This is a genomic window from Streptomyces silvae (genome assembly GCF_016745505.1).
Taxonomy (GTDB): Bacteria; Actinomycetota; Actinomycetes; order Streptomycetales; family Streptomycetaceae; genus Streptomyces; species Streptomyces silvae.
Map to the genome: position 1 here is coordinate 56,288 of NZ_JAERUC010000193.1, position 46,758 is coordinate 103,045.

The 46,758-nt window shown below is 71.0% G+C and carries 45 protein-coding genes and 2 pseudogenes (1 of these 47 running past the window's edge); 13 read left to right on the forward strand and 34 right to left on the reverse strand.

Annotated elements, in window-relative coordinates; genetic code table 11:
• A protein-coding gene (locus tag JKV81_RS31505) for a MarR family winged helix-turn-helix transcriptional regulator (protein WP_202079019.1) crosses the window boundary here: on the reverse strand, window positions 1-97 show its 5' portion. Its footprint begins 338 nt before the window's first position; the window shows 97 of its 435 coding nt (coding positions 1-97); its start codon is at window positions 95-97; its stop codon lies beyond the left edge, outside the window.
• A gap of 113 nt (window positions 98-210) precedes the next feature.
• Here JKV81_RS31505 and JKV81_RS31510 point away from each other — a divergent pair, with 113 nt between their 5' ends.
• Window positions 211-1,230, forward strand: a complete 1,020-nt coding sequence (locus tag JKV81_RS31510; RefSeq protein WP_129262691.1) for an NADP-dependent oxidoreductase — start codon at window positions 211-213, stop codon at window positions 1,228-1,230.
• Window positions 1,231-1,327: 97 nt separating this feature from the next.
• On the opposite strand, the gene JKV81_RS31515 is transcribed toward JKV81_RS31510, so the two are convergent.
• Complete coding sequence (locus tag JKV81_RS31515) at window positions 1,328-1,798, reverse strand: MSMEG_6728 family protein (protein ID WP_147985187.1); 471 nt, start codon at window positions 1,796-1,798, stop codon at window positions 1,328-1,330.
• A 115-nt stretch (window positions 1,799-1,913) separates the two neighbouring features.
• Between JKV81_RS31515 and JKV81_RS31520 the strand changes: the two genes are divergently transcribed.
• Together JKV81_RS31520 and arfA are read left to right on the forward strand one after the other, a co-directional pair.
• Entirely contained in the window at window positions 1,914-2,342 is a 429-nt protein-coding gene (locus JKV81_RS31520) for an organic hydroperoxide resistance protein (RefSeq protein WP_124276646.1), read from the forward strand.
• Window positions 2,343-2,517: 175 nt separating this feature from the next.
• The gene (arfA, locus tag JKV81_RS31525; protein WP_129262687.1) at window positions 2,518-4,035 is read left to right on the forward strand and encodes an arabinosylfuranosidase ArfA; all 1,518 of its coding nucleotides are present in this window, start codon (window positions 2,518-2,520) and stop codon (window positions 4,033-4,035) included.
• 54 nt (window positions 4,036-4,089) lie between these two features.
• Here the strand turns inward: arfA and JKV81_RS31530 are convergent, their stop codons facing one another.
• The 7 genes from JKV81_RS31530 to JKV81_RS31560 all read right to left on the reverse strand — a co-directional run bounded on the left by JKV81_RS31530 (window position 4,090) and on the right by JKV81_RS31560 (window position 12,582).
• Entirely contained in the window at window positions 4,090-5,256 is a 1,167-nt protein-coding gene (locus tag JKV81_RS31530) for an aldose epimerase family protein (protein ID WP_129262685.1), read from the reverse strand.
• Between the two features lie 26 nt (window positions 5,257-5,282).
• The gene (gene mmsB, locus JKV81_RS31535; RefSeq protein WP_129262683.1) at window positions 5,283-6,527 is read right to left on the reverse strand and encodes a multiple monosaccharide ABC transporter permease; all 1,245 of its coding nucleotides are present in this window, start codon (window positions 6,525-6,527) and stop codon (window positions 5,283-5,285) included.
• Entirely contained in the window at window positions 6,524-8,074 is a 1,551-nt protein-coding gene (mmsA, locus tag JKV81_RS31540; RefSeq protein ID WP_124276650.1) for a multiple monosaccharide ABC transporter ATP-binding protein, read from the reverse strand. Before mmsA ends, mmsB begins: the two co-directional genes overlap by 4 nt.
• Window positions 8,075-8,106: 32 nt before the next feature.
• Window positions 8,107-9,216 (reverse strand): multiple monosaccharide ABC transporter substrate-binding protein, encoded by a 1,110-nt coding sequence (gene chvE, locus JKV81_RS31545; protein WP_124276651.1) that lies wholly within the window; start codon window positions 9,214-9,216, stop codon window positions 8,107-8,109.
• A gap of 119 nt (window positions 9,217-9,335) precedes the next feature.
• On the reverse strand, window positions 9,336-10,319 hold the full coding sequence (locus JKV81_RS31550; RefSeq protein ID WP_202079021.1) for a hypothetical protein: 984 nt from the start codon (window positions 10,317-10,319) through the stop codon (window positions 9,336-9,338).
• A gap of 92 nt (window positions 10,320-10,411) precedes the next feature.
• Window positions 10,412-11,431, reverse strand: coding sequence for a zinc-dependent alcohol dehydrogenase (locus JKV81_RS31555; RefSeq protein ID WP_202079023.1), 1,020 nt, complete (start codon window positions 11,429-11,431; stop codon window positions 10,412-10,414).
• Window positions 11,428-12,582 carry a mandelate racemase/muconate lactonizing enzyme family protein gene (locus tag JKV81_RS31560; RefSeq protein WP_124276654.1) on the reverse strand — a complete coding sequence of 385 codons (1,155 nt, stop codon included), beginning with the start codon at window positions 12,580-12,582 and terminating at the stop codon, window positions 11,428-11,430. The genes JKV81_RS31555 and JKV81_RS31560 overlap by 4 nt, the downstream gene beginning before the upstream one ends.
• A gap of 111 nt (window positions 12,583-12,693) precedes the next feature.
• On the opposite strand from JKV81_RS31560, the gene JKV81_RS31565 reads away from it, so the two are divergent.
• Entirely contained in the window at window positions 12,694-13,479 is a 786-nt protein-coding gene (locus tag JKV81_RS31565) for an EI24 domain-containing protein (RefSeq protein ID WP_129262677.1), read from the forward strand.
• 28 nt (window positions 13,480-13,507) lie between these two features.
• Here the strand turns inward: JKV81_RS31565 and JKV81_RS31570 are convergent, their stop codons facing one another.
• Both JKV81_RS31570 and JKV81_RS31575 read right to left on the reverse strand, forming a co-directional pair.
• The gene (locus JKV81_RS31570) at window positions 13,508-14,500 is read right to left on the reverse strand and encodes an aldose epimerase family protein (RefSeq protein ID WP_202079025.1); all 993 of its coding nucleotides are present in this window, start codon (window positions 14,498-14,500) and stop codon (window positions 13,508-13,510) included.
• 26 nt (window positions 14,501-14,526) lie between these two features.
• Complete coding sequence (locus tag JKV81_RS31575) at window positions 14,527-15,441, reverse strand: SGNH/GDSL hydrolase family protein (protein WP_099172419.1); 915 nt, start codon at window positions 15,439-15,441, stop codon at window positions 14,527-14,529.
• Window positions 15,442-15,803: 362 nt separating this feature from the next.
• Between JKV81_RS31575 and JKV81_RS31580 the strand changes: the two genes are divergently transcribed.
• On the forward strand, window positions 15,804-16,298 hold the full coding sequence (locus JKV81_RS31580) for a DUF3145 domain-containing protein (RefSeq protein ID WP_099172418.1): 495 nt from the start codon (window positions 15,804-15,806) through the stop codon (window positions 16,296-16,298).
• A gap of 137 nt (window positions 16,299-16,435) precedes the next feature.
• On the opposite strand, the gene fabF is transcribed toward JKV81_RS31580, so the two are convergent.
• The 5 genes from fabF to JKV81_RS31605 form a co-directional block, all read right to left on the reverse strand.
• A complete protein-coding gene (gene fabF / locus JKV81_RS31585; protein WP_129262673.1) occupies window positions 16,436-17,698 on the reverse strand; it encodes a beta-ketoacyl-ACP synthase II in 1,263 nt (420 codons plus the stop codon).
• A 79-nt stretch (window positions 17,699-17,777) separates the two neighbouring features.
• Window positions 17,778-18,026, reverse strand: coding sequence for an acyl carrier protein (locus JKV81_RS31590; RefSeq protein ID WP_099172416.1), 249 nt, complete (start codon window positions 18,024-18,026; stop codon window positions 17,778-17,780).
• A gap of 63 nt (window positions 18,027-18,089) precedes the next feature.
• On the reverse strand, window positions 18,090-19,121 hold the full coding sequence (locus JKV81_RS31595) for a ketoacyl-ACP synthase III (protein WP_129262671.1): 1,032 nt from the start codon (window positions 19,119-19,121) through the stop codon (window positions 18,090-18,092).
• Between the two features lie 13 nt (window positions 19,122-19,134).
• Window positions 19,135-20,049, reverse strand: coding sequence for an ACP S-malonyltransferase (locus JKV81_RS31600; protein WP_202079027.1), 915 nt, complete (start codon window positions 20,047-20,049; stop codon window positions 19,135-19,137).
• A gap of 89 nt (window positions 20,050-20,138) precedes the next feature.
• Complete coding sequence (locus JKV81_RS31605; RefSeq protein ID WP_164493703.1) at window positions 20,139-21,338, reverse strand: PucR family transcriptional regulator; 1,200 nt, start codon at window positions 21,336-21,338, stop codon at window positions 20,139-20,141.
• A 78-nt stretch (window positions 21,339-21,416) separates the two neighbouring features.
• Between JKV81_RS31605 and JKV81_RS31610 the strand changes: the two genes are divergently transcribed.
• Window positions 21,417-22,088, forward strand: a complete 672-nt coding sequence (locus JKV81_RS31610) for a pirin family protein (protein ID WP_202079029.1) — start codon at window positions 21,417-21,419, stop codon at window positions 22,086-22,088.
• 15 nt (window positions 22,089-22,103) lie between these two features.
• On the opposite strand, the gene JKV81_RS31615 is transcribed toward JKV81_RS31610, so the two are convergent.
• The 3 genes from JKV81_RS31615 to JKV81_RS31625 form a co-directional block, all read right to left on the reverse strand.
• Complete coding sequence (locus JKV81_RS31615) at window positions 22,104-22,736, reverse strand: DUF4232 domain-containing protein (RefSeq protein ID WP_202079031.1); 633 nt, start codon at window positions 22,734-22,736, stop codon at window positions 22,104-22,106.
• A gap of 334 nt (window positions 22,737-23,070) precedes the next feature.
• Window positions 23,071-24,231: a serine hydrolase domain-containing protein gene (locus tag JKV81_RS31620; RefSeq protein WP_202079033.1), complete on the reverse strand. Its 1,161-nt coding sequence runs from the start codon at window positions 24,229-24,231 to the stop codon at window positions 23,071-23,073.
• Window positions 24,232-24,342: 111 nt separating this feature from the next.
• Complete coding sequence (locus tag JKV81_RS31625) at window positions 24,343-24,720, reverse strand: winged helix-turn-helix transcriptional regulator (RefSeq protein WP_124276663.1); 378 nt, start codon at window positions 24,718-24,720, stop codon at window positions 24,343-24,345.
• 104 nt (window positions 24,721-24,824) lie between these two features.
• Between JKV81_RS31625 and JKV81_RS31630 the strand changes: the two genes are divergently transcribed.
• Window positions 24,825-25,190 (forward strand): DoxX family protein, encoded by a 366-nt coding sequence (locus JKV81_RS31630; protein WP_129262663.1) that lies wholly within the window; start codon window positions 24,825-24,827, stop codon window positions 25,188-25,190.
• A 15-nt stretch (window positions 25,191-25,205) separates the two neighbouring features.
• On the opposite strand, the gene JKV81_RS31635 is transcribed toward JKV81_RS31630, so the two are convergent.
• The 4 genes and pseudogenes from JKV81_RS31635 to JKV81_RS31650 form a co-directional block, all read right to left on the reverse strand.
• Window positions 25,206-25,496, reverse strand: coding sequence for a hypothetical protein (locus JKV81_RS31635; RefSeq protein WP_202079035.1), 291 nt, complete (start codon window positions 25,494-25,496; stop codon window positions 25,206-25,208).
• A gap of 35 nt (window positions 25,497-25,531) precedes the next feature.
• The gene (locus tag JKV81_RS31640; RefSeq protein WP_202079037.1) at window positions 25,532-26,035 is read right to left on the reverse strand and encodes an HAD domain-containing protein; all 504 of its coding nucleotides are present in this window, start codon (window positions 26,033-26,035) and stop codon (window positions 25,532-25,534) included.
• 3 nt (window positions 26,036-26,038) lie between these two features.
• The gene (locus JKV81_RS31645) at window positions 26,039-26,305 is read right to left on the reverse strand and encodes a DUF397 domain-containing protein (protein ID WP_202079039.1); all 267 of its coding nucleotides are present in this window, start codon (window positions 26,303-26,305) and stop codon (window positions 26,039-26,041) included.
• Window positions 26,265-26,722: pseudogene (locus tag JKV81_RS31650) on the reverse strand (Scr1 family TA system antitoxin-like transcriptional regulator). Before JKV81_RS31650 ends, JKV81_RS31645 begins: the two are co-directional and overlap by 41 nt.
• An 86-nt stretch (window positions 26,723-26,808) precedes the next feature.
• On the opposite strand from JKV81_RS31650, the pseudogene JKV81_RS31655 reads away from it, so the two are divergent.
• Window positions 26,809-27,219: pseudogene (locus tag JKV81_RS31655) on the forward strand (ATP-binding protein); the annotation flags it as partial.
• 2 nt (window positions 27,220-27,221) lie between these two features.
• Here JKV81_RS31655 and JKV81_RS31660 read toward each other — a convergent pair.
• A complete protein-coding gene (locus tag JKV81_RS31660) occupies window positions 27,222-28,043 on the reverse strand; it encodes a serine hydrolase domain-containing protein (RefSeq protein ID WP_202079041.1) in 822 nt (273 codons plus the stop codon).
• An 87-nt stretch (window positions 28,044-28,130) separates the two neighbouring features.
• Between JKV81_RS31660 and JKV81_RS31665 the strand changes: the two genes are divergently transcribed.
• On the forward strand, window positions 28,131-28,592 hold the full coding sequence (locus JKV81_RS31665) for a MerR family transcriptional regulator (protein ID WP_164493704.1): 462 nt from the start codon (window positions 28,131-28,133) through the stop codon (window positions 28,590-28,592).
• Between the two features lie 4 nt (window positions 28,593-28,596).
• Window positions 28,597-29,616 carry an aldo/keto reductase gene (locus tag JKV81_RS31670; RefSeq protein ID WP_129262651.1) on the forward strand — a complete coding sequence of 340 codons (1,020 nt, stop codon included), beginning with the start codon at window positions 28,597-28,599 and terminating at the stop codon, window positions 29,614-29,616.
• Window positions 29,617-29,659: 43 nt separating this feature from the next.
• On the opposite strand, the gene JKV81_RS31675 is transcribed toward JKV81_RS31670, so the two are convergent.
• Together JKV81_RS31675 and JKV81_RS31680 are read right to left on the reverse strand one after the other, a co-directional pair.
• Window positions 29,660-30,682: an ABC-2 membrane transporter-related protein gene (locus JKV81_RS31675; RefSeq protein ID WP_202079042.1), complete on the reverse strand. Its 1,023-nt coding sequence runs from the start codon at window positions 30,680-30,682 to the stop codon at window positions 29,660-29,662.
• Window positions 30,679-31,668 carry an ABC transporter ATP-binding protein gene (locus JKV81_RS31680; protein ID WP_202079044.1) on the reverse strand — a complete coding sequence of 330 codons (990 nt, stop codon included), beginning with the start codon at window positions 31,666-31,668 and terminating at the stop codon, window positions 30,679-30,681. Before JKV81_RS31680 ends, JKV81_RS31675 begins: the two co-directional genes overlap by 4 nt.
• A 280-nt stretch (window positions 31,669-31,948) precedes the next feature.
• On the opposite strand from JKV81_RS31680, the gene JKV81_RS31685 reads away from it, so the two are divergent.
• Window positions 31,949-33,163 carry a sensor histidine kinase gene (locus JKV81_RS31685; RefSeq protein ID WP_202079046.1) on the forward strand — a complete coding sequence of 405 codons (1,215 nt, stop codon included), beginning with the start codon at window positions 31,949-31,951 and terminating at the stop codon, window positions 33,161-33,163.
• Between the two features lie 120 nt (window positions 33,164-33,283).
• On the opposite strand, the gene JKV81_RS31690 is transcribed toward JKV81_RS31685, so the two are convergent.
• From JKV81_RS31690 to JKV81_RS31720, 7 genes are all read right to left on the reverse strand, one after another.
• On the reverse strand, window positions 33,284-34,489 hold the full coding sequence (locus JKV81_RS31690; RefSeq protein WP_129262643.1) for an acyltransferase family protein: 1,206 nt from the start codon (window positions 34,487-34,489) through the stop codon (window positions 33,284-33,286).
• Window positions 34,486-35,529, reverse strand: a complete 1,044-nt coding sequence (locus tag JKV81_RS31695; protein ID WP_202079048.1) for an alpha/beta hydrolase — start codon at window positions 35,527-35,529, stop codon at window positions 34,486-34,488. Before JKV81_RS31695 ends, JKV81_RS31690 begins: the two co-directional genes overlap by 4 nt.
• Window positions 35,530-35,783: 254 nt before the next feature.
• A complete protein-coding gene (locus JKV81_RS31700; RefSeq protein ID WP_202079050.1) occupies window positions 35,784-36,464 on the reverse strand; it encodes a response regulator in 681 nt (226 codons plus the stop codon).
• Window positions 36,461-37,810 carry a sensor histidine kinase gene (locus JKV81_RS31705; protein ID WP_202079052.1) on the reverse strand — a complete coding sequence of 450 codons (1,350 nt, stop codon included), beginning with the start codon at window positions 37,808-37,810 and terminating at the stop codon, window positions 36,461-36,463. Before JKV81_RS31705 ends, JKV81_RS31700 begins: the two co-directional genes overlap by 4 nt.
• Before the next feature lie 169 nt (window positions 37,811-37,979).
• Entirely contained in the window at window positions 37,980-38,888 is a 909-nt protein-coding gene (locus JKV81_RS31710) for a DUF4429 domain-containing protein (RefSeq protein WP_129262637.1), read from the reverse strand.
• 117 nt (window positions 38,889-39,005) lie between these two features.
• Window positions 39,006-40,217, reverse strand: a complete 1,212-nt coding sequence (locus JKV81_RS31715; RefSeq protein ID WP_124276678.1) for an alpha/beta hydrolase — start codon at window positions 40,215-40,217, stop codon at window positions 39,006-39,008.
• Window positions 40,218-40,454: 237 nt separating this feature from the next.
• A complete protein-coding gene (locus JKV81_RS31720; RefSeq protein WP_202079054.1) occupies window positions 40,455-41,123 on the reverse strand; it encodes a TetR family transcriptional regulator in 669 nt (222 codons plus the stop codon).
• A 115-nt stretch (window positions 41,124-41,238) separates the two neighbouring features.
• Here JKV81_RS31720 and JKV81_RS31725 point away from each other — a divergent pair, with 115 nt between their 5' ends.
• A complete protein-coding gene (locus JKV81_RS31725) occupies window positions 41,239-42,849 on the forward strand; it encodes an MFS transporter (protein ID WP_202079056.1) in 1,611 nt (536 codons plus the stop codon).
• Between the two features lie 218 nt (window positions 42,850-43,067).
• The gene (locus tag JKV81_RS31730) at window positions 43,068-43,499 is read left to right on the forward strand and encodes a peptidase inhibitor family I36 protein (protein WP_202079058.1); all 432 of its coding nucleotides are present in this window, start codon (window positions 43,068-43,070) and stop codon (window positions 43,497-43,499) included.
• Between the two features lie 128 nt (window positions 43,500-43,627).
• On the opposite strand, the gene aceE is transcribed toward JKV81_RS31730, so the two are convergent.
• Window positions 43,628-46,360 carry a pyruvate dehydrogenase (acetyl-transferring), homodimeric type gene (aceE, locus tag JKV81_RS31735; RefSeq protein ID WP_202079060.1) on the reverse strand — a complete coding sequence of 911 codons (2,733 nt, stop codon included), beginning with the start codon at window positions 46,358-46,360 and terminating at the stop codon, window positions 43,628-43,630.
• Window positions 46,361-46,758 lie beyond the last annotated feature (398 nt).

A 46,758-nucleotide genomic window follows, 5' to 3' on the forward strand; every position in this document is an offset into this window, starting at 1 on the left:
CCGCGGCCCGGTCGTACTCCTCGTGGTAGCGCGCCACGACCCCGCCGATGAGCTGGATGACGTCGAGGGTGAGCGGGTCGGTGCGCGAGGTGGCCATGACACCCAGGGTAGCGAATTACTTGACAAGGTGAAATATCTGGCCGCATGGTTGTTTCATGTACTGAAGCTTTTCGGCTTCCCGCCCGCACGACATCGAGGAGACCCGAGCCCATGTCCGCACTTCCCACGTCCAGCCGCGAATGGCACCTCGTCGCCCGCCCGCACGGCTGGCCCGAGGCCTCGGATTTCGCGCTGCGCGAGGCGCCGGTGGCCGCGCCCGGTGAGGGCCGCGTCCTCGTCCGCAACCTCCACTTCTCGGTCGACCCCTACATGCGTGGCCGGATGAACGACGTGAAGTCGTACACCCCGCCCTTCAAGCTCGACCACCCCATGGACGGCGGCGCGGTCGGCGAGGTCGTCGCGTCGAACGCCGAGGGCTTCGCCGTCGGCGACCACGTCCTGCACGGCCTCGGCTGGCGCGAGTACGCCGACGTCCCCGCCAAGCACGCGGTGAAGGTCGACGCCTCCCTCGCCCCGCTCTCCGCCTATCTGGGCGTGCTCGGCATGACCGGGCTCACCGCCTACGCCGGTCTGTTCGACGTGGCCTCCTTCAAGGAGGGCGACGCCGTCTTCGTCTCCGGCGCGGCCGGTGCGGTCGGCAGCCAGGTCGGCCAGATGGCGAAGATCAAGGGCGCCTCCCGTGTCATCGGCTCGGCCGGTTCCGACGAGAAGGTCAAGCTCCTCACCGAGGAGTACGGCTTCGACGCGGCCTTCAACTACAAGAACGGCCCCGTCCGGGACCAGCTCGCCGAGGCCGCCCCCGACGGGATCGACGTCTACTTCGACAACGTCGGCGGCGAGCACCTGGAGGCCGCGATCTCCTCGTTCAACGTCCACGGCCGCGCCACCATCTGCGGGATGATCGCCCAGTACAACGCCACGGAGCCCACCCCGGCCCCGCGCAACCTGGCGCTCGTCATCGGCAAGCGACTGCGCCTCCAGGGCATGCTGGTCGGCGACCACTCCGCGCTCCAGCCGCAGTTCGTCCAGGACGTGGCCGGCTGGCTGGCCTCCGGCGAGCTCAAGTACCGCGAGACCAAGGTCGAGGGCATCGAGAACGGCTACGACGCCTTCGTCGGCCTGCTGCGCGGCGAGAACACCGGCAAGATGATCGTCTCGCTCGACGCCTGACGGGCCGAGGTCTGACGGATTGGCAGATCGACGGATCCACGGATCGACGGATCGACGGCGGGCCCGTGACCACGGGCCCGCCGTTCCGCGCTTCCCCTCACCGCCCTCCCCGGTCCGAGGCGGGCCACACGTACGGGAGATCCGCAGGCACGCCGGGGAACAGCGGCCCGTAGTACGCCGGGTCCTTGCGTACGAGCGCCGAGCGGTGGCTCTCGTGGAACGCCTCGTCGCCCAGCCACGGGGGCAGTTCGGCCGCGGCGGCGAGCTCCGCCGACGAGCGGACCGCGGTGCGCCGGAGCGAGGCGGCGAGGTCCTCGCGCAGGGTGGCGGCGCAGGTGTCGGACCTGCCCTCGGCCGTCCACGCGGCGCACATGTCCAGGCCGTAGCGTACGAGCGCCTCCTCGTACCCGGTCCACATGCGGACGGCCGGGTGGTGCCGCCAGCCGTAGCCGGGGACGGTGAGCCCGCGCAGCACCTGGATCGTCTCGACCCGCTGTTTGCCCAGCCGTCGGGGATCCAGGGTGAGGGCACTCCGGGAGAAATCGGCGTACGGCAGGAATGTCTGCATGAACCATGCCTACCGCGCCCGGGTCTCGGTGCGCCCCGCCGTCACCCGCTAGGCTCGGCGCAGGCCGTCGCGGTCGTGGGCGCGAGTCGCGGCGCATCAGCAGGAGGAACACCGTATGAGCATCCAGAGCATCGACGTGGCCTACACCGCCGTCGCCACCGCCGAGAACGGCCGTGACGGCCGCGTCTCCACCGACGACGGCAAGCTCGACGTCGTCGTCAACCCGCCGAAGGAGATGGGCGGGAGCGGTGCGGGGACCAACCCTGAGCAGCTCTTCGCGGCCGGCTACAGCGCGTGCTTCCAGGGCGCGCTCGGCGTGGTCGCGCGTCAGGAGAAGGCCGACATCTCCGGTTCGACGGTGACCGCCTCCGTCTCCATCGGCAAGACCGAGGCGGGCGGCTTCGGCCTGGAGGTCGCGATCAGCGCCTCCATCCCGAACGTCGACCCGGCCACCGCGCAGGCGCTCGTCGAGAAGGCGCACCAGGTGTGCCCGTACTCGAACGCCACCCGAGGCAACATCAAGGTCGAGCTGTCCGTCAGCTGACCTGATCGCGTACGTCCGAGGGCCGCATCCCGTCACCGGGGTGCGGCCCTCGGTCGTGCGTCACCGCCCGTCCCCGTAAAAGCGCGCACAGGCATTGACGCCTGCCGAGGCGGAACTCTACGGTCCCGTTCGAGGTTACGAGCAGCATTCGATATATCGAACGAGTAAGGAAGTCATGACCCGAACCGCGCGCTTCACCCTCGACCCGGCCTTCACCGTCGGCGATGTGGACCCCCGGCTCTACGGCTCCTTCGTCGAGCACCTCGGCCGCTGTGTCTACGACGGCATATTCGAGCCGGGCCATCCGTCGGCGGACGAGGCCGGACTCCGCACCGACGTCCTGGACCTCGTCCGCGAACTCGGTGTCACCGTCATCCGCTACCCCGGGGGCAACTTCGTCTCCGGCTACCGCTGGGAGGACAGCGTCGGCCCCGTCGACGAGCGGCCGCGCCGGCTCGACCTCGCCTGGCGTTCCACCGAGACGAATCGTTTCGGCCTCTCCGAGTACATCGGCTTCCTCAGGAAGATCGGCCCGCAGGCCGAACCGATGCTCGCGGTCAACCTCGGCACGCGCGGCGTCCAGGAGGCCATCCAGCTCCAGGAGTACGCCAACCACCCGTCCGGCACCGAGCTCTCCGACCTGCGCGCCGCCCACGGCGACAAGGACCCCTTCGGCATCCGGCTGTGGTGCCTGGGCAACGAGATGGACGGCCCCTGGCAGACCGGCCACAAGACCGCCGAGGAGTACGGGCGGCTCGCGGCCGAGACGGCGCGCGCGATGCGTCAGATCGACCCCGGGGTGCAGCTCGTCGCCTGTGGCTCCTCCAGCCGTGCCATGCCCACCTTCGCGGCCTGGGAGGCGACGGTCCTGGCCGAGACCTACGACCTCGTCGACCATGTCTCGCTGCACGCCTACTACGAGGAGACCGACGGCGACCGTGACTCCTTCCTCGCCTCGGCCGTCGACATGGAGTCCTTCATCGAGAGCGTCGTCGCGACCTGCGACCACGTCGGGGCGCGCCTGAAGTCCACGAAGAGGATCAACCTCTCCTTCGACGAGTGGAACGTCTGGTACCAGAAGCGGTTCCAGCAGGAGACGCAGGAGAACCCGCTCGACTGGCCCGAGGCGCCCCGGCTGCTGGAGGACAACTACAGCGTCACCGACGCCGTCGTCTTCGGCAGCCTGCTCATCGCGCTGCTGCGGCACGCGGACCGGGTGACCGTCGCCTGCCTCGCCCAGCTGGTCAACGTGATCGCGCCGATCATGACCGAGCCCGGCGGGCCGGCCTGGCGGCAGACCACCTTCTTCCCCTTCTCCCAGGCCGCGCGGTACGGGCGCGGCCAGGTCCTGGACGTACGGGTGGACTCGCCGACGTACGGGACGGCGAAGTACGGCGAGGCGGACCTGCTGCACGCCACCGCCGTACGGGACCCGGGGACGGGCGCCGTGACCGTCTTCGCCGTCAACCGCAGCCAGGACGCCGCGCTGCCGCTCGAAGTCGCCCTGGCGGGGCTGGACCTGGAGCGCGTCGCCGAGCACCAGGTCGTCGCGGACGCCGACCCCGAGGCCCGGAACACCCTCGCCGAGCCCGAGCGGGTCCTCCCGCACGCCGCCGAGGGCACGGAGCTGGCCGGCGGCACGCTGAAGGCCGTGCTGGAGCCGCTGTCCTGGAACATGATCCGGCTGGTGTGAGAACGACGGACGGCGCCCTCCCCGCCGGGGGAGGGCGCCTACGAGGATGGCGGGTCAGCGCGTCGAGAAGGTGTGCACCGTCGTCGAGCGGTACGTGTCACCCGGCCGCAACACCGTCGAGGGGAACGACGGCTGGTTGGGGGAGTCCGGGAAGTGCTGGGACTCCAGGCAGAACGCGTCGCCCTGCCGGTAGACCCGCCCTGACGTGCCCGTCAGCGTGCCGTCGAGGAAGTTCCCCGTGTACACCTGCATGCCGGGCTCGGTCGTGTACATCTTCATCACCCGGCCGGAGCCGGGGTCCGTCACGGTCAGCGCGTACTCCGGGCGGGCCGTGATCCCCTTGTCCAGCACGTAGTTGTGGTCGATCCCCTGCCCGTACCCGACCTGCTCGTGCGGGGTGCGGACGGCCTCACCGACGGCCCGCGACCGCCGGAAGTCGAACGGCGTACGCGCCACCGGGGCGAGTTCACCCGTCGGGATCAGCGTGGGGCCGACCGGCGTGTAGCGCGCCGCCGCCAGCTCCAGCAGGTGCCCGTCGACGCTGCCGCTGCCCTCGCCGGCCAGGTTGAAGTACGTGTGGCTGGTCAGGTTGAGGACGGTCGCGCGGTCCGTCGTCGCCGAGTAGTCGATGCGCCACTCGCCCTGCGGGGTGAGCGTGTAGACGACACGGACGGCGAGCGTGCCCGGGTAGCCGGCCTCGCCGTCCGGGCTGGTCCGGGTCAGGACCAGCCCGACGTCGCCGCGCTCGGTGAACGGCCGCACGTCCCAGATCCGCTTGTCGAAGCCCTGGTCGCCGCCGTGCAGGCTGTTCGGGCCGTCGTTGACAGGCAGTTGGTGCGTGACACCGTCGAGGGTGAAGCGCCCCTCGGCGATGCGGTTGCCGTACCGGCCGATCAGCCCGCCGAAGTACGGGGACTTCGCCACGTAGTCCGCGAGGTTGTCGAAGCCGAGCGCGACGTTCACCGTCCGGCCCCTGCGGTCCGGCGTCTCCAGGGAGTGGACGACGCCGCCCCACGACAGGACCTTCAGCCGGGTCCCGCCGTTGGCGAGGGTCCAGCGGTGCACCTTCGTCCCGTCCGCGAGCGTGCCGAAGAGCTCCTTGGACGGGGTGCGCCCGTGGGCCGCGGCCTGTGCGGACGGTGCGCCCGCCGCCACGGCCACCCCGGCGGCGGCCGTGGCCGCCAGGACGGTGCGTCTGCTGGTTCCGGTCGTTAAGGTCATGAGCAACTCCTGTCGTGGGAAAAGTGTTACGAACCGACCTTGCGCTTGTTCCAGACGTCGAAGCCGACCGCGGCCAGCAGTACCGCTCCCTTGATGACCTGCTGCCAGTCGGTGCCGATGCCGACGAGATTCATTCCGTTGTTCAGCACGCCGAGGACCAGGCCACCGATGATGGCGCCGAGGACCGTGCCGACGCCGCCGCTCATCGAGGCACCGCCGATGAACGAGGCGGCGATGGCCTCCAGTTCGAAGTTGAGACCGGCCTTGGGCGAGGCCGCGTTGAAACGGGCGGCGAAGACCAGACCGGCCAGGGCCGCGAGCATGCCCATGTTCAGGAAGACCAGGAAGGTGACCTTCTTGTCCTTCACGCCCGACAGCTTCGCCGCGGGCAGGTTGCCGCCGATGGCGTAGATGTGGCGGCCGATGATCGCGTTGCGCATCAGGTAGCCGAACCCGACGACCAGCACACCGAGGATGAGCAGGACGACCGGGGCGCCCTTGTAGCTGGCGAGCAGCAGCGTGACGGTGAGCACGGCCGCGACCAGGGCGACCAGCTTCAGCAGGAACAGCTTGACCGGCGGCACGTCGAGCGCGAACTCCTGCTGCCGCTTGCGGTCACGTACCTCCTGGAACACCACGAAGGCGATCAGCGCGAAGCCCAGCAGCAGGGTGAGGTTGTGGTAGTTGGTGTTCGGGCCGACCTCGGGCAGGAAGCCGTTGGCCATCTTCTGCAGGCCCTTCGGGAAGGGGCCGAGGGTCTGCCCCTTCAGGAAGATCTCCGTCAGACCGCGGAAGAGCAGCATGCCCGCGAGGGTCACGATGAAGGACGGTATGCCGAGGTAGGCGATGAAGAAGCCCTGCACCGAGCCCGCGACGGCGCCGATGGCCAGGCACAGCACCACCGCGAGCGGCCAGGAGAGATCGTGTTCGACCATCAGCACGGCGGACATCGCGCCGATGAACGCGGTCAGCGAGCCGACCGAGAGGTCGATGTGGCCCGCGATGATGACGAGCATCATGCCGATCGCGAGGATCAGGATGTAGCTGTTCTGCAGCACCAGGTTGGAGACGTTGCGCGGCAGCAGCAGGTCGCCGCCCGACCACACCGCGAACAGCACCACGATCAGGCCGAGCGCCATCAGCATGCCGTACTGGCGCATGTTGCGGCGCATGCCGCCGAGCATCAGCTGCAGCAGGCCGTCGCCGGAGGCGGATCCGCCGCCGCCGGACGGCGCGGGGGCCGGGGTCTTCGCGGTCACGTCCGTGCTCATCGGGTTACCTCTTTGTCCTTCGTCATCTGACGCATCAGCGCTTCCTGCGTGGCCTCGGTCCGCGAGAACTCACCCGTCAGCCGTCCCGCCGCCATCGTGTAGATGCGGTCGCACATGCCGAGCAGCTCCGGCAGTTCGGAGGAAATGAAGACGACCGCCTTGCCCTGGGCGGCCAGCTGGTCGATGACCGTGTAGATCTCGTACTTGGCGCCCACGTCGATCCCGCGCGTGGGCTCGTCCAGGATCAGCACCTCGGGACCCGCGAAGATCCACTTGCTGAGGACGACCTTCTGCTGGTTGCCGCCGGACAGTTTGCCCACCGGCTCGAAGACGGTCGGCGCCTTGATGTTCATGGACTTCCGGAAGCCCTCGGCGACCTGCCGCTCCCCGTGCTCGTCGACCACGCCCCGCTTGGAGACCTTGCCCAGCGCGGTCAGCGAGATGTTCCGGTTGATGGTGTCGATGAGGTTGAGGCCGTAGTGCTTGCGGTCCTCGGTGGCGTACGCGATGCCGTGCCGGACCGCCTCGGGGACGGACTTCGTACGGATCTCGGTGCCGTCCCTGAGGACGGTGCCGCCCGCGTAACGGCCGTAGGAGCGTCCGAAGACGCTCATCGCCAGCTCGGTGCGGCCGGCGCCCATCAGCCCCGCGATGCCGACGATCTCGCCGCGCCGCACCTCGATCGAGACGTCGTCGACGACCTTGCGCTGCTGGTCGATGGGGTGGTGCACCGTCCAGTTGCGGATCTCCAGGGCGGGCGCGGTCCCCTCCTCCGGGTGGTGCGGGGTCCGCTCCGGGAAGCGGTTCTCCAGGTCGCGGCCGACCATCCCGCTGATGATCCGGTCCTCGGTCGTCTCCTCCGCCCTCACGTCGAGAGTCTCGATGGAGTGCCCGTCGCGGATGATCGTGACCGAGTCGGCGACCCGGCGGATCTCGTTGAGCTTGTGCGAGATGATGATCGAGGTGATGCCCTGTTCCTTCAGCGAGAGGATCAGGTCGAGGAGCTTGCCGCTGTCCTCGTCGTTGAGCGCCGCCGTCGGCTCGTCGAGGATGAGCAGCTTCACCTTCTTCGACAGCGCCTTGGCGATCTCCACCAACTGCTGCTTGCCCACGCCGATGTCGGCGACGCGGGTCTCCGGATGCTCGTCGAGACCGACGCGGCGCAGCAGTTCACCGGCGTGCCTCAGGGTGTCGTTCCAGTTGATCATTCCGCGCTTGGCGTGCTCGTTGCCGAGGAAGATGTTCTCCGCGATGGAGAGGTACGGCACCAGCGCCAGCTCCTGGTGGATGATCACGATGCCGTGCTGTTCGCTCGCCCGGATGTCCTTGAACCGGCAGGTCTCACCCTCGAAGAGGACGTCCCCCTCGTAGGTGCCGTGCGGATGGACGCCGGAGAGCACCTTCATCAGGGTCGACTTGCCGGCGCCGTTCTCACCGCAGATGGCGTGGACCTCGCCCTGACGGACCGTCAGTGTGACGTCCGAAAGCGCTTTGACACCGGGAAAGGTCTTGACGATCGAGCGCATTTCCAGGACGGGTCCCGCCATGGTCTTGCCTTCCAATCCTTGAGGGAGCCCGGTTACTTGAGGTCGTTCTCGGTGTACTGGCCGTTGTCCACGAGAGCCTTCTTGTAGTTGGACTTGTCGACGCTGACCGGCTGCAGCAGGTAGGCGGGCACGACCTTGACGCCGTTGTTGTAGGACTTGGTGTCGTTGACCTCAGGCTTCTTGTCGTTCAGGGAGGCCTCGACCATGTTCGAGGCGATCTTGGCGAGCTTGCGCAGGTCCTTGTAGACGGTCTGGGTCTGCTCACCCGCAATGATCGACTTCACGGAGGCGAGCTCCGCGTCCTGGCCCGTGACCACCGGCATGGCCTTGGCCTTGGTGCCGTAGCCGTCCGACTTCAGGGCGGAGAGGATGCCGATGGAGATGCCGTCGTACGGCGAGAGCACCGCGTCGACCTGGGCGCTGCGGTAACTGGACGTCAGCAGGTCGTCCATGCGCTTCTGCGCGGTGCCGCCGTCCCAGCGCAGGGTGGTGACCTGGTTGAGGGCGGTCTGCTTGGACCTGACGACCAGCTCGCCCTTGTCCATGTAGGGCTTGAGGACGTTCATCGCGCCCTGGAAGAAGTACTTGGTGTTGTTGTCGTCGTTGGAGCCGGCGAACAGCTCGATGTTGAAGGGGCCCTTCTCGCCGTCCGACAGGCCGAGCTTGTCCGCGATGTACGTGCCCTGGAGCTCGCCGACCTTCTCGTTGTCGAACGAGGCGTAGTAGTCGACGTTCTCCGTGCCGAGGATCAGTCGGTCGTAGGAGATCACCGGGATGTCGGAGTCCTTGGCCTGCTGGACCACGTTGTTGAGGGACTTGTTGTCGATGGCGGCGATGATCAGGGCGTCCACACCCTGCGTGATCATGTTCTCGATCTGCGAGACCTGCTGGTCCGGGTCGTCCTCCCCGTAGACGAGCTTGGTCTTGTAGCCCTTGGCCTTGAGCTCCTTCACGACGTTGTTGCCGTCGGAGATCCAGCGCTCGGAGGACTTGGTCGGCATCGCGATGCCGATGGTGGCGCCTTCGCTGCCACCCTTCTTCTCCTCGCCGCCGCCTTCGCTGTTCTGGCCGCAGGCGGTCAGGGTGAGGGCGAGGGAGGCGGCGGAGGCCACTGCGGCAAGTGCGGCTCTGCGGTTGCGCATGGTCATCATCCTTGATGTGTGTCATGGCTCGGTCCGGTGGGGCCGGAACGCGGGCGCAGATCAGGTGTGTGGGATTGTGCGCGTCTGTGTCTTCTTTTGTGCGCGGAGTTTCCGGAACGTTATGACGAGATGCCGAACCGGTTGAGCGGGCCCGGAAGTCGGCTGCCGAGGGCGGCCATGCCGCCCTCCGCCCCGTGCCGCGCCAGCAGGTCCAGCGCGAGCCGGCCGCGCCGCACCCGCTCCTTCGCGGTGGCCAGCGCCAGCTCCCGCAGGTGCCGGCCGTACGGATAGATGCCGGGCGCCTTGGAGAGGCCGAACTTCAGGTACAGCGGCGACCCGCGGCGGATCAGCTCGGCCACCTCGTACATCCGCACATAACCGCCCAGGTCGTCCGGTGCCTCGATGTAGAGGTCCATCGGGGCCCGCGAGACCCTGCGGATCTCGGTGAACTGGGCCAGCGTCAGGTCGGACGGGATGTTGATCGAGTCGGCCCCGAGCTGCTCGAAGACGGCGTACGAGGCCGGGTTCACGGGCCCGATGAGCGCCGACACCTTGAACGTGGTGTCCGCGGGCAGCGCCCCCTGCTCACGCAGCCGGTGCAGGGTCCACAGCACGCCCTCGTCGGCCACGAGCAGGCACTTCACTCCCAGCCCCGTGGCGCGCAGGGCGTCCTCCACGCAGCCGGCCAGCGCGTCGTGACCCCGGGAGCGCAGCCCGGCGCCGCCGGAGTCCGTACGGACGGACGCCCCGGTGTCCCAGGTGCCGCGCGGTCCCGTGAACAGGCAGAGCTCGGCGTCCCGTTCGGCGCAGCGGTCCACCATCTCCGTGATCTCCGCGTCGGTCAGCATCCAGACGCCGCTGCCCTGGCTGATGCGGTGGACCGGCACGTCGAGCCGGGCGGACTCCTCCAGTACGACGCCGAGGGCCTCCGGGCCCTCCACGGACGGCACCTCGGTGCGCCAGCTCCCGCCGTCGGGGAAGGAGTGCGGGGAGGCGTCGGCGGGGGACAGGGGTGCCGGGCCGAGGCCGAGCGCGGTGAGCGCGGCGTCACCGGGACGGCGGGCGCCGGCGGTACCGGGGGAGGGGGCAGGGGCGTCGGTCACGACTGGTCCTTCATGTTCGGTATTTCGGACGAAGTTCGGATCTCTAGGAACGCGATCTCGGGCGGCGGCCCCGAGGCCGCCGCGGCGCGGGGTCACGGCCGCAGCAGCACCTTCCCGGTCCCCGGGTCCCCGGAGCCCACCAGCGCCACCGCCTCGGCGAACCGCTCCAGCGGGAACTCGTGGGTGATCAGCGGCGCCGGATCGAGCAGCCCGGCCGTGAACGCCCGCACCGCGTACGACCAGGCCGCCGAGGACGCCCCGAAGACACTGCGCACGGTGAGCTGGCCCAGCGACAGGTGCACCGGGTCGATGCCCACCGCGCCCGGGGTGAACATCCCGGTCAGCACCACCCGCCCGCCCCGGCGTGCCAGCAGACACGCGTCGGCCGCGGTGGTCGGCGCTCCGGCCGTCTCCACGACCAGGTCGTAGCGGCCCCGCACCTCCTCGGCCTCCTTGGGCACCCGGGCCTCGCCCGCGCCGAAGTCCAACGCCTGGGCGGCCCGTTGCTCCCTCGGGTCGATCACTGTGAGCTCGGCGGGCGACACCGCCGCCAGCAGCTGCACCGCCAGCAGGCCGAGCGTGCCCGCCCCCAGGACGGCGATCCGCTCACCCGGCTCGGGCGCCCCGGCCCGTACCGCCGCCGCGACGACCGCGGCCGGCTCCAGCAGGGCGGCGGCGCGCAGGTCGGCGTCGTCGGCAAGTGGGTGCAGCAGCCGCGCCGGGACCACCAGGTGGTCGGCGAACGCGCCGGGCCGGGTGAACCCCGTCTCGTCGTACCCCGCCGTGCACAGGGAGGTCTCCCCGTGCCGGCACCGCTCGCAGCGCCCGCACGCCCGGAAGCCCTCGGCGACCGTACGCCGACCGGTCAGCGCCGGGTCGACGCCCTCGCCGACCGCGTCGACGGTCCCCGACCACTCGTGGCCGGGGACCACGGGGTAGCGCACATAGGCCAGGTCCCGGTGTCCGTTGTACACCTCGCGGTCGCTCATGCAGATTCCGGCCGCGGCGACCCGCACCCTGACCTCGCCGGGGCCCGGCTCCGGGAGCGGCCCCTCGGCCAGCGTGTGGCTGCCGGGCCGCTCGACGGTCAACGAGCGGGAGAGTGACGTCACTTGGGCTGCCTCTTCTCCCAGCCGTCCGCCCACAGGTCGAACCGTGCCTGCTGCTGCGGGAACTCCGCCGCCGCGTCCACGTCCAGCTCCACACCCAGCCCGGGTGCGTCGGAGAGCTCGAAGCAGCCGGTGGCGGGGTCGACCGCGGGGGCGCCCTTGACGACCTTCTTGATGTCCGCGTCCGCGAAGTCGTTGAAGTGTTCCAGGATCTTGAAGTTGGGGGTGCAGCCGGCCACCTGGAGGCTGGCCGCGGTCAGCACCGAACCGCCCACGTTGTGCGGGGCGATCAGCGTGTAGTGGGTCTCGGCGGTCGCCGCGAGCTTGCGGGTCTCCAGGATGCCGCCGATGTGGCCGACGTCCGGCTGGATGATGTCGGCGGCCTGCGACTCGAAGAGCTCCCGGAACTCGATCCGGTCGTGGATGCGTTCACCGGTCGCGATCGGCATGTCCACCTTCTCCGCGACCTTGGACAGCGCCTTGAGGTTCTCCGGCGGCACCGGCTCCTCCAGCCAGGCCGGCCTGAACGGCGCCATCTCGCGGGCGATCCGCACCGCCGTGGACGGGCTGAACCGCCCGTGCATCTCCAGCATCAGCTCCGTGTCGGGCCCGATGGCGTCCCGGACGGCCTCGATGAGGGACACGGCGTAACGGGTCTCCTCCTGGCCGAGCTCGAAGTGCCCCGTGCCGAAGGGGTCGATCTTCAGTGCCCGGTAGCCCCGCTCGACGACCCCCTGGGCCGCCTTGTGGTACGCCTCCGGGGTGCGCTCGGTGGTGTACCAGCCGTTGGCGTACGCCTTGACCCGGTCGGTGACCTTCCCGCCCAGCAGCTGCCAGACGGGGACGCCGAGCGCCTTGCCCTTGATGTCCCAGCAGGCCATCTCGATGACCGCGATGCCGGACATCACGATCTCCCCGGCCCGCCCGTAGTCGCCGTACTTCATACGGCGGACGAGGTCCTCGATCGCGAACGGGTCGGAACCCTCGATGTGGTTGGCCGACGCCTCGCGCAGATAGCCGAGCAGTGCGTCCGTGCGGCCCAGCATGCGGGTCTCGCCGACCCCGGTGAGGCCCTCGTCCGTGTGGACCTGGACATAGGTGAGGTTGCGCCACGGCGTTCCGACGACATGCGTGCTGATTCCGGTGATGCGCACGGGTGTTGCCTCTCCACGTGTTCGGTATTTCGTCACTCGTTCGAAATGCTGGCGTGACGGTAATGACGGGCCAGGGGACGTGTCAATGGTTCGCACAAGTACGCTGACGCCATGAGTGATCTCGGCGCGGGTTTCGGTTACTTGATCAAGGGGCAGCGCTGGGTCTTCGGCCACGCCCGGTGGTTCGGCTTCGGTCTGCTGCCCGCGCTGGTCACCCTGATCGTCTACGCGGGCGCACTGGTCGGACTGGGCTACGGCGCCGACGACTTCGTCGCCTGGGCCACCCCGTTCGCCGACGACTGGTCCTCACCCTGGCTCGGGCTCCTGCGCAACACCCTGGTCGTCCTGGTCTTCGTGCTCGGGATATTCCTCGCCGTCATCACCTTCACCGCGGTGACCCTGCTGGTCGGCCAGCCGTTCTACGAGTCGCTCTCCGAGGAGGTCGACCGCAGCGAGGGCGGCGAGGTGCACGAGTCGGGCCTGTCCCTCTGGCGCGAACTGTGGATCTCCGCCCGCGACTCCGTCCGCATCCTGGTGCGCGTCGCGTTCTACGGGGTGCTGCTCTTCGCCCTCGGGTTCATCCCCGTCGTCGGGCAGACCGTGATCCCCGTCCTCGGCTTCTGCGTCTCCGGCTACTTCCTGTCCGAGGAGCTCACCGGCGTCGCCCTCCAGCGCCGCGGCATGGTCCTGAAGGACCGGCTCACGCTGCTGCGCGGCCGCCGCATGATGGTCCTGGGCTTCGGGGTCCCGCTCGCGGTCGCCTTCGTCGTCCCGTTCGTCGCCGTGTTCCTGATGCCGGGCGCCGTCGCCGGGGCCACACTGCTGGCCCGCGAGCTCACCCGGACACCCGAGCCGGAGCCGGTCCCCTCGTCGCCGTACACCCTGCACAAGGACTGAGGGGCCCGCGCCGGCCCGTGGGACGGCCTCAGCGCACGGAGAAGCCGTACACCGTCGTGGAGGCGAACTCCTCGCCCGGCCGCAGCACCGTGCCGGGGAACTCCGGGCGGTTCGGGGAGTCCGGGAAGTGCTGCGTCTCCAGCGCGATCCCCGCGCACGGCACGAACGGTCCGTCGCCGAGGTGGTCGGCGGTGTACAGCTGGATCCCCGGCTCCGTCGTCCGCACGCTCATCAGCCGGCCCGACGCCGGGTCGTACAGCTCGGCGGCCGGCTCCCCGCCGGTCTCCTCCAGCACGTAGTTGACGTCGTAGCCCGGCCCCACCGGCCTCGGCTCCCGGAAGTCGAACCTGGTCCCCTCCACCGGCACGAGCTCGCCCGTCGGGATCGACTCCCCGTCCACCGGGGTGATCCGCCCGGCCGCCAGCCGCAGTTCGTGCCCGAGAGCGCTCCCGCTGTCCGCCCCGGCGAGGTTCCAGTACGTGTGATTCGTCAGGTTCACCACGGTCGGCGCGTCCGTCGTCGCCCGGTAGGCGATCCGCAGCGCGCCGTCCTCGTCCAGGGTGTACGTCACCGAGGCCGCCAGCCGCCCCGGGAAGCCCTCCTCGCCGTCCTCGGCGACCAGGGAGAGCCGCACACCGTCCGGCACCTCCTCGGCGTCCCAGACGCGCTTGTCGAAGCCGCGCCCACCGCCGTGCAGGGTGTTGCGGCCCTCGTTCGCCGTCACCCGGTGCGTCCGGCCGTCCAGGACGAACGAACCGCCCCCGATCCGGTTCGCGTACCGCCCGACGACCGCGCCGAAATAGGGGCCCGTGTACGTCTCGTACGCCGTGACGTCCGGCAGCCCGAGCGCCACCTCGGCCCGCGCGCCGTCCCGTCCGGGCACCACGACGGACTGCACCACCGCGCCGTACGTCAGCACCCGCACCCGCGTGCCCCCGCGCTCCAGGGTCCAGCGCCGGACCGGCGTACCGTCCGTGAGGGTGGAGAAGTCTTCGCTCTGTACCGCTGTACCCGTCGTCATGATCAAGAACTTTACGGCGCGCCGGGCTACGCCGGAGGCCCGGCCGCCGTGACCGCCCGGTACGCGATCTCCGCCAGCCTGGCCTGGCCGTTGCGGCCCGGGTGGAACCAGTCCCACTCGCTGAGCTGCTCACCGGTGAACCGGTAGTCGAAGACCGCCCCGCCGTCGTAGCGGCACCGCTCGTCCCGCGCGCAGACGTCCCGCAGCACCCCGTTGTACGCCACGACCCGCTCCAGCACCGCGTCTCGCCGGGCGACGGCCGCACTGCCCATGTCGTCGGCGTCGCCCAGCATCGACCGGCAGATCCCCAGCTTCCAGATCTGCTTGCCCAGCGGGTTCTCACGCCCGGTCGACCAGAGCCGCTTGAGGTCCGGCACGCTCGACACGTACACCTGTGCCTTCGGGGCCGAGGCGCGCAACTGCCGCATCGACGCCTCGAAGGAGGCCCGGAAGTCCGCCACCGGGGTCATGAGCGCGACCGAGTCCCGGCAGGCGTCGTTGGCGCCGATCATCACCGTGACCAGCTCCGGCCGGTCCTTCGCGGCCAGCGCCATCTGCTCCGGCAGCTGCGCCATCCTCGCGCCCGACACGGCGTGGTTCCAGCTGTGCGAAGCCGCCTTCGACGCCCCCAGGAGACGTACGGCGAGGCTGCGCACCCCGCCGTCGGTCCCGGTCGCCCAGGACACCTCCGGGCAGTCGGCCAGCACCGAGCAGGCGTCGAAGCCCCGGGTGATGGAGTCCCCGACCGCCGCGATCGAGGCCGGGCTCGCGTCCCACGCGGGCGTCGGCGAGGCGGAGGGGCTCCCGGCGCCCGCGGTGCTCCGCGCCGTCGTACCCCCGTCGGAGGTGCAGCCCGTGAGTGCGGCGGCACCGACGAGCGCGACCGCCGTCAGAGTGGCCGCGGCGCCCCGGGCGCGGCGGCGTGGCGAACGCTCAGGCATCCCTGCATCCCCTCCGGTCACACGGGTGATTGTGCCTCCGGCACACCCGGACAGCCCCAGGTGGCGGGCCCTCACGCCCTCGCGGGTGAATGCTGAGCGAATCATGGGCCCGGGACCGACGGTACGTCACACACCCGGCCCCGGCGCACGGTAGCTTTTCCCCGTCGAACCAGTGGCGCCCGACCGGCCCGCGGACGAATCGGCGGGTCCGGTAAGTTATCTCACGTCACATACTGTCCCTTTTCTGGAGATTAACTCCCGATGCTGTTTACTGAAGACAACCTCGGGAGCCGGCCGGGAAGAGACCGTACGGGCGCGAGGCCGCTGGGGAAGGCGAACCTCGTCCCACACTGGAGGTCCCGGTGACGACACGTGGAGTCCTTTACGTTCACTCCGCACCGCGCGCGCTGTGCCCGCATGTCGAATGGGCGGTGGCGGGTGTACTCGGTGTGCGGGTCCAGCTGGACTGGATCAGACAGCCGGCCGCACCCGGCACCTGGCGGTCCGAATTCTCCTGGAAGGGCCGCATCGGCACGGCCTCGGAGCTGGCCTCGTCCCTCCGGGGCTGGGATCTGCTCCGCTTCGAGGTGACGGCGGAACCGTGCCCGACGGCGGAGGGCGAGCGCTACAGCTCCACGCCGGGCCTCGGCATCTTCCACGCCGTCACCGGCATGCACGGCGACATCCTGGTCCCCGAGGACCGGCTGCGGGCGGCCCTGGCGCGCTCGCTGAACGGCGAGACGGACCTGGAGGCCGAGGTCGCCAAGCTCCTGGGCAAGCCGTGGGACGACGAGCTGGAATCCTTCCGCCACGCGGGCGAGGGCGCCCCGGTCCGCTGGCTCCACCAGGTGGTGTGACGGGGGCAGGCCCCTGTCCGACCGCGTGCCCCAGCCCCTGCGGAAACGTTTTGCCACAAGGGGTGGCACCCCGCGGCATGCGAAAGGCCCGCTCCCCCCACAGGGGGGAAGCGGGCCTCACGACGGCCGGGCGCGGATCAGACCGAGCGGAACGCCAGCACCACGTTGTGGCCGCCGAAGCCGAACGAGTTGTTGATCGCGGCGATCGAACCCTCCGGCAGCGCCCGCGGCTCACCGCGCACGATGTCCGCCTCGACCGCCTCGTCGAGGTCGTCCACGTTGATGGTGGGCGGAGCCGTCCGGTGGTGCAGCGCCAGCACCGTCGCCACGGTCTCGATACCGCCCGCGCCACCCAGCAGGTGACCCGTCATGGACTTCGTGGCGGAGATCGCGACATGGTCCAGGTCGTCGCCGAGCACCGCACGCAGCGCCTTGATCTCCGCGATGTCACCCTGCGGCGTGGACGTGGCGTGCGCGTTGAGGTGGACGACCTCGGACGGCTTCAGGTCCGTGGAGTCCAGCAGGTTCTGCATCGCGGCGGCGATCCCGCGCCCGGTGGGCTCGGGCTGCGCGATGTGGTGGGCGTCGGCGGACAGCCCCTGGCCCAGCACCTCGCAGTAGACCTTGGCGCCACGCGCGGCGGCGTGCTCCGCGGACTCCAGGATCACGACACCGGCGCCCTCGCCGAGGACGAAGCCGTCACGGGCCGTGTCGTACGGACGCGAGGCCTTCTCGGGCTCGTCGTTGCTCTTGGACATCGCCATCATGTTGGCGAACGCCGCGATCGGCAGCGGGTGGATGGCCGCCTCGGTACCACCGGCGACGACCACGTCGGCGCGGCCCGTACGGATCATCTCGACGGCGTACCCGATGGCCTCGGCGCCCGACGCGCAGGCGGAGACCGGGGTGTGGACACCGGCCTGGGCGTTGACCTCCAGGCCGACGTTGGCCGCCGGGCCGTTGGGCATGAGCATGGGAACGGTGTGCGGGGAGACGCGGCGTACGCCCTTCTCCTTCAGCACGTCGTACTGGTCGAGCAGGGTGATCACGCCGCCGATGCCGGAGGCGATGACCGAACCCAGGCGCTCGGGCTGGATCTTCTCGTCCTCACCGGCCTTGCCGGTGAAGCCGGCGTCCGCCCACGCCTCGCGGGCCGCGATCAGCGCGAACTGCGCCGAGCGGTCCAGCTTGCGGGCGAGCGGTCGGGGCAGTACCTCGCCGGGATCGACGGCCGCGAGGGCGGCGATCCGGACGGGCAGTTCGGCGAAACGTTCGCCCTCGAGAGGCTTGACGCCGGAACGGCCGGCCATCAGACCTTCCCAGGTCGATGCGGAGTCGCCACCCAGCGGAGTGGTTGCGCCGATACCGGTGACGACCACGGTGCGATTGGTCGGGCTCACTGGAAAATCTTCTCCACGTGTAGAGGGTCGTGAATCAGCGGCGCCACCGCCGGGTGGCGACACACGGGACGGGCTCGGATCAGCCCTGGTGCTTCAGGATGTAGTCGGCGGCGTCGCCGACCGTCTTGAGGTTCTTGACGTCCTCGTCGGGGATCTTGACGTCGAAGCGCTCTTCGGCGGCGACGACGACCTCGACCATGGACAGCGAGTCGACGTCCAGGTCGTCGGTGAAGGACTTGTCCAGCTGGACGTCCTCGACCGGGATACCGGCGATCTCGTTGACGATCTCGCCGAGACCGGTGACGATCTCTTCCTGAGTGGCGGCCATGTTGGCGCTCCTTCGATATGTTTCTGCAGGGTTCGGGCGTGCGGACCGAAAGGTCCGGTGTGCCTAGGGGAGGGTAACGACCGTCGCGGCGTAGACGAGACCCGCCCCGAAGCCGATGATGAGCGCCGTGTCGCCGCTCTTGGCCTGACCGGTCGCCAGAAGCCGCTCCATCGCGAGCGGAATCGAGGCGGCCGACGTGTTGCCGGTGGTTTCCACGTCACGCGCGACCGTGACGTGGTCCGGCAGCTTGAGGGTCTTCACCATCGAGTCGATGATCCGCATGTTGGCCTGGTGCGGAATGAAGACATCCAGGTCTTCCGGGGAGATCCCGGCCGCTTCCAGCGCCTGCTGGGCGACCTTCGCCATCTCGAAGACGGCCCAGCGGAAGACCGCCTGGCCCTCCTGCGTGATGGCCGGGAACTTGACCTCGCCCCGCTCGTTGAGCGGAAGGTTCGAGACGTCGCCGATGTGGAAGTCGTTCCACGCGACCGTCTGCTTGATCGTCTCGGACTTGTCGCCCTCGGAACCCCAGACCGTGGGGCCGATGGCCGGCTCCTGGGACGGGCCGACGACGACCGCGCCCGCGCCGTCCCCGAACAGGAAGGCCGTCGCGCGGTCCTCCAGGTCGGTGAGGTCGCTGAGCCGCTCCACGCCGATGACAAGTACGTACTCTGCCGAGCCCTCGACGATCATGCCCTTGGCGAGCGTGAGGCCGTAGCCGAAGCCCGCGCAGCCGGCCGAGATGTCGAAGGCCGCGGGCTTGCCCGCGCCGACCCGGTGCGCGATGTCGGTCGCGACGGCCGGGGTCTGCTTGAAGTGCGAGACGGTGGAGACGATCACTCCGCCGATCTGTTCGGGATCGATCCCGGCGTCCGCGATCGCCTTGCCGGCGGCCTCCACGGACATCATCGACACGGTCTCCTCGTCGGAGGCCCAGTGGCGGGTGGCGATACCGGAGCGGGAGCGGATCCACTCGTCGGACGAGTCGATCGTCTCGAGGATCACCTCGTTGGGCACGACACGGGTCGGGCGGTAGCCGCCCACACCCATGATCCGTGCGTACGGGGCGCCCTTGCTGGGCTTGATCTTCGACATGCTCTCGGGCTCCTTAGGCGCCTGCGTGCTCGGAGATGAGCGCGCGGGCCGCGTCGAGGTCGTCGGGGGTCTTGAGCGCGAGCGTCCGCACCCCGGGAAGCGCGCGCTTGGCGAGTCCCACCAGGGTCCCACCGGGCGCCGCCTCGATGAGGGCGGTGACACCGAGCGCGGCGAAGGTCTCCATGCACAGGTCCCAGCGGACCGGGTTGGCGACCTGGCCGACGAGCCGCGAGATGACCTCGTCGCCGGTGGCGACCGTCTTCCCGTCGGCGTTCGACACGTACGTCACCTGCGGGTCGGTGACCGTCAGGGCGGAGGCGGCGGCACGCAGCTTCTCCACGGCCGGAGCCATGTGGTGCGTGTGGAACGCGCCGGCGACCTTGAGCGGCACCACACGGCGTACGCCTTCGGGCTTGTCCTCGGTCAGCGCGGCGATCTGGGCCGCGGTGCCGGCGGCGACGATCTGCCCGCCGCCGTTGACGTTGGCCGGGGTGAGCCCCAGCTTCTCCAGGTGCGGGACCGTGACCTCGGGGTCACCGCCGAGGAGCGCGGCCATGCCGGTCTCGGTGACCGCGGCGGCCTCGGCCATGCCGAGCCCCCGGGTGCGGACGAGACGGAGCGCGGCCTCGTCGTCGATGACACCGGCGAGCGCGGCGGCGGTGATCTCACCGACGCTGTGTCCGGCGACGACGCCGGGCGAGGCGTCCAGGGCGGCGGCGGAGAGGAGACCGGAGGCGACCAGCAGCGGCTGGGCCACCGCCGTGTCGCGGATCTCGTCCGCGTCGGCCTTCGTGCCGTAGTGGGCAAGGTCGAGCCCGATGGCGTCGGACCATCCCGCGATGCGGTCGGCGGCACCGGGGAGTTCGAGCCAGGGAGTCAGGAAGCCGGGCGTCTGAGCGCCTTGGCCGGGAGCGACGAGTACGAGCACCCTCACACTCTCTCTTGTGGACGGCCCCGGAGGCCCGTGGGGACAGGGACGAAGAACCGTCAGGGGAATTGTTGAAGTTCGACAAAAGTCTAGGACTGAGTGTCCCCGGCGGCCAAGCGCCCCAGGATGAGGGCGATCCGCAGCGTGAACGCGGAACGGACGTCGGAGGGTGACCAGCCGGTGACGTCGGTCACACGTCGCAGCCGGTAGCGCACGGTATTGGGGTGCACGAACAGCATCCGTGCCGCGCCCTCAAGACTGCTCGCCTGCTCCAGATAGACACTCAGCGTCTCCAGAAGTGCCGAACCCGCTTCTTCCAGCGGTCTGTAGATCTCCTCCACCAGCTGATCGCGCGCGGCAGGGTCTCCCGCCATCGCACGCTCAGGAAGGAGATCGTCCGACAGGACGGGCCTCGGAGCGTCCTGCCACGCCGAGCAGGCCTTGAGACCGGCCGCGGCGGCCTGCGCGGACCGGGTGGCGGCGAGCAGGTCGGGCACCACGGGCCCGGCGACGACGGGACCGGCCGCATAGGGCCCGATCAGCGACTTCGCGACGTTCAGGGGGTTGTCGCTGCCGCCCGCGATCACGACCAGCCGGTGTCCGAGCACCCCGGTCAGGACCTGGAGCTTGGCGTGCCTCGCCGCCCGGCGGATCGCCTCGACGGTGAGCTCGCTGTCGCCCTCGGGGGCGGTGCCGAGGACGACGCACACATGCTCGGGGGAGTTCCAGCCGAGGGCGGCGGCCCGCGACACGGCGCCCTCGTCCGCCTCGCCGGACAGCACCGCGTTCACCACGAGCGACTCCAGCCGGGCGTCCCACGCGCCACGGGCCTCGGCGGCCTGCGCGTACACCTGGGCCGTCGCGAAGGCGATCTCGCGGGCGTAGACGAGCAGCGCCTCGCGCAGCACCGACTCGTCGCCCGGCGCCGCGACCTCCTCGATCGCGGTCTCCATGACCTCGATCGTCGTCCGCACCATCTCGACGGTCTGCCGCAGTGTGATCGCCCGCGTCAGCTCGCGCGGAGCCGTGCCGAACACGTCGGTGGAGATCGCCTGCGGTGTCTCCGGGTGCCGGAACCACTCGGTGAACGCCGCGATACCGGCCTGGGCGACCAGGCCGATCCAGGAACGGTTCTCCGGTGGCATCGCCCGGTACCACGGCAGCGTCTCGTCCATGCGGGCGATGGCGTTCGCGGCGAGCCGGCCGGAGGACTGCTCCAGGCGTTTCAGGGTCGCGGCGTGGAGATGGGCGTCGTGCGTGGCGGGCTGCTCAGGATCGGGTCGGGGCACGCACACAAGACTGCCTTATCGGGACAGGTGCCCGGAGAGCCGGGGCGGAAGACCTGCCGTCGGGGATACCGTGGTGGCGTGATGGACGTACGCCGCTCCGGGGACCGCTTCCGCGGTGGAGACCCGGCCACGGGTGACTCCGCGGGCATCGAGACGCTGCACGCGTTCTCCTTCGGGCGGTTCTACGATCCGGACAATCTGCGCTTCGGGCCGATCCTGGCCTGCAACGAGGAGCATCTCGCCCCGGGCGCCGGCTTCGACGAGCATCCGCACAGCCACACCGAGATCGTCACCTGGGTGGTGGAGGGCGAGCTCACCCACCGCGACTCGGCGGCCCACGCCACCGTCGTACGGCCCGGGGACGTCCAGCACCTCAGCTCGGCCGCCGGGGTGCGGCATGTCGAACGCAACGACGGGGAGAACCCGCTGACGTTCGTTCAGATGTGGCTGGCCCCTCTCCAGCCGGGCGGGGAGCCCTCCTACACGCATGTCGCGGGGATAGCCGACTCCACGCCGTACGCCCTCCCCGAGGCGGGCGCGATGCTCCATGTGCGCCGGCAGTCCGAGGGCGAGCGGACCGCAGTGCCGGACGCGGCCGGCGTCTACGTCCATGTCGTACGGGGCCGTGTCCTCCTCGCGGGCGAGGAGCTGGCCCCGGGCGACTCCGCCCGCGTCACGGAGTCCCGGGGGCTGGAGCTGGAGGCGCTGGAGCCGGCCGAGACGCTGCTCTGGGAGCTCGCCGAGGTCTGAGCGCGCCGCCCGTGCTCACTGCTTGCCGGTGCCGACCGGGTCCACGACGACCTTCTGGTCGGCGCCGTCGGCGATCTGGAGGCGGAGGGAGACCGGCAGGGCCTTGGAGTGGGTCTCGTTGGGCGGGGTGACCTCGATGGCGCTGACGTAGGCGCCCGAGCCCTCGGCCTGCGGGTAGTGCAGCGTGAAGCGGGTCGTCTCGCCGTCGGCGAGGTTGACGACCGGGGCGTCGAGGTCGCTGCGCTGGGCGCTCAGCGGGCCGGAGGCGTCCTGGGACCTGAGGTCGACACCGGGAAAGCCCTTGAGGGTGCAGGCGTCGCCGCCGGTGTTCTTGAGCCTGATCGTGAGCATGCCCTCGCCCATGCCGTGGGTGGTGCTGAAGTCGAGGTTCTCCGTCTTGCAGGTGCCGGTGGTGATCTGCCCGTTGCCGCTGCCCTCGGCGGACTGCGTGGTGGTCGCGTCGTCGTCGCCGGTCGAGGCCTTGCCGTCGGACGCGCTGCTGTCGCCGGACGCGCTGTTGTCGGCGGAGGACGAGGACGCCCCGGAGCCGGTCGTGCTCGCGGCGGAGTCCCCGCCGCCCTGGCAGGCGGTGAGCGAGAGGCCGGCGGCCAGGGTCAGGGCGGCGAGGGTGAGCGTCTTGGTGCGCATCGTTTCTTCCTTGCGGTCGGTGTGGTCCGGGCGGTCCGCCCGGTGCGAGCGAGCCTTGCTGCCTTGCTTCTGATCACCAAGACCCGCAGCGGCCCCGGGGGCGTTGCGCCCCGCCGCTCCCTAATACATGCCTGTTACACGCGATTACGGGCGGACCGGGGCGGCTGGGGAGGTGCTGCGGTGCCGCGCGGGCGGTCCGCCGGGTTCCGCAGGCCCCTGTCGTGGACCCCCGCCGCCGTCGACGGCTGGGACAGGCCCGTGACCTGCGCACCCTTGCGCATCGTCCGCGTCACAACCTCTTCACCCGCGCCCCACCGCATCCCCGCCTCGCCGCTCAGGTGCGGGTGACCAGGTCGGCGACCCGGGCGATCATCAGGCTCTCGTCGCCGTCGCGCGCGGTCGTCGGGTGGTACGTGAGCACGAAGCTGCGCCGCTGGTCACGCGTGGAGAAGGCGGCGTTCTTGTAGCCGTACGTCTCGCCGGTCTTCCCCCAGAGGGTGACGCCGTTGACGACGGCCTGCTGCAACCCGGTGCTGTAGCGGGCCGGGGAGCCGTCCAGCATCCGTACGTCGTCCGGCGGCAGCGTGAACATCAGCTCCAGCAGCTCGGGCGGGAGCAGTTCGCCGGAGAACAGCGCGGCCAGCAACCGTTCCAGGTCGCCCGGGGCCGAGACGATGTCGCCCTCGCCCCGGGTGGAGGACAGGTCGTACGCCGTGATGTCCCGCAGGCTTCCGCCGGCCGTCGTCAGGTAGCCGTGCGCGTACCGGCCGTGGAGGTGCCGGTCATCGCCGGGTACGACGGTGCGGGTCAGGCCCAGCGGGTGCAGGAGGCGGGCCGCGACGGCTTCCCCGTACGGGCGGCCGGTCAGCTGGTCGATGATCAGCGCGGCCAGGAAGTAGTTGATGCCGCGGTACTCCTGCCGGCTGCCCGGGGCGAACTTCAGCGGTCCGTGCGTCGCCGTGGCCACCCACTCCCGGGGCGTCCAGTGGTCGAAGCGGTGACGGAACACCTCTTCCGCCGTCTCCGGCTCCGGTATGCCGACATGGTCGGGCAGTCCGCTGGTGTGGTTCAGCAGGTGCGCCACGGTGACCGCCGCGTACCGGGAGGGCAGCAGGCCCGGCAGCACGCGCCGCACCGGGGTGGCCGGCGCGAGTCGGCCCTCCGCCACCAGCTGGAGCACCACCGTGGCGACGAAGGCTTTGGTGATGCTGCCGATCCGGACCGCGTCGTGCCCGGACACCGGCCGCCCCGTCCTGAGGTCGGCCACACCCGAGACCCCGCGCCACCGGCCGTCCGTCCCGCCGACCCACAGCTGAGCCGCGGTCGACGGCGGGTGCTCCAGGTCGTCGATGGCCGCCTGGAGCGCGGCGGGGTCCAGGGCCGGGAGCGAGGAGGCGGGTGCGGCGGTGGCGCGGGGTGCGGGCAGCGCGGCCGTGGCGGCGACTGCGAGGGCGGCGCCGCCAAAGGCGCGGCGGGAAAGGTGAGTTGGCGTCATGCCCTGCACGCTGCCAGCGGGCCCGCGCCCCGGCATCGGGGGCCGCCCCGGAACGATCCCCGACGGCCCCCCGACCCGACCCGCACACGGAGGGCCTTCGCGGAGAGGCGGTCACCCGTCCTGGGTGTCGTACGTGTCCCTGCTGGCCTGGATGTCGTTGCTGTGCTCGATCGCCCAGCGGGCGAGCGCCAGCGCCGGGGGGATGAGGCTCTTCCCCCGGTCGGTGAGCGCGTACTCGACGCGGGGCGGGACCTCGGCGTACGCGGTGCGGGAGACGAGCCCGTCCCGTTCGAGATTGCGCAGGGTCAGCGTCAGCATCCGCTGCGAGATCCCGGGGATGTGCTGGTGGAGGTGGGTGAAGCGCATGCGGCCCTCGTCGAGCGTCGCCACGATCAGCATCGTCCACTTGTCGCAGATCCGGTCCAGGATGCCCCTGATCGCCCGTCCGCCGTCCCCACGGATCATGCAGGTGTGTTCGTACTGCTCCACGGCCGCTCCTTGCCCATTACTGACATCCGTGTGCCTTTTGTAGGCGTCCCGACAGTCACTCATGATGAGGCTACTTACGGTTCGTAACCATCGGGAGGCACCCCATGCAGGTCGCGTACTGGATCGTCGCCACGCTGCTGGCCCTGTTCTACGTCTACGCGGGAGGCAAGAAGGTCCTCCAGGGCCAGGAGGAGCTGCGGCCCATGATGGCCTGGGTCGACCAGGTGCCGATGCCGCTCGTCAAAGCCATCGGGGTACTGGAGGTTCTCGGCGCGCTCGGCCTGGTGCTGCCGCCGCTGACCGGCATCGCGGTGGCGCTCGCCGTCGCGGCGGCCGTCGGCCTCGCCCTGGTGCAGGTCGGCGGGCTGGCGCTGCACCTGTCCCGGGGGGAGGCACGGGTGACCGGACTCAACGTCGTCCTTCTGGTGCTGGCCGCGGTCACCGCGTGGCTGGCGACGGTCTGGCTCTGACGAGCCGGCGGGCCGTCAGGTCCGCTGCCGGGCCGCCAGCTTGTCCAGTTCCCGGATCGCCTGGCCGTGCGCACTCATCCGGCGCGACACGGTGCCGATCGTGAAGAGCACCCCGCCGACGACCGAGACCGGTATGGACGCCCCGAGCACGGTCACGACCTCCTCCAGGTCCGGCTCGTAGGGCAGGAACAACTCCTGGGCACCCCAGATCCACAGCACGACGGCCGCACCGAGGAGGACGAGACCCCAGGTGCGTACCTTCGCTGCCTGCTCGCGGAACTCGAGGTCGTAATCACGTGATCGCATAGCGGCCGAATCTATCGGAGCCGGGGGTTCGCGGTTCAGCCGTTTCGTGCCGCGTCGGACCGCAGCCACGCGTCCAGGGTGTCGAAGTCCGTCCTCGTGAGACCCCGCCATGCCTCGACGTGGTGCAGGAGGGCCGGTGCCGGGTGGTGTTCCTCCACCCAGCACCGGTCGATGTCGGTGATCTCGTCATCGACCCACGCGAAGGGCCGTCCGGCCGCCCACCCGACGAGCCCCGGCGTCTTCCAGTGGAGCCCGCGCGTCCCGGCTTCGACGGGCGGGTCCGGCCAGTCCACCACGGGCAGTTGCGGGAGCCCGAGCCGCGGCGCGATGTACTCGTTCGCGTCGGACATCCACGTCGTGGCCCACACCAGCTCGCACGGCAGCGACTTCAGCCGAGGACCGAGGCCCGGGTCGAGCCTGGCCATCAGCGGGTTCGGACCTGTGTGCCCGAAGTCCGGGTAACCGTCGGGGAGTTGTTGCGGGGTGGCGCCGAACGGGAGGAGCGGGCCGTCGACGTCCAGGAAGAGGAGTGCGGTCACGCGTCAGCGGAGCCCGTCCACGAAGGCCTGCCAGGCGGCGGTGCCGAGGACGAGGACGGGCCCGGCCGGGTTCTTGCTGTCCCGGACGGGGACGGAGGCGGCGCAGCCGTCGGCCACCTCCAGGCACTCGCCGCCGGTGCTGCCGCTGTACGAGGACTTCCGCCAGGCCGCGCCGCCGGTGACGGTGCACTCGACGCATTCGCCGCCGGTGTTTCCGCTGTAGCTGGACTTACGCCACGGCGCGCTCTTCAGTTTCCGGCCGGTTGCCATAACGCTCCTCCATCACACGGGCGATCAGTGCCGCGGAATCCTCGACGGAGAGGGCTGCGGCCTGCAAGTGAGCGTAACGGCGCGCGGCCTCCCTGGTGGTCTCCGGGCTGGCAGTCATATGGCCGGAGATCAGGTCTTCCGTATAGATGATGTCCGGATCGCCGTCGAAGCGCATGGCCGTGAACGACCCGTCCAGGCTCGTGTGCTCACCCGTCATGAACGGCAGTACGGCTCCGAGAAGTCGCGGGTCGGCACCTTCTTCGTCGTCTCGATCTGGCCGATCAGTGAGCCCGTACAGAAGATGATCTCGCCGAGCTGGCCCTGCCGGAGGCCGTTGGCCTCCCGTTGGCGGCGCAGTTCCCAGCCGTAGTAGTCCAGAGGGGAGGCGCTGGGGTCGAGCGACTGCACGTTGGCCACGGCGGGGTGCCTCTCGCGTACAACGCCTGGCGGCGTTGGTTTCAGGTCGTGGCCGAGAGTAACCAAGGGGTTGCAGGCTGGTGCCAATGAATCACGTATCCGACACCCGGACCGGTGACGCGGAGGCCGCGGTCTACCGCGCCGACCTCGCGATGGTCGAGCACTCCGCCCGGCATCTGCGCCGCATCCTGCGGCTGTACCTCGTCCGGTGGCGTCTGCTCGATGTGGCGGACGCGGCGGAGCTGGCGCTCACCGAGCTGATCGCCAACGTCGTACGGCATGTTCCGGGCCGCCGCTGCCAGACGCTGATCTTCCTGCTGCCCTCCGGCGGCGTACGGGTCGAGGTCGCGGACGCCTGTCCCCGGCTGCCCCGCGCCCTCGCCCGGGACGTGCTCGACGAGGGCGGGCGGGGGCTGCTGCTGGTCGACGCCGTCACCGACAGCTGGGGTGTGGAGGTGCGCAGGGACGGCCGGGGGAAGACGGTGTGGTTCGAGTGCGCTCAGCGGGAGGCGGCGAGCTCCGCCAGCACCGCGTCGGTGAACGGCGTCCAGGCCTCGGTCGCCCACGGCCCGAAGGCCCGGTCCGTCAGTGCGACGCAGGCCGCGCCGGCCACCGGGTCGATCCACAGGAACGTACCGGACTGGCCGAAGTGGCCGAAGGTGGCGGGGGAGGACGAAAGTCCCGTCCAGTGCGGGGACTTGGAGTCGCGGATCTCGAAGCCGAGCCCCCAGTCGTTGGGGCTCTGGTGACCGTAGCCGGGGAGTACGCCCTTGAGGCCGGGGTGCACCACGCTCTGCGCCTCCAGGACCGTACGCGGGTCGAGGAGGCGGGGGACCTGCACCTCCGCCGCGAACCGCACGAGGTCGTCCACGGTCGAGACGCCGTCCTTGGCCGGGGAGCCCTCCAGGGTCGTCGACGTCATGCCCAGAGGCTCCAGGACGGCCTGGCGGACGTACTCGGGGAAGGGGATCTCCGTGGCCTTCGCGATGTGGTCGCCGAGCACCTCGAAGCCCGCGTTGGAGTACAGCCTGCGGGTGCCGGGAGGTGCCGTGACGCGGTGCTCGTCGAAGGCGAGGCCGCTGGTGTGCGCGAGGAGGTGGCGGACGGTCGAGCCCTCGGGGCCGGCCGGTTCGTCCAGCTCGACGGCGCCTTCCTCGTAGGCCACCAGCGCCGCGTAGGCCGCGAGCGGCTTGGTGACCGAAGCCAGCGGGAAACGGTGTGCGGTGGGACCATGGGTACCCAGGAGCGCGCCGTCCGAGGTGACGACGGCGGCTGCCGCGGTGGGGACGGGCCAGTTCTCGATCAGCGCCAGGCTCTGCATGCGTACGAGCCTAACGGGAGCAGAAACCGGGATCACCACCCGAATACGCTTGCTTGGAGTGCACTCCAAGGTTCTAGCGTGGAGGTCATGACGGTGATGGAGAGCATTTCCGCACGCACGGACACCTGCGCTTCCGGCCCGAAGGCGCATCCACGCCCCGAGGGCCAGGACCACTACACCATCAGCGAGGTCGTCGCCTTCACCGGGCTCACCGCCCACACGCTGCGCTGGTACGAGCGGATCGGGCTGATGCCGCACGTCGACCGCTCCCACACGGGGCAGCGCCGCTTCCGGAACCGCGACCTGGACTGGCTGGCCTTCGTGGGCAAGCTGAGGCTGACCGGGATGCCGGTCGCCGACATGGTCAGGTACGCCGAACTGCTCCGCGAGGGCGACCACACCTTCGCCGAGCGGCAGGAGCTGCTGGAGGCGACCCGGCGGGACGTGAGGACGCGGATCGCGGAGCTCCAGGGGACCCTCGCCGTCCTCGACTTCAAGATCGACTTTTATGGCGGCGCCCGCGCGGCGTCGGAATCGGAAAGGGTCTGAGCAGATGAGCGACACCGGAAAGATCGCGACCGTACAGCTCGGCGCCGAAGGTCCGCAGGTCGGTGTGCAGGGGCTCGGCTGCATGGGCATCAGCGAGTTCTACGGGGACACCGACGAGGCCTCCGCCCGGGACACCCTGGAGGCGGCCCTGGAGGTCGGCGTCACCCTGTTCGACACCGCCGACATCTACGGGAGCGGTGCCAACGAGACGTTCCTCGCGCCGTTCGTCGGGGCGCACCGCGACGAGATCACGCTGGCGACGAAGTTCGCCATCGAGCGGAAGGACGACGACCCGCACTACCGGGGCGTGCGCAACGACCCCGCGTACATCCGCCAGGCGGTCGAGGCCAGCCTGCGCCGGCTGGGCACCGACGTCATCGACCTCTACTACATGCACCGCCGCGACCCGCTCGTCCCCTTCGAGGAGTCCGTGGGCGCCATGGCCGAGCTGGTGCGGCAGGGCAAGGTCAAGCAGCTCGGGCTGAGCGAGGTGACCGGGGACGAGCTCCGTGCCGCGCACGCGGTGCACCCGATCGCGGCCCTCCAGTCCGAGTGGTCGCTCTTCAGCCGGGACGTGGAGCGCAGTGCCGTGCCCGCGGCCGTCGAGCTCGGGGTGACGCTCGTGCCGTACTCGCCGCTCGGCCGCGGGTTCCTGACCGGGGCGTTCGCGGACGCGGCCAAGGACCTGGGGGAGGGCGACTTCCGTCAGCACCAGCCGCGCTTCACCGGTGAGAACGCGAAGACCAACGCCGCCCTGCTGGAACCGGTGCACAAGATCGCGGCGGCCCACGGTGTGACCGCCGCACAGGTCGCCCTGGCCTGGGTGCAGCAGCGTGCCCAGGTGCACGGCCTGACCGTGGTGCCGATCCCGGGGACGCGGAAGCGCAGCCGTCTCCTGGAGAACGTGGCGGCGACCCGGCTCACGCTGAGCGACCAGGAGCTGGAGCTGCTGGAGCCCATCGCGGGCCAGGTGGCGGGCGACCGCTACCCGGACATGAGCAGCACGGCCACCGCGCGGGAGTAGCGCGCGCAGGCGGGGGCCCGTCGGCGGGGCCCCCGCAGGCGGGTCACAGGAGCCGCTTGCGGCCCCACACGATGACGAAGGCGGTGCCGGCGGCGGCGAGGGCGAGCATGATGCCGGCGCCGAGCCACTGCATCGTCTGCATCTGGGAGAGCGGGAGGTAGTCCAGGGACCAGCCGACGACGTTCTTGGACTCCAGGCAGGCGGTGTGCGCCCGGTCGTTCTCGATCTCGTCGAGGCAGGTGGTCCAGTCCAGACGGTCCCCGGAGCTGGTGAGGAAGTACGTTCCCTGCCCCTGCTGTTCGGCCTGGGTGGGCAGATCCGGCTGTACGGCACCGGGTCCCACACCCTCGTGGGTGCTGAGCGACAGGACGTGCCCCAGGTTCCGCCAGAGCTGACTCCAGAGGAACCCCATCGCCGCGACGATGCCGAGCGTGACCACCATCGACACCAGCGTGCGGCGCAGGACCAGGCCGACCGCCGCGCCCACGGTGAACGTGAGCAGGGTGAAGGCCACGGGTACGACCCCGGTGACACTGAAGAACGTGGTCCAGCTGAGGGCTTCGGAGAACCCCTTGAGAGGGTTCCACCACCAGGTGAGCGCGGCGGTGAGCACGCCGGTCGACAGCGTGAGGATCACGGCGGGAACGGCGAGCTTCGTGACGAGCCACCGCATCCGGCTGACGGACTGGGAGGTCACCAGCTTGGCGGTCCCGGTCTCCAGGTCGCCCGCGAAGAGCGGGGCCCCGAGCAGGACACCGGCCAGGACGGGGATGTAGTCGAGATAACTCCCGATGGTGTGCAGCCGGTCGCCATGGGTCTCGAACTCGGACGGCAGGCCGCCGAGCCTGCGCGCGGTCGGCTCCTGGGCGGCCAGGAAGTCCATCACCTGCCCGCGCAGGTGGACCATGACGAGCACGCCGATGACCATGGCGGCGATGAGCGTCCAGAACGCGGCGCGGTGCTGGCGCCAGACGAGCCAGACCGGACCGCCGAGCCGGGGGCCCCGGGCATTCCGCGCGGGGCCGGCGGGCGCCGTACGGGCCGGGTCGTGGGTGAGCGTGGTCATGCGGTCACAGCCTTCGTCCGGTCGCGGGTGATGATGTCGTGGATGTCGCCGACGCGGGCGCTGGGGGTGATCAGCGCGGGAGCGTCGGGTGACCGCAGGTAGGCGAGCAGGAGCTCCTCCAGGGTGGGGGGCTCGGCCGGGCCGCCGTAGGCGACGGGGCCGCCCAGCCGCACCAGGACGCCGGGCCTGCCGTCGCCGCGGCCGGACTCGATGACGGTGTGGGGCCCGACGGCCGGTACCGGGCCGCTGCCCGCCACGTCGAGCAGGGCGTGCGCGGCGCGCAGTTCGTCCACCTCGCCCGCGAGGCGCAGACCGCCGTTCGCGACGACGAGGAGGTAGTCGCAGATGTGCTCCAGCTCGGCGAGCATGTGCGAGGACACCAGCACGGTGGTGCCGTGCTCGGCGGCCTCCGCCGTCAGCGTGGCCATGAGCTCGCGGCGGACCAGCGGGTCCAGATCGGCCATCGGTTCGTCGAGGATCAGCAGGTCGGGGCGCTTCCCGAAGGCCAGGGCGAAGGCGACGCGGGTGCGCTGCCCGCCGGACAGCGTGCCGACCTTGGCCTTCAGCGGCACCTGGCCCGCGCGGACGATGCCCTCGGCGACCTCCTGGTCCCAGTGGGGGTTGAACTCGCGGCCCAGGCGCAGGGTTTCCGCGACGGTGAAGCGCCGGAACAGCGGCTTCTCCTGGGTCAGGAACGCGGTCCGCAGGACGGCCTCGGTCGACCCCGGCGCCGCGCCGAAGACCCGCAGGGCACCGGTCGTCGGCCGGATCATGTTCGTGGCCAGGCCCATCAGGGTGCTCTTCCCCGCGCCGTTGGGGCCGACGAGGCCGCACACCCGCCCGGCCGGCAGCCGGAAGGAGACGTCCCGCAGCGCCCAGCCGCGCCGGTACTCCTTCCCGAGCCCCTGGGCCTCGATCGCCGCCGCACCGACGGGCGGCCGCACGAACTCCGTTCCGCTTCCGTAGGGCGACTGTGCGTGATCCATCCGTGGCTCCTGTGTGTGGGGGGAGGGTCGGGCCCCGCATGTGGGGGAGTGGGCCCGGCTGTACGTGCGGTCGGTCGCCGATTGCGGCAGCGCCTGCGCGGGGTTCCGCTTCGAGGCGGGGCCGGCCGCGGTCGTGACACCCTCCTTGTGTGATGAACGGCGAACGCCGCCCGGTGAGGACCACTCTTGTCCGTCGCGTCGCGCGGCGGATCGGGCGAAAGACAGATCATGTGCGGCCGGCTCCGACTTTCGGCCGGTCGGCGGGAGGGCAGTGAGAGAGATGCTGAAGAGGTGGGCCGCAGCCGCGGCCGTACTGGGGAAGGACCATCCGCGGCTCCTGCCCGTCACGCTGAGGCTGCTGCTGGTCGGAGCTCTGCTCGGATGCGTCGTGATGGACTGGTCGGGCGGTGATTTCTACCGGATCGGGCACCCCACCGACCTCGTGCTGAGCTCCGCCAAGCTGATCGGCGCCCTGCTCGCCATCGCTCTCGTCGTCGCCTCGTTCCGGCTCGGCAGCCGGGCGCTGCCGGCCGCCGGCTGCGCACTGGCGGTCGTGTCGCTGTGTCTCTCGGTGGCTCTGCACATGGAGATGACGGTCGGCGCACAGGCGCTCGGATTCGCCGAGCCGGCCGCTCTGGTGTGGCTCCTCCTGGTCGCCGCCCGGCGGGGGAAGCCGTCATGGGCGGCGGTCGCCGTGCCGCTGCTGTACCTGGCGATCGTGCTGCGACCGGTGTCGGTCCAGTTCAAGCAGTCCACGACCATCTTCGCGCTGATCTACGCCCTGGCGGCCCTCCTGGCGCTGAGCATCGGCCTCGGGATGCGCCTGCTCCTGGTGGACCGGCGGCGGCAGGCGGCTGCCCTCAGGCTGGAGCAGCGTACGGAGTTCGCCCGGGACCTGCATGACTTCGTCGCCCACCATGTGACCGGCATCGTCGTCCAGGCGCAGGGGGCCCACGCGATCGCGGACCGGCGGCCCGACCTCGTGCCGCCCGCGCTCCAGCGGATCGAACAGGCCGGCTCGGAGGCCCTGACCTCCATGCGGCACATGGTGGGGATGCTGCGCGACGCCGACGGGGAAGTGGCGCTGACACCGCTGGCCGGGATCGGCGAAGTGCGGTCGCTCGTCGAGGAGTTCTCGGCCGTCGGCGGCGCCCGGGCCGAGCTCGAACTGAAGGGGCCCTTCGAGGACCTGCCGGTGGAGGTGACCACCACGGCGCACCGGGTGGTGATGGAGGCCCTCACCAACGTACGTAAGCACGCCCATGGTTGCAGCGAGGTGCGGGTCCGTGTGGAGCGCTCGGGGGACCGGGTCCTCGTACGGGTCAGCGACGACGGGCGGCCCCGCCCTGCCTCCCGGAGCGGCTTCGGGCTGAAGGGGCTGGCCGAGCGGGTGGGCCTGATCGGCGGAAGCGTCGAGGCGGGGCCGGTGAGCGCCGGCGGCTGGGGTGTCGAGGCGGCGCTCCCCGTGGCCCCGGCGGGGGTGGCGGCGCACTGACGACCCGGGGCCCCGGCCGGCCGTGTGCTGCTGGCCGGGCGGACCAGGACGCGTGCCGGTCGCGGGTGAGGGCGTCCCTGTGCCGGCCGCCGTTCCGGCCGGCCGGGTCCTGGCCGCCGGTCAGGCCAGCCGGAGTGCGAAGACCGCGAAGCCCGCCGCCAGCAGGCCCGCCGCCGCCCGGCGGGCCCTCCCGGCCCCACCCTCCGCCTCCCAGGGCGCCTCGAACCGGCGGGCGTAGCGGGAGATCAGCACGAGCAGGCCGGCGAACAGCGGCATCCACGCCAGCCGGGCCAGGATCCAGCCGACCGAGTCCGGGGCCGTCGTCAGTCCGGGCACCGCCCCGGCGAAGGAGGCCGGCACGGCGGCGGCCAGCATCGCCGTCTGGTGCCAGCACAGGATCGTCATCGCCGACAGGTTGATCACGACCACGGGCGCCCACAGCGAGGGGCGTCGCAGCGCCCGGCCGATCCGGCCGTGCAGCAGGACCGCCGCACCGCTCTGCGCCGAGGCCAGCGCCAGGACCAGCAGCGACGGCGGATGCGAGTTGGTCCGCGCCTCCCCCGGTACGCCGACCATCGACGCCGGGTAGTGGAAGACGAGCAGCAGCACGGCGAACAGGGCCGTGCCACCCACCAGCAGGAGCCGGGCGCCGCGCCGCGAGAGCCGGCCCTCGCCCCAGCTGACGCCCAGCTGATAGGCGAAGAGCCAGCCGGGCAGGATGTTCAGCAGGCTCAGCCAGGACGGCACGGCGTCCGCGTACGGCCCGTAACGCAGGAGGTCGACCGCGGCGACCGAGGCGATCAGCGGGGCCGCCGCCCAGCCGCCGAGCCGCCGGGCCAGACGTACGCAGTACGGCGTGAGGGCCGTGACCACGGCGTACACCCCCACGAACCAGAGCGGCTGGATCACCAGCTTGGCGCCCGTACGCAAGGTGTCCTCGGGCACCCCGGCGGCGTACAGCACCGGAATCATCAGCGCCCACACGGCGGTCACACCGAGCACGGGCCTGCCCAGCCGGACCATACGGGCGCGCAGCCAGGTACGGGCGGTGGAAGGGCGGCGGTGGTAGGAGAGGACCGAGGCGTATCCGCCGACCAGGAAGAACACGCCGAGCATCTGGAGCACCCAGCTCACCGGGGAGAACACGGGGAACGCGGAGAGCGGGCTGGCGTTGTGCAGGCCGTCGCCGTCCAGCTTGAACCCGCCGAGCAGCCAGTGACCGGCGGGCACGGCCAGCAGGGCGAGGGCGCGCAGTCCGTCGACCGCGCGGTCGCGGTGGGCGGGGGTGCCCGCGTCGATACGGGAGACCAGGTGCCGCACGCTCATCGGGCCACCCCCTGGGCGATGGCGGTGAACGCGGCGAGCGAGTCCGTGCCGGGGGCGAAGTACCCGGTGTGGCCCTCGGCGTCCTCGGCGGGCACCCGGCGCGCCCCGAACTCCTCGCCGGCCGGGTCGGCACCGTGCCCGAGGCCCGCCACCCGGACGTGCGGGACGTCGTCGATCCAGTCGGTGTCGTCCTTGGCCGCCCAGACGCGCGCCCGGGTGTGCAGACCGGCCACGTCGTCGGCCCGCATCCCGGGGGAGCCCAGCACCACCAGGTCCGTGGCGCCGAGACCGGAGGCCGCGAGCCCGCAGACCACCGAGCCGTAGCTGTGGCAGAACACCACCGGCGCGGGCAGCCCGTCGGCCGCGAGACCTGCGGTGAACCGGGTCAGCCGCTCCGCCCCCGCCTCGGCCAGCGTCCCCGTCGCCGCGTCCAGACCGAGGCCGACCGGGGTGGTGTAGCCGGCCCAGGCGATGACCGCGCTGCCCGGACCCGTCCCCGCGTACAGCGACTTCGCCATGCCCGCCGGGGTGCCGTACACGTTGCCCCGCCGGTCGAAGGTCCCGGCGTCGATGTCCGACCCGGGTACCACGACGGACACATGACGCGCGGTGCGCAGATCCCCGAACACCTCGGCGACCTGGCCACGGCCCCGCGGGTCGAACGCGAGGATCTGCCGGCCGGGCGCGGCGAGCCGGGCGTACCGGGGGTCCTGGGAGGCCCGCAGCGCAAGGGCGTTGGCGCGGTAGCGGAGCTCCAGCGGCGCCCCGTCTAGATTGCCGACCACCGACGGATGCCGCTCCAGCAGCGCGTGCTGGTCGGCTGCGCTCAACCCGCTGAAGAACTGCCGCACTTGCTCCGGTGTCGCCCGGCCCGGGTCGGGCAGCTCCCGCCCCAGCACCCCGTCGGCACGCCATGAGGCGCTGCCGGGCGGCGGCCCCGTGACCGCCTGCTGGGTGTTCCCGGACGCCCAGCCGGCCGTCCCGGCCACCACGGTGCCCGCCAGTGCCACCGCGGCCAGCGTCCTCGCGAATCGGCGCATCGTGCCCTCCCCTTACGGATCCGGCGCACCGTCCGGTGTGCCGAGAGGAAGGTAGGAAGGCGGTGGGTGACAGGGCGTCACCCCGGGGAGCCAACTGTCCGGTGATACCGGGGTAGGGGCCGTACGGGGGGAAAGCCCTACGGCGGCCCGGGGGCCGGCAGGAGCGCGGGCGGGCCATGCGTCGCCCGGCATGCGTCGCCCGGCCATGCGTCGCCCGGGCCGGCAGGGGGCAGGGGCAGGGGGAGCGGGCGTGGCTATGCGTCGCCCGGGGCCACCAGCCCCGACTCGTACGCGAAGATCACGGCCTGCGCCCGGTCCCGGAGCCCGAGTTTGGCCAGCACCTTGCCGATGTGCGTCTTCACCGTCTGCTCGGCGACCACCAGCCGCGCCGCGATCTCCTGGTTGGACAGGCCCCGGGCGATCAGCTCCAGGACCTCCGTCTCCCGTGGCGTCAGACCGTTCAGCCGCAGCGCGGGCCCGCCGGACGGCGGCGCCGGCCGCTGCCGCGCGAAGTCCGCGATGAGCCGCCGCGTCACGGACGGCGCGAGCAGCGCGTCCCCGGCCGCCACGACCCGCACCGCGGAGATCAGGTCCGCGGGCGGGGCGTCCTTGAGGAGGAACCCGGACGCCCCGGCGCGCAGCGCCTCGTACACGTAGTCGTCGACGTCGAACGTGGTGAGCATCAGGACCTTCGGCCGGTGCACCACCCCCGCCGGAGGGCTCAACAGCTCGCGGACGGCGGCCAGTCCGTCCATCTCCGGCATCCTCACGTCCATCAGGACGACGTCCGGGTGCACCGACCTGCTGACCTCGACACCCTTGCGTCCGTCCGGGGCCTCGCCCACCACGTCGATGTCGCTCTGGGCCGCCAGCAGGGCGGCGAACCCGGCCCGCACCATGGCCTGGTCGTCGACGATGATCACGCGGATGGTCACGGTTCCTCCGAGGTCGCGGATGCCGAGGGCGGCAGGGGCGGGGGCAGCGGGAGCCGCGCGGCCACCCGGAAGCCCCCGTCCGGCAGCGGGCCGGTGTCGAGTGTGCCGCCGGTCAACCGTACGCGTTCGCGCATGCCGACCAGCCCGTGTCCGGTGCCCGAGGTCTCCAGCGGCGAACCCGGCGCCTCGGGCCTGTCGTTGACGACCAGCACCGTCAGATGGCCGTCGCGCACCGTGACCGACACCCGGGTCCGCGCCCCCGGCGCGTGCCGCACCACATTGGCCAGTGCCTCCTGCACGATGCGGTACGCCGACAGGTCCACCGCCTGCGGCACGCCGCCCCGCTCCAGCGCCTCCCGCACGTCCGAGGCCAGCGACAGCTCGGCCGGGAGCCCCGCCCGTACCGTCGCCTCCACCAGCTGCTGCGCCCGGTCGAGGCCGGGCTGCGGGGCGAGCTCGCCCCGGCTGCCGTCGCTGCGCAGCACCGACAGCAGCCGGCGCATCTCGGCCAGCGACTCCCTGGCCCCGGCCGCGATCGACGCGAACTCCGCCCGCGCCTCCTCGGAGAGCCCCTCGACCCGGTACGGCGCCGAGTCGGCCTGCACGGTGATCACCGACATGTGGTGCGCGACCACGTCGTGCAGCTCGCGGGCGATCCGGGTGCGCTCCTCCAGCAGCGTGCGCTGCGCCCGCTCGGCCTCGCTGATCGTCTCCTGCTCGACGAGCCGGCGCTGGGCGTCGCTCCGCTCCCGTACCGCCGCGCCGATCACCAGCGCCACCCCGCCGAGGACGAACAGCAGGAGCGCGCTGCTGTTGCCGTGCGAGGGCCTGACCAGAAACAGCAGCAGGCAGGCCGTGCCCGTCGCCAGCCAGACGCCGATCACCGTCCGCCGGCTCTCCCGCAGCCCGAGGGCCAGCAGCACGAAGAGATAGCCGACGAGGCCCGGCGGCGTCCACGGCCAGAGGACGTCGGGGCGCAGCCCCTGCCCGAGCAGCACCACGGCGCCCACGACATCGGCGGTGAAGACGATCCACCAGGCCTGGAGCGGCCGGTGCGCCAGCATCAGCATGGGCGCGGCCTGCCCGACGGCCAGCGCTCCGGCGAGCCCGCCCGGCACCCCGTAGTCGCTGATCAGCACAGTGATCGTGACGGGGACGAAGATGGCGGTGAGGGCGAGCACGAGCGCGTACGGCAGCAGCCGCAGCCAGCGTCTGGGGGAGTCGGCGAACAGCGGGGTCGGCGGATGGGACGCGTGGGACAGCCCCTGGGCGAGCTCGCGCAGATTGCGGCGGGCGGCGCTCAGCAGACCGTCGGCGGGCGGGGGCCCGGCAGGAGAAGGGGGCATGATCGGGTCAGCGTAGGCGTGGGACGCGCCCGGAGGCGTCATACCGGGGGGTGGACCGCGGGGGCCGGCCCCGTACCCGGGTAGGGGACAGGGGCTGATCCCGGGCCGGTGGCTGCTTCGGGCCGTCGCACCGCCGTGAGCCGTCCGCGGGCACCTGCCCGGCCACGGCTCAGAGCTCTGCGAGCAGCTCCGCCTTCTTCGCGCTGTACTCGGCGTCCGTCACCAGACCCGCCTGGTGCAGATCCCCGAGGTGGCGTATCCGCTCCGCGATGTCCGCCGGATCGCGCCGCGCCCCGCCCACCGGGACCGGAGCGGTCGCCACGGGCACCGACTGGGTGCGGCGGACGGACTCCAGGACCGCCGCGGCGAACGGCAGCGACTCGTGCACCGGCCCGTAGCCCAGGCCGAAGACGACGGAGGCGGGATCCTGGTCCGGCTGGACCCGCGCGGTGACGCCGGGCGCCTGGTCGGGGCCGCCCGCGTCGGAGTCCGCCGCCGCGCCGCGTGGCAGCAGCCGCAGATACCCCTCCAGCGCCTCGGGCGAGCGCCACTCGACCCCGCCCAGCTCCGCCACGGGGAACGACTGGTCGCCCGCCTTCCACTTGGCGCTGGACGCACCCGTCCAGAACCACCGGAAGGAGACCTGCGTCCCGTCGAAGCCGGCGCGGCCGTCGTACGCCTTGAAGTGCATCGGTGCCTCGGGGGCCGTCACCAGGAAGCGCTCGGCGGGCAGGGAGGCGTCCGGCCCGAGCAGGGCGCGCAGCTCGTCGGCGTAGTACTCGGCGAGCGTCCCGCGCTCGGCGGGCAGCACCAGACGGTACGGGTCGTTGCTCTCCTTGAGCTGCCCGCCCGCGGCCTCCAGCAGTGGATCGGCACCTGGTCTCGGCACCGCCCGAAGGACCACCGTGCCCCGCTTGCCCGGGGTCAGCGTCACCGAAGACAACGCCGCGTACGGAATGCGGCGTTCACGCAGGCTCTGGAAGAGCCTCGGCGTGCGGATTCCCCGTTCGAAGCGGATGAGCACGGAGTCGGTGTCGAACTCCCAGGTGGCATGAATTCCGGCCAGCACATCACCCATGTGCCTCATCGTATGTGGCACAGGCTCGCACGTCCCCCTTCGGTACAGGCGGAATCACGGCCAGGCAGACAGGCCGTTCGCCGCTCTCCACGCGCGTCAGACGTCTTTCTACGCGCGTCAGGCCTCTGTTTCGCCGGAAATCTCCCGGTGGCATGCACCATCGGTACCCGCACAGGTGACCGAGTTGTAGGCGCCCACGCCGATCGCGGCGAAGTTGCTGAGACTCTCCGTGCCCGGCTCGAAATAGCCGCTGTGCCCGATCGCGCCGCTCGCCGACACGATCCGCGCGCCGAAGGCCGGATCGACCGGGTCGGCGCCGTGTCCGAGCCCGCCGACCGCCATGTTCGGCACGTCCGCGATCCAGTCGTCACCGTCCCGCATCGCCCACACCGTGGCCCGCGTGTGCAGGGCACGGGCGTTGTCCGCCCGCATCCCGGGACTGCCCGCGACCGCGATGTCGGACACTCTGGACGGCAGCCCCTGCGCGGCCACACCGCACAGCACGGAGCCGTAGCTGTGGCAGAACAGCGAGACGTCCGAGGTGCCGGGCAGCGCGTCCAGGAAGTCGTTCAGCCGGCCCGCGCCCTCCGTCGCCAGCCCGCCCAGCATGGCGTCCATGCCGATCCCCACGGGCGCCGTGTAGTCGGCCCACGCGATGACCGCCGTACGCGAACCGGGGCGCGCCGAGCGCTCGGCGGCGTACAGCGACTGCGCCATGCCGACCGGCGCCGCGTTCTTCTTGACCCCGGTGCGCTCCAGCGTCAGCAGGTTCGTGTCCACCCCGGGCACGACCACCGAGACCCGCTCGGCCCGGTCGAGGTCGCCGATGACCTCGGCGGCCCGGCCGCGCCCCGACGGGTCGAACGAGAGGAACTGCCGGTCACCGGCGAGCATGGACCGGAAGCGCTCAAGCCGGAGCGCGGCCTGATGGCGACCGTCCGGGGAGAGCCGCACGTCCAGTGTCCGCTGTTCCTCCGCCGACTCAGCCTCTGTCAGGGCGTGCCGGTTGGCCCGGTAGCGCAGGGTGACCGGCGCACCGTCCAGATTCCCCACCACCAGCGGGTACTTGTCGGCCAGGGCGACCTGCTGGCCCGCCGTGAGCGTCGCGAAGAAGTGGGCCAGCCGGTACGCAGGCGCGCCCACGTCCGGGAGGGAATGACCGGCTATGCGGTCCTTCGCCCAGGAAGCGAGCGCGGTCTCGCGCGGCGAGGCCGAGTGCTGTTGACGCACGGCGGTCCATCCGGACGTCGCCAGCATCACGAACACCACCGCGATGGCGAGCAGCGCTCGCCATGCGGTGAGGGTGGGGGAGGAGTCGAAGGAAGTCACTGCGCCCCACCCTAGGAGACGGGTGCGCGAGGTCGCCGCAGGGGTGACACGGATCACTCGACCGCAGGGAATTGACCCTCCGTTTTTTACGCTCCGTGTGCGCCGGGATTACGGTCCGCCGCGGTGAAAGCCCGTCCGGGAGCCGAATCGGCCCGAGCGGCAGGGGCATTGTGAGTTCGGCCATGCGGCGGCGATGAGGGGTGCGGCACAACTGTGCGGTTCGCGTAAAGAATGCGCCTACACGGTGCGCCAGCTCCCGGAGAGCGCAGGTCCGAGCTGGTCCAGGTGGAGTTCGGTCAGCTCCCGGAGCGCGTCCAGTCCGGGGTCCTTCCGGCAGCCCCAGAGCTGCCCGGTCATCCGCATCACCCCGGAGAACGCGGCGACGGCCACCCGGGGGCGGGGATCCGCGTCCACGTCGAGCCCCTCACGCTCCGCGATCAGCAGGGCGGTCTGCTGCTCCAGGCCGATGTGTCGCCGCATGTGGGCGGCGTGCAGCGCGGGCGTCGACTCGATCATCCGGTAGGCGCGCATCTGGAGTTCGGCCGTGATGTCGTCGTCCTCGGCGTCGGAGAGCGCGCTCCACGCCCTCAGGGCGGCCCGGCGCATTGCCTCGAAAGGAGCCTCCGCTGCCGGACGTTGACGCAACTCCGTGAGGAAGCGCGCGTCCACCTCCTCCTGGACGGCGAAGGCGACGGCCTCCTTGTTGGCGAAGTAGCGGAAGAAGGTGCGCTGGGAGACGTCGACGGCGTCGACGATCTCGTCCACCGTCGTCCGGTCGTACCCCTGCGCGCTGAAGAGCCTGAGCGCCGTGTGCAGCAGGGCCTCACGGGTGCGCCGCTTCTTGCGCTCACGCAACCCGGTCGGAGCCCCCGGCACGGAAACCCCGGATGTCTGCCTGCCTGTCACGTACCGGTCCTCTTTTCCCTGCTTTTACCTGTTCAGCCTACCTGTGAGCTACGCGACAGTTACTGTCCTGTGAATTGGTTTGTGAACTGTCAGAGGCTGACATAACGTCCTGCGCATGACTAGTCAGACCACTGTCGAGAAGGCACCGCGGGAGCCTGAAGACACCTCTGTTCCCGCCCCGGTGAAAGGGCTGCGCGGCCATCCCTGGCTGACGCTCTTCTCCGTCGCCATCGGCGTGATGATGGTGGCGCTCGACGGCACGATCGTCGCGATCGCCAACCCCGCCATCCAGCAGGACCTCGGCGCCTCGCTCGCCGACGTCCAGTGGATCACCAACGGCTACATGCTCGCCCTCGCGGTCTCCCTGATCACCGCGGGCAAGCTCGGTGATCGCTTCGGCCACCGCCAGACCTTCCTGATAGGCATCGCGGGCTTCGCCGCGGCGTCGGCCGCGATCGGCCTCTCCCAGGGCGTGGCCCTGGTGATCTTCTTCCGGGTGCTCCAGGGGCTCTTCGGCGCCCTGCTGATGCCGGCGGCGCTCGGCCTGCTGCGCGCCACCTTCCCGGCCGAGAAGCTGAACATGGCGATCGGCATCTGGGGCATGGTGATCGGCGCCTCGACCGCGGGCGGTCCCATCCTCGGCGGTGTGCTCGTGGAGCACGTCAACTGGCAGTCCGTCTTCTTCATCAATGTGCCCGTCGGGGTGCTCGCGCTCGTCTTCGGCCTGGTGATCCTCAAGGACCACCGCGCCGCGAACGCGCCCCGGTCCTTCGACATCGGCGGCATCGTGCTGCTGTCGTCGGCGATGTTCTGCCTGATCTGGGCCCTGATCAAGGGCTCCGAGTGGGGCTGGGGCGACATCAGGACGATCGGCTTCCTGGTCGGCGCCGTCGTCCTGTTCGCCGCCTTCGCGTTCACCCAGACGAAGGTCAGGGAGCCGCTGATCCCGCTCGCCATGTTCCGCTCCGTGCCGCTGTCGGCCGGTGTGGTCCTGATGGTGCTGATGGCGTTCGCCTTCATGGGCGGTCTGTTCTTCGTCACCTTCTACCTGCAGAACGTGCACGGCATGAGCCCGGTCGACAGCGGTCTGCACCTGCTGCCGCTGACCGGGATGATGATCGTCGGCTCACCGCTCGCCGGCGCCGCTATCACCCGCTTCGGCCCGCGCGTCCCGCTGGTCGGCGGCATGGTGTCCGTCGCGATCGCCATGTTCGGCATGTCCCAGCTGACCATCGGCACCGGCACGCTGACCATGTCGCTCTGGTTCGCCCTGCTCGGCTTCGGCCTCGCCCCCGTCATGGTCGGCGCCACCGAGGTCATCGTCGGCAACGCCCCGATGGAGCTCTCCGGTGTCGCCGGCGGACTCCAGCAGGCCGCCATGCAGGTCGGCGGAAGCCTCGGTACGGCCGTCCTCGGCGCCGTCATGGCCGCCCAGGTCGACGCGAAGCTCGGTGACAACTGGAAGGAGGCCGGCCTTCCGCCGGTCGACCCGGCCCAGCTGGACCAGGCGTCCGCGGCCATCAAGGTCGGTATGCCGCCCGTCGCACCCGGCACCCCGCCGGAGATCGCGGCGAAGATCACGGGCGTCGCCCATGACACGTTCGTGTCGGGCATGAGCGCGGCCTTCATGGTCGCGGGCATCGTCGCGGTGGTCGCCGCCCTGGTCGCCACGCTCACCAAGCGCGGTACGAACGCCGAGGCGGGGACGGGCGCGGGCCACATCTGATCCTCCCGCGGGGCGCATCCGTGGCCCCGCGGAACCCGGCCCGCCCCGGGCCACAGGCGTCAACACAGCGCACCCGACAGCCCCGCCGGACGGTTCCGGCGGGGCTGTCGCCTATCAGGGTGGTCCGCCTCCAGGCCCCTTCCCGGTCCGTACCTCCGCAGGTCAGAGTGCGGACATGCGAGCCACCCGGCTCGCTCGACCACGGGGGTTGATCCACCATGCGTACGACCGTTCTCGCCGCCACCCTGGCGGCCACCGCACTCGTCCCGGCCACGGCCGCCCTGTCCTCGGGCGCCGCACCCGCCGCCCACCACGGGGCCACCGGGCAGGAGCGCGCCCGCAGCGCCCCGCACGCCGCACCGGCCGGACTCGCGCCCTGCGGGGCCGGGCAGCTCTGCCTCTGGGCGAAGCCCGACTTCGCCGGGGCCAGGCAGGTCCACGAGCTGTCCACCGTCGACATCGAGAGCTGCGTCCCGCTGCCGGCCGGCGGCTCGGCCCAGGCGCTCGCCAACCGCACCGGGCGGCCCGTCACCACCTACCAGTCGGCCGAGTGCGCGGAGACCGGCGAGTTCGAGACCTACCCGGGCGGCGGGACCTGGATGCCCCGGTCGCCGTATACGGTCCGGGCCTTCAAGATCTGGGAGAACTGAGCGGCACCACGGACGCCGCCGGCCGCGCCCGTGCCCGATGAACGGCGCATGCCCGGCACGCCGCGCCCGGGAACGCCGAAGGGCGGCGGAGCCGTGAAGCTCCGCCGCCCTTCGAGGAACGGTGTCCCTTACGCGTCGCCGCCGGCCGCACCGGGGCTCGCGGCGGCCACGTCCAGCAGCTCGTAGCGGTCCAGCGCCGTCTTCAGCGCCGAACGGTCGATCTTGCCTTCCTTCGCCAGCTCGGTCAGCACCGCCAGCACGATCGACTGCGCGTCGATGTGGAAGAAGCGGCGGGCCGCACCCCGGGTGTCGGCGAAGCCGAAGCCGTCTGCACCCAGCGACTGGTACGTGCCGGGGACCCAGCGGGAGATCTGGTCGGGCACGGAGCGCATCCAGTCCGAGACCGCCACGAACGGGCCCTCGGAGCCGGAGAGCTTCTCCGTCACGTACGGGACGCGCTGCTCCTCCTCCGGGTGGAGCAGGTTGTGGCGCTCCACCTCCACGGCCTCACGGCGCAGCTCGTTCCAGGAGGTCGCCGACCAGACGTCCGCCTTCACGTTCCACTCGTCGGCGAGGATCTGCTGGGCCTCGACCGCCCACGGGACCGCCACACCGGACGCCAGGATCTGGGCCGGGATCTGGCCCTTCTCGCCGCTGCGGTAGCGGTGCACGCCCTTGAGGATGCCCTCGACATCCACATCGGCGGGCTCGGCGGGGTGCTGGATCGGCTCGTTGTAGACGGTGAGGTAGTAGAAGACGTCCTCACTGTTCTCGCCGTACATCCGGCGCAGACCGTCCTTGACGATGTGCGCGATCTCGTACCCGAACGCGGGGTCGTAGGAGACGCAGGCCGGGTTCGTCGACGCGAGCAGCTGCGAGTGGCCGTCCGCGTGCTGGAGGCCCTCGCCGGTCAGCGTCGTACGACCGGCGGTCGCACCCAGCACGAATCCGCGCGAGAGCTGGTCGGCCATCTGCCAGAACTGGTCACCGGTGCGCTGGAAACCGAACATCGAGTAGAAGACGTACACCGGGATCAGCGGCTCGCCGTGCGTGGCGTAGGCCGAACCCGCGGCGATCAGCGAGGCCGTACAGCCGGCCTCGGAGATGCCGTCGTGCAGCATCTGACCGGTCGGCGACTCCTTGTACGCGAGGAGCAGCTCGCGGTCCACGGACTCGTACTGCTGGCCGAGCGGGTTGTAGATCTTCGCACTCGGGAAGAACGCGTCCATACCGAAGGTGCGGTACTCGTCGGGCGCGATCAGCACGAAACGCTTGCCGATCTCCTTGTCCCGCATGAGGTCCTTCAGGACACGGACGAACGCCATGGTCGTGGCGATCGACTGCTGCCCGGAACCCTTCTTCGCGGTCGCGTACGCCTTCTCGTCGGGGAGAGGCAGCGGCTTCGCCCGCACCACGCGGGTCGGGACGTAACCGCCCAGACCCTTGCGGCGGTCGTGCATGTACTGGATCTCCTCCGAGTCGCGGCCCGGGTGGTAGTACGGCGGGTTGCCGTCCTCCAGCTGCTTGTCCGCGATCGGGATGTGCAGACGGTCACGGAAGCGCTTGAGGTCGTCGGCCGTGAGCTTCTTCATCTGGTGGGTCGCGTTGCGGCCCTCGAAGTTCGGCCCGAGCGTCCAGCCCTTGACCGTCTGCGCCAGGATCACCGTCGGCTGGCCCTTGTGGGCCTTGGCCGCCGCGTACGCCGCGTAGACCTTGCGGTGGTCGTGACCGCCGCGCCCCAGGTGCAGGATCTGGTCGTCGGACATGTCCTTGACCATGTCCCGCAGCCGCGGGTCGTCACCGAAGAAGTGCTCACGGATGTACGAGCCGGTCTCGGTCGCGTACGTCTGGAACTGGCCGTCCGGGGTGGTGTTCAGCTTGTTGACCAGGATGCCCGTGCGGTCCTGCGCGAGCAGCGGGTCCCAGGTGCGGTCCCAGACCAGCTTGATGACGTTCCAGCCGGCGCCGCGGAACTGCGACTCCAGCTCCTGGATGATCTTGCCGTTGCCGCGCACCGGGCCGTCGAGGCGCTGCAGGTTGCAGTTGACCACGAAGGTGAGGTTGTCCAGGCCCTCGCGGGCGGCGATGGACAGCTGGCCGAGCGACTCCGGCTCGTCCATCTCGCCGTCGCCGAGGTAGGCCCAGACGTGCGACTTGGAGGTGTCGGCGATGCCGCGCGCCTCCATGTAGCGGTTCATCCGCGCCTGGTAGATCGCGCCGAGCGGGCCGAGGCCCATCGAGACGGTCGGGAACTCCCAGAAGTCCGGCATCGACCGCGGGTGCGGGTAGCTGGACAGCGCGTGACCGGCCTTGGACTTCTCCTGGCGGAAGCCGTCCAGCTGCGCCTCGCTCAGCCGGTCCAGCAGGAAGGCGCGGGCGTAGATGCCCGGGGACGCGTGGCCCTGGAAGAAGATCTGGTCGCCGCCCAGGCCGTCGTCCTTGCCCCGGAAGAAGTGGTTGAAGCCCACGTCGTAGAGGGAGGCGGAGGAGGCGAAGGTCGCGATGTGGCCGCCGACGCCGATCCCGGGACGCTGGGCGCGGGAGACCATCACCGCCGCGTTCCACCGGGTCGCGTTGAGGACCTTGCGCTCGATCTCCTCGTCGCCCGGGAAGAACGGCTCGTCCTTCGTGGCGATCGTGTTGATGTAGTCGGTGCTGCGCATCTCGGGCACGGCCACGCGCTTCTCGCGCGCACGCTCGATGAGCCGGAGCATCAGATAGCGGGCCCGCTCACGGCCGCGCTCGTCGACGGCGGCGTCGAGGGAGTCGAGCCATTCCTGGGTCTCTTCAGGATCGAAGTCCGGGACCTGGCTCGGAAGGCCGCCAATGATGATCGGGTTGCGATCGGATCCGGAAGCCACGCTGTTCCTTCGCTGTTCGGTGGTGCTCTTCGGGGCCTGGTTGCGGGGAACGTACCCCCGGGGCGGCTGCTTACGCCGCCTCCATCGTGTACCGCGAGGCCCCAAACGTCATCTCTACTGTGGGGTAACGCAAGGTTCCCGGACGCCGTGTCCGGGCACGTGTACCAGCAGTACGAGGGCGGTCCCGCCCAAACCGCAACCATACGCCCAACCCGGCCAAGCGTTCCCAAAGCCCGTTCGAATCCGAATGGTGGAGCGAAACGGCATAAGCTGAGGAAGGACGTAAGACCGACCGGCGAATGGGGGTGGGTGAAGGAGCGGGGTCGGGTGCGTGCAGATGCAAGGCGGAGGATTGAGGCATGGCGGAGCCATGGTGATTGACGACAACGCCGCAGATG

Coding starts and splice junctions, on each gene's coding strand:
- JKV81_RS31510 (WP_129262691.1), top strand. CDS start 211: ATGTCCGCACTTCCCACGTCCAGCCGCGAATGGCACCTCGTCGCCCGC.
- JKV81_RS31515 (WP_147985187.1), bottom strand. CDS start 1,798: ATGCAGACATTCCTGCCGTACGCCGATTTCTCCCGGAGTGCCCTCACC.
- JKV81_RS31520 (WP_124276646.1), top strand. CDS start 1,914: ATGAGCATCCAGAGCATCGACGTGGCCTACACCGCCGTCGCCACCGCC.
- arfA (WP_129262687.1), top strand. CDS start 2,518: ATGACCCGAACCGCGCGCTTCACCCTCGACCCGGCCTTCACCGTCGGC.
- JKV81_RS31530 (WP_129262685.1), bottom strand. CDS start 5,256: ATGACCTTAACGACCGGAACCAGCAGACGCACCGTCCTGGCGGCCACG.
- mmsB (WP_129262683.1), bottom strand. CDS start 6,527: ATGAGCACGGACGTGACCGCGAAGACCCCGGCCCCCGCGCCGTCCGGC.
- mmsA (WP_124276650.1), bottom strand. CDS start 8,074: ATGGCGGGACCCGTCCTGGAAATGCGCTCGATCGTCAAGACCTTTCCC.
- chvE (WP_124276651.1), bottom strand. CDS start 9,216: ATGCGCAACCGCAGAGCCGCACTTGCCGCAGTGGCCTCCGCCGCCTCC.
- JKV81_RS31565 (WP_129262677.1), top strand. CDS start 12,694: ATGAGTGATCTCGGCGCGGGTTTCGGTTACTTGATCAAGGGGCAGCGC.
- JKV81_RS31570 (WP_202079025.1), bottom strand. CDS start 14,500: ATGACGACGGGTACAGCGGTACAGAGCGAAGACTTCTCCACCCTCACG.
- JKV81_RS31575 (WP_099172419.1), bottom strand. CDS start 15,441: ATGCCTGAGCGTTCGCCACGCCGCCGCGCCCGGGGCGCCGCGGCCACT.
- JKV81_RS31590 (WP_099172416.1), bottom strand. CDS start 18,026: ATGGCCGCCACTCAGGAAGAGATCGTCACCGGTCTCGGCGAGATCGTC.
- JKV81_RS31595 (WP_129262671.1), bottom strand. CDS start 19,121: ATGTCGAAGATCAAGCCCAGCAAGGGCGCCCCGTACGCACGGATCATG.
- JKV81_RS31615 (WP_202079031.1), bottom strand. CDS start 22,736: ATGCGCACCAAGACGCTCACCCTCGCCGCCCTGACCCTGGCCGCCGGC.
- JKV81_RS31620 (WP_202079033.1), bottom strand. CDS start 24,231: ATGACGCCAACTCACCTTTCCCGCCGCGCCTTTGGCGGCGCCGCCCTC.
- JKV81_RS31630 (WP_129262663.1), top strand. CDS start 24,825: ATGCAGGTCGCGTACTGGATCGTCGCCACGCTGCTGGCCCTGTTCTAC.
- JKV81_RS31635 (WP_202079035.1), bottom strand. CDS start 25,496: ATGCGATCACGTGATTACGACCTCGAGTTCCGCGAGCAGGCAGCGAAG.
- JKV81_RS31645 (WP_202079039.1), bottom strand. CDS start 26,305: ATGGCAACCGGCCGGAAACTGAAGAGCGCGCCGTGGCGTAAGTCCAGC.
- JKV81_RS31660 (WP_202079041.1), bottom strand. CDS start 28,043: ATGCAGAGCCTGGCGCTGATCGAGAACTGGCCCGTCCCCACCGCGGCA.
- JKV81_RS31665 (WP_164493704.1), top strand. CDS start 28,131: ATGACGGTGATGGAGAGCATTTCCGCACGCACGGACACCTGCGCTTCC.
- JKV81_RS31670 (WP_129262651.1), top strand. CDS start 28,597: ATGAGCGACACCGGAAAGATCGCGACCGTACAGCTCGGCGCCGAAGGT.
- JKV81_RS31675 (WP_202079042.1), bottom strand. CDS start 30,682: ATGACCACGCTCACCCACGACCCGGCCCGTACGGCGCCCGCCGGCCCC.
- JKV81_RS31680 (WP_202079044.1), bottom strand. CDS start 31,668: ATGGATCACGCACAGTCGCCCTACGGAAGCGGAACGGAGTTCGTGCGG.
- JKV81_RS31685 (WP_202079046.1), top strand. CDS start 31,949: ATGCTGAAGAGGTGGGCCGCAGCCGCGGCCGTACTGGGGAAGGACCAT.
- JKV81_RS31690 (WP_129262643.1), bottom strand. CDS start 34,489: ATGAGCGTGCGGCACCTGGTCTCCCGTATCGACGCGGGCACCCCCGCC.
- JKV81_RS31695 (WP_202079048.1), bottom strand. CDS start 35,529: ATGCGCCGATTCGCGAGGACGCTGGCCGCGGTGGCACTGGCGGGCACC.
- JKV81_RS31705 (WP_202079052.1), bottom strand. CDS start 37,810: ATGCCCCCTTCTCCTGCCGGGCCCCCGCCCGCCGACGGTCTGCTGAGC.
- JKV81_RS31710 (WP_129262637.1), bottom strand. CDS start 38,888: ATGGGTGATGTGCTGGCCGGAATTCATGCCACCTGGGAGTTCGACACC.
- JKV81_RS31725 (WP_202079056.1), top strand. CDS start 41,239: ATGACTAGTCAGACCACTGTCGAGAAGGCACCGCGGGAGCCTGAAGAC.
- JKV81_RS31730 (WP_202079058.1), top strand. CDS start 43,068: ATGCGTACGACCGTTCTCGCCGCCACCCTGGCGGCCACCGCACTCGTC.